Source organism: Paraburkholderia sp. (genome assembly GCF_028283785.1).
Classification (GTDB): Bacteria; Pseudomonadota; Gammaproteobacteria; order Burkholderiales; family Burkholderiaceae; genus Paraburkholderia.
On the sequence record NZ_JAPWKB010000002.1, the window covers coordinates 286,917 to 344,587 of the forward strand.

Genomic DNA, 57,671 nt, shown 5'->3' on the forward strand with positions numbered 1-57,671 from the left:
CGTCGTCGACCGCCACCATGTTGCCGGTTTTCTGGAAGATTTCGTTGCGGCCGAGACCCTGGCGAAGCAGCTCGGCGGCGCGCTCCGGTTTCGGTCCGAAGATCTTCGACAGATGCTGGACCGTCAGGATTTCATTCGCGGCCGCCGACGTGGACGTGGCGATCGACGGCGCGGCGCTGGCTACGCCCGGATAGACCGCCTGTTCCGATGCGAAGGTGAGATGTGAGGACATTCTGTCGTTCCGGCTGGCAAGTTCAAAAACCTGGCGTCCGACGGGCGACACAGGACATGCGCAGCAGGCACGCACAGTCGCATCGTCGTCGCGGGTCAGGGATGAGCATTGCGGCTGTCGAACGCACAGGCGCCGAGAGCCAGTTTCGCAAGCAGAGACAGTCAAGCTCGTTCTATCGAACAAACATCGACTTTTCTCAACAACATTAAAATATCTCGCCGATTAATTGCGTATATGCAATGTTTGTTGCGGTGATGACAGCGTACCCCGCCAAATAGAACGAACCAGCTACATTTTCTGCGCCCTTTCCCCTACTTTTGGTAATGGGTCGTCTCAGCGGCGTTTGCGGCGGTACGCGCGAACCTGCCGCAAAGCCTCGCCAGGCATGGCGTCGAGTCGCGTGGCGCGAGATTGCGCGCGGATCGGCCGCCCGTTGCGCATTGGGGAAACTCCCGAGCGGGAGTCGGTGGAGGCGCTTGCGAGCGAAATCTTTTCGAATATGATCGGCTCACAGCGCAGGCCGCTCTATCAGCGACACGCGTGCGCACGACATCGCGAATGCCCCTGGCGGGCATCAGAGAGGAGCCCAATGATTTTCACCGACACCGCCCGACGCAGTTACACGATCCGTGACGAAGACTGGCGGCCGCTGCGCCTGGGCGAAACGGAGATGACCGGTTACGCGTGGATTCCGTTGTCGGACGACGAAGGCGGTGGCTGGTCCAGTTACTGGATGAAGATCGACGCCGGCGCGCAGGGGCCGATGCATCGGCACGACACGACCGAGCTGATCGTCGTCGCGCAAGGCGTCTTCACCGACAGCGACGGCGCGCACTTCCGGACCGGCGACGTGCTCACTTACGCGGCCGGGTCCAGCCACGCGAGCAGGTCGGCGGAAGGATGCGTGGTGCTGGTCGTTGCGCGGACCGGTTCGCAGCGGATCGATTGAGGCGGCAACGGCGACGGACGCGCGAAGGCAGAAACACCATCGTCATATGTCCGGGCGGCACTTCGGCCAGCACCGACCACGCCGGTTCTGCGTCGAGCGTAAGCGCCCACACGTCGAGCGTTGCCGGGTTCGCCACAGCCTGAACAGGTGGAAAACGCGGTGCGAGACTAGCGGCGGCCGTCAAAATCGTGGCTCAATCGGACGGACGCGTCCGCAAGCGCAATCCCCGGACTATCCTCTGGCCTGGTCCTCCGGGGGAATGCCACTCTCAGACAGTCTCCCGGATTTGTCGCCTGCCGCTTCCCCCGCGGCAGGCAGCCTTTTTTCTGCGCCGGATCGACGCACGACACGCAACTCACATCAACTGCCGAGCGTGTTCGGGTCGCGCCACGCGCGCTCGAACGGTAGCCGCCACGCACGCGGCGCGACCAGTTGATGAATCGCATTCGGCCCCCACGAACCCGGCGCGTAAAAGCGAACCGGCGGCGGCGATTCCAGCAATGCCGACGACACTTCCCACAAGCGCTCGATCCCTTCGGCCGTCGTGAACAGCGTACGATCGCCGCGCATCGCGTCGAGAATCAGGCGCTCGTACGCTTCGAGCACATCGCCGATCAGCCCGGTATCGCGCATCGCGAATTGCAGGCTCAGCTTGTCGAGGCGCATCCCAGGACCTGGCCGCTTGCCGTAAAACGACAGCGACATCTTCGACGCATCCGCGAGGTCGAAGGTCAGGTGATCCGGGCCTTGCGAGCCGACGCCCGACCCGGCCGGAAACATGCTCTTCGGCGGTTCACGGAACGCGATGGAGATGATCCGCTGCCCTTCGGCCAGCCGCTTGCCGGTGCGCAGATAAAACGGCACGCCGGCCCAGCGCCAGTTGTCGATCGAGCACTTCAGCGCGATGAACGTCTCCGTTTCCGATTCCGGACCCACGCCTTCCTCGCCGCGATAACCGGTGTACTGGCCGCGCACGACGTCGGACGGCTGGATCGGCAACATGCTGCGAAACACCTTGTTCTTCTCTTCGCTGATCGGTGACGGTTCCAGCGACGTCGGCGGTTCCATCGCCATGAACGCGAGAATCTGGAACAGATGCGTGACGACCATGTCGCGGAACGCTCCGGTCTGCTCGTAGAAACCGGCCCGCTTGCCGAGGCCCAGGGTTTCGGGCACGTCGATCTGAACGTGGTCGATAAAGTTGCGATTCCAGATCGGCTCGAACAGGCCGTTCGCAAAACGGAAAGCGAGAATGTTCTGCGCAGGCTCCTTGCCGAGAAAGTGATCGATCCGGAATATCTGCTCTTCCTCGAACACCTCGTGCAGACGCGCATTCAGCGACACCGAACTCGCCAGGTTGGTGCCGAACGGCTTTTCCATGATGATCCGCGAACGCTCGACGAGTCCCGCTTCCTTCAACAGCCCAACCGCCGACAACGCCGCGTTGGGCGGCACGCTCAGGTAATGCAGCCGCCGGCACTCGCCCTCGAAGCCCTCTTCGGCGCGTTGCACCGCGAGCTTCAGCGCTTCGGCACCGGCCGTCAGCGGCAGATAGTCGAGATTCGCGGCGAACGTCTCCCATTCCGGCTGCGCGACCTTGCGCATCGCGAACTCGTCGAGCGCTTCGCGCGCGGTGCGGCGAAAGTCGTCGAGCGAAATGTCGTCGAGTGCGACGGCGATGATCCTGCAACCTGGAATGAACCCCGCGCTCGACAGATGGAACAAGCCGGGTAACAGCTTGCGCCTTGCGAGATCGCCCGTGGCGCCAAACAGAACGACGACTTGCGGAAACCGCGGACCCACACCTGGAGAGATCTTGGCCATCGTGCAATTCCTTTCTGGGTTGTCGATACCTGACGAAAAGGACGCGAGAAAGGCTATCCGGCGGGCAAACCCGATTCGCGCGACATCGCGCGCCGGGTCCGTTCGGGACCACGCGATGGCTGCCGGATAGCGCTTCGCGACAGTATCACGGGCGGCGCGTGCAGGCCGTGCCGCGCGTCGCCGGGAAGCGGTCACGATCACACGGTTTGATGGATTGCGCCACAATCGGGTTTTGCGCCGACCGGCAACCCACGCTTCCGGCGCACGACAGACTTCATCCGCCAGGACTGCAATGACTCAAGCACTCAGCATCGATTTCGTCTCCGATATTGCCTGCCCGTGGTGTGCAATCGGTTTATCCTCGCTCCAGCTCGCGCTATCGAAACTCGGCGATACGGTCGACGCGCAGATCGTCATGCACCCGTACGAACTGAATCCCGAGATGGGCCCGAACGGCGAATCGATCGTCGCGTATCTCGGCAAAAAATATGGGCGCACACCGGCGCAGATCGAAGAAACACAGGCAATGATCCGCGAGCGCGGCGCAGACGTCGGCTTCAACTTCGGTCCGCGCACGCGGGTCTTCAATACTTTCGATGCGCATCGTCTGATGCATTGGGCCGCAATCGAAGGCAAGCAGCTTGCCCTCAAAATGGCGCTGCTGCGTGCCTATCATTCGGATGGCAAAGACCCCAGCAATCGCGACGTCCTGATCGAAGCGGCGCAATCGGTCGGACTCGACGCGGCACAGGCGCGCGATGTCCTTCAAAGCGACGCATATGCCGACGATGTACGCGCGGAGGAACGGGAATATCAGGCAATGGGCATTCAGTCCGTGCCGTCGATCATTTTCAACGGACGTTACCTGGTCACGGGCGGCCAGCCGGTCGAAGCGTTCGAACGGATCATCGAGCAGGTTCTCGCCGAAGCCGCCTAGTGTGGGTGGGATGGGCGGCGTTGGCGAGCGGCGGCACGCTCAGCTGAAGTCGCGCGCGCCGAGCACGATCATCGGCAAGCCAGGATTGAAGCGGCGGAATTTGTAAGCCGCCGCGCGAATCTTCGCTTTGTTGGCGGCGAACACGCCAGTGGGTGAATTATTGGAATCGTCGGCCAGAATCCGCATGGCCGGTGTCGAGATCCGGCCCGGAATCTCCGTTGCACCATCCAGAATCGTGAAGCTCAGATAGCCCCCGCGCGGATCGTCGCGCGGGTCGGTTATGTCGAACCTGTTTTCCATCGTCGCACCTTCATTTCTGAGGAGTGGCTTTGATGTGAGCAAAAAACGGTCCGCGCCGATGTATTTCAGTGCTAACGCGATCGGTAACGAGTGCAAGTCTCATTCGATATGTCCTTCAAACCATGCTCTATGCTGGACAGACTGACAGTCGTTGGACTCTATCGAAGGGGGCACCATGCAATCAGACAAGAAAGTCCTTGAATATCTGAATGCGCAATTGAAGAACGAACTGAGCGCGATCAACCAGTATTTTTTGCACGCGCGAATGTATCGGCATTGGGGTTTGGAGAAACTCGGCAAGCATGAATACGATGAATCGATCGGCGAGATGAAGCATGCGGATCTTCTGATCGAACGGATTTTCATGCTCGACGGACTGCCGAATCTGCAGGATCTACACAAGTTGCTGATCGGCGAGGAAACAAAGGAAATTCTCGAATGCGATCTGAAGCTCGAACTGATATCGCAAGCAACCTGCAAGGAAGGAATCGCGTATTGCGAGACCGTCCGCGATTTTATTTCGCGCGAGATTCTGACTCATATTCTCGACGAAACCGAAGACCACATCGACTGGCTCGAAACCAACCTCGATCTGATCGACAAGGTCGGGATCCAGAACTACCAGCAATCCGGCATGGAATCGCCCGGCTGACGCGCTGTTACGCGCTAGCTTGAGCCTTCCTGCCGTGACGGACCGCTCAGGCTTGCGGCGATGTAGTCCGCCATCGTCCCGGCTTCGTTCTGCGGCAGCAGGAAGCTTTGCCAGCCGTAGCCGACGTGGCGCAGGAACAGCGCGAAGCCGTGCGCATCGCCCTGCGTCACCGGATGGATCCGCCATGCGGGATCGATCTGGCCGAAAAAATCGCCGGTGCCTTCGGGCTCCGGTGGAACCGGATCGGACAATAGCGCGCGCGATTCCGCGAGCTCACGCATCAGCGCATCGACCGCAGCGCCCGCCAGCGCGACCGGATTCGCCCCGTCCGGCGTCTGCGCGGGTTCCACGATCAGCGACGCGCGATCTTCCGCGACACGGATCGTCAGGCCCGTGCGCGTGTGGTCCGGCTCGACGGAACGCTCGCTCGTGCTCGCGTCCGGCATGACCATCGACGTGTCGGACGAATCGTCCTCAAACAGCTTTCGTCTCAAGCTGAAACTGATGCCGGGCCCCGACGTGGCGACCGTGCCGACGTCGAGCGATTGCGTGCCCGATAACGGCCCCTCCACCGTCACGACCGGCGACGCTTCCGTCAGCGCATCCGTCGATACGCGATTCCGTCCGAGGCGTTTCGACTGATAGAGCGCGGCGTCGGCGCGAGCAAATACGCGCTCGACCGTATCGACCGGCGAGACCAGCGCAATGCCCGCGGACAGCGAGTAGCGGATCTCGCGGCCACCGGTGACACGCACGGGCGTCGTCGCGACGGTTTGCCTGACGCGTTCGATCACCATCACCGCTTCGTCCGACGTCGTGCCCGGCATCACGACGACAAATTCTTCACCGCCGATACGTCCCAGCACGTCCGACCGGCGCGTCGTCGCGCGAATGCGTTGCGCGAAATCGCGCAGGACTTCGTCCCCGGCTAGGTGGCCGAATTCGTCGTTGATGGCCTTGAAGCGGTCGAGATCGATCAGCGCAATGCACAGCGGCGTCTGCGGACCGCGCAACGTCGAAATGGCGACGTCGAGATAAGACAGCACGTTGCGGCGATTCGGCAGACCGGTCAGAAAATCGGTTTTCGCTTCCTGCATCGCGCGGTCGTGCGCCTGCGTCAGTTCGAGTTCGAGTTGCTTGAGCGGAGAAATCTCCGCGCCGACGAGCACGATCCAGCCGTTTTCCAGCAGCGTTTCCGTCATCCAGTACCAGCTGCCGTCGAGCATGTCGGACGCGAAGTAACGCTGTCCGGGCGCGCGTCGGCGACGACTTTGCGTCTGCTCGATAAACGTCGCGACATCCGCGCTGTCGATACGCGGGCCGCAGCCGTGCAACGCGCCGCGCTCGATCAGGTCCGCGAACGTCATCGTTCCGTCGACGTCGTCGAGCCTGAACAGCGCCTTGAAACGCGCGCTCGCGTAACGCAAGGTGTCGTCGGGGCCGTAGATGGCGACCAGCAGCGCGCCGCCGTCGAACGCGGCCGACAGCGCCACTCCCGCATCGTCATGACCGGACTTATCCGCAAACGCCGTCCCAAACGGCTTTCCTGACGTTTTTCCAACTCGTTGCATGGCGCTCCCGTGTCTGTCCAGGTGGTCACGGGCCACGTCGCGACAGCGAACCGGGCCCGGGAAATCCGCGTTGCGCGAATCACCGGCGAAACCGACTGATAGCCGAATGTCGAAAAGTTTGACACAAACCGGCGCGACCCTTCAAAGATCGCAAAATCGTGACCCGCATTTTTCGTGCAACGTCGGCGCAAAAATGCACAGCACGAACCTACCCACATTCCCGGCCAGCACTCCAGCTTGCAACGATGGGGAAGAAACACAGGCCGTAACCGGCTGGGTTATGCTCGCCGCAGCGTTGTTTTCAGCGTGGTCATCTTTCGACACTTATCGCCAGGGACAAGTCCATGTATCCATCCATCGAACCGTACGACAGCGGTTTTCTCGACACCGGCGACGGTCATCAGGTCTATTGGGAAGTGTGCGGCAATCCCGACGGCAAACCGGCTGTGTTTCTGCACGGCGGCCCCGGCGGCGGATGCAGTCCCGAGCATCGGCGGCTGTTCGATCCGGCCCGCTACAAGATCGTGCTGTTCGATCAGCGCGGCTGCGGCCGCTCGACACCGAACGCCAGTCTCGACAACAACACGACCTGGCATCTGGTCGCCGATATCGAGCGGCTGCGCGAGCACATCGGTGCCGAACAGTGGCTGGTGTTCGGCGGCTCGTGGGGCAGCACGCTCGCGCTCGCATATGCGCAAGCGCACCCGCAACGCGTCAGCGCATTGATCGTGCGCGGCATCTTCACGGTGCGGCGCGCCGAATTGCTGTGGTACTACCAGGAAGGCGCCTCGTGGTTATTTCCGGATCTGTGGGAACAATACCTCGCGCCGATTCCCGTGGCCGAGCAAGGCGATCTGATGGCCGCCTACCGCCGCCGTCTGACCGGCGACGACGAAGCCGCGAAGCGTCAGGCAGCGCGCGCGTGGAGTTTGTGGGAAGGCCGCACGATCACGCTGTTGCCTGACCCGCATCTCGAAGCACGCTTCGGCGAAGACGATTACGCGCTCGCGTTTGCGCGAATCGAAAACCACTATTTCGTGCATCAGGGCTTTTTCGACGAAGGACAGTTGCTGCGCGACGCGCATCGGCTGGCGGACATTCCGGGCGTGATCGTGCAAGGGCGCTACGACGTCGCGACGCCCGCGCGCACGGCGTGGGAACTGTCGAAAGCGTGGCCGCGCGCGTCGTTCGAGATCGTCGCGGATGCGGGTCACGCGTTCAACGAGCCCGGCATCCTGAAGGCGCTGATCGCTGCAACGGACCGCTTCGCAGACTAGCCGGCTCATCGTCGGAACCGGACAGAATTTCAAAAGTGGAATTCTGTTCAAATTTCAAATATCATTCTCCGGAGATTCGCCACACTCATTCTTCAGCCTTGCCACCAGGAAATCCGTTCGATGCCCGCCAACCCCGCGCCTACTTCCACCGCAGACTGCGACGTACTGGTGATCGGTTCGGGCGCGGCGGGTTTATCCGCGGCGGTGACGGCCGCGTGGCACGGGCTGAAGGTGATCGTGGTCGAGAAAGACGCGGTGTTCGGCGGCGCCACCGCGTGGTCGGGCGGCTGGATGTGGGTGCCGTGCAACCCGCTCGCGCGGCGTGCGGGAATCGTCGAAGACCGCGCGCTGCCGCGCACGTATCTCGAACACGAACTGGGCGACCGCTTCGATGCCGCCATCGTCGATGCGTTTCTCGACGCCGCGCCGAACATGGTCGCCTTCTTCGACACGCACACGTCGCTGCAATTCTCCGACGGCAACGCCATCGCCGACATTCACGGCGACACGCCCGGCGCGGGCACCGGCGGCCGCTCGGTGATCGCCGCGCCCTACGACGCGCGCAAGCTCGGCGCGCTGCTCGGCCGGCTGCGCAAGACCATGCGCGAAACCTCGTTCATCGGCATGCCGATCATGGCCGGCGCCGACCTGAGCGCCTTCCTCACGATGACCCGTTCGTGGCGGTCGCTGTGGCACGTCACGCGGCGCGTCGGCAAACATCTGCTCGATCTGGCCTTGCATGGCCGCGCGATGCATCTCGTCAACGGCGTCGCGCTGATCGCGCGACTCGCGAAATCGGCGGACGATCTGGGCGTGCAGTTGTGGGAATCGTCGCCGGCCCGCAGCCTGATTCACGATGACACACCCGGCGATACCGCACGTGTCACGGGCGCCGTGGTGGACACGCCGAACGGACCCGTGACGATTCACGCAACGAAGGGCGTCGTGCTCGCGGCAGGCGGTTTTCCGAACGACATCGCGCGACGCAAGGCGATGTTCCCGCGCACGCCGACCGGCCACGAGCATCTGGCGCTGCCGCCGCTGGGCGCAAGCGGCGACGGCTTGCGGCTCGGCGAAAGTGTCGGCGGCAAGGTGGCGGACGATCTCGTCACGCCCGCCGCGTGGTGCCCGGTGTCGACAGTGCCCTACAAGGACGGCACCGCCGGTCACTTCCCGCACATCATTGAACGCGGCAAGCCCGGCATCATCGGTGTGCTGGCCGATGGTCGCCGCTTCGTCAACGAAGCGAACGGCTACTACGACTACGCGAAAGCGATGCTCGATGCCGCGCCCGGCGACGACGTCGCATCGTGGCTGATCTGCGACCACACGTTTCAGCGCCGTTACGGCCTCGGCATCTCGCGACCGTTTCCGTTGCCGGTCGGGCCGTTCGTGCGCTCCGGCTATCTGAAAACCGGCGATACCATCGACGCGCTCGCGCGCGCGTGCGGGATCGACCACGACGCATTGTGCAAGACCGTCGACGACTTCAACCGGCATGCACGCAATGGCGAAGACCCGCAATTCGGACGCGGCTCGACGCCCTATAACCGCAAGCAGGGCGACGCGCTGCATCGGCCCAACCCATGCGTCGCGCCGATCGAACGCGCGCCGTTCTACGCGGTCAAGGTGCAGCCCGGCAGCTTCGGCACGTTCGCCGGTCTGAAGACCAACGCGCATGCACAGGTGCTCGATGCGGGCGGCGCGCCGATCGGCGGACTGTACGCGGCAGGCACCGATATGGCGAGCATGATGGGCGGCTACTATCCGGCCGGCGGCATCAATCTCGGACCGGCGACGACCTTCGGATACATCGCTGCGCGTCACATGGCAGGCGTCACCGAATACGAATAAGATCGCGCATGACATCGCGAGCGCGCTCGCGTTCGCGCCGCATTCCCATCCACTCAATCACGGAACAACGACCATGCAGACCATCGTGAATCGTCACAACCTGAACATGCCGAAGCTCGGCCTCGGCACATGGCCGATGCTCGGTGACGAGTGCACACGCGCGGTGCTTCAGGCGCTCGACGTCGGCTATCGCCATATCGACACCGCTGCGGCCTACAACAACGAAGCGGCCGTCGGCGACGCGCTGGCGGCGACGAACGTGCCGCGCGAACAGATTCACGTGACGAGCAAAGTCTGGTGGGACAAGCTGAGCCCGCAGGACATGCGCGCGTCGTTCGACAACACGCTGAAGGCGCTGCAAAGCGACTACATCGACCTGTTCATGATTCACTGGCCGACCAAAGACTGGGACCTCGCGCGCACGATCGACACGCTGGTGTCGTTGAAGGAAAGCGGACGCGCGCGCAACATCGGCGTCGCCAACTTTCCGTTGCCGTTGCTGCGCGAAGTGGTCGAAACGATGGGCGCGCCGTTGTCCGCGATTCAGGTCGAATATCACGTGACGCTCGGTCAGCGCGATCTGCTGGCGTTCGCGCGCGAACACGACATGGCGTTGACGGCGTACAGCCCGCTCGCGCGCAACAAGGTGTCGGAGATTCCCGAGATCAAACGGATCGCTGAAAAGCACGGCGTGCTGCCGACCCAGGTGGCGCTGAAGTGGTTGCTCGATCAACCGAATGTCGCCGCGATTCCGAAAGCGAGCAGCAAGACCAACCAGTTGGCCAACCTCGCGTCGCTCGACGTGAATCTCGACGACGACGATCGCGCGACGATCGCCGCGCTGCCGAAGAATCAGCGGATGGTCAGCCCCGAGTTCGCGCCGCAATGGGACGCGGCGGAATAAGCGGTGCGGCGGCGTTGAATCAGTGCTGGATCAGCGCGGCGACTTCGGCGTAGTCGCGGGCCATCAGGATACGGCCGCGAAACCGCTGTTGCACATCCGGTTCGAGCGCATAGCCGATCACGTGCACGCCGGCCGCCAGACCCGCTTCGACGCCTGGCGCGCTGTCTTCGATCAGCACGCAACGAGATGGCGCGACGTTCGTCATGCGCACCGCTTCGAGAATCAGGCGCGGATCGGGTTTCCAGGCGCCCACTTCGTACGCGCTGGCAATGCGGTTTTCGAAGTACGGCAGCAAACCGGTCGCTGCGAGACAGGCTTCGATTTTCGCGCGCGGCCCGTTCGACGCCACGCATTTTTCGAGCGGCAGGCGGCTGACGAAGTCGAATGCGCCTGGCATCGGCTGCAGCGATTCGCGATAGCGCAACTCACTGCGCTCGCGAAACGAAGCGGTGAAACGGTCGGCGTCGAGACACGCGTGCGTTGCGCAAATCTCGGCGACGTAAGCCGCGAACTGGCGTCCGCGATACTGGTTCAGCACTTCGGCCGGCGTCGTGTCGATACCGGCTTCCGCGAACATATCGACAATCACCGCCGCCGACAAAGTCTCGCTGTCGACGAGTGTGCCGTCGGAGTCAAAGATCACTGCATCGATATCCAAAACGCTCCTCGCAGTTGAAAAACAGGCTCCGCGCATCATACCGCCTGTGATAAAAAAGACCCGCCCGAGCCCGACCGGCGCATCGCGTCGTCACCTGCCTCGCCAACAACAAGGAACGCCATGAACCGCTACGACGAACCGAAGATCGACTGTCATCTGCATATCTTCGACCCGGCGCGTTTTCCGTATGCGGCCGACACGGTTTATCGTCCGTCCGGTCAGGAAGTCGCGACCGTTGCGCAGTTTCAGCATCTGATGGACGCGTACGGCGTGACGAATGCACTGCTGGTCGGACCGGTGTCCGGCTACGGCAACGACAACGCGTGCCTGCTCGACGCACTCGCGCAAGGCAAGGGCCGCTTTCGCGGCATCGCGATGATGCCGACCGACGCGAGCGTCGACCAGCTCGCCGATCTGAAGGCGCAAGGCGTGGTCGGCGTGGCGCTGAACGTGCCGATGTGCGGCGCCGACTACGTGCTGTCGGCGCAACCGTTCTACGACAAGCTGAACGCGCTCGGCATGTTCGTCCAGATTCAGGTCGAAGCGGATCAGCTCGCGCCGCTCAAGCCGGTGCTCGAATCGAGCGGCGTTCAACTGATCGTCGATCATTGCGGGCGGCCGGACGTTGCGGCAGGCATCGGTCAGGCGGGGTTTCAGGCGTTGCTCGATCTCGCCGGAACCGGTCGCACCACGGTCAAGCTGTCGGGTTTTTCGAAGTTCGCGAAGACGCCGTATCCGTATCCGGACACGCAACCGTATCTGGCCGCGCTGCTCGACGCGTTCGGCGCGGAGCGCTGCATGTGGGGTTCCGACTGGCCGTTCTTGCGCGCGCCCGAACGCATCGATTACGGCACGCTGCTGACACTCGTCGAACGTCAGATTCCGGATGCCGGGCAACGCCACCAGGTGCTGTACGAAACACCGCGCACGCTGTTCGGTTTTGGTGCCGCCTGAAGCCTGACCGAGCGTTCCGCTGAATGAGCGCGTGCCTGCGCCACCGCTGCGATAGGCGCTCGGCGGTCGTTACGCAACGACGCATCCGGCACGTCGAAAGCACCACGACAAAGCCGCGCCGGTGTCGGACAACTTCAACGAACTTTCACGATTCGTCATACCCGCGCGTGTAGAGTGCAAGTTCGCGGCACGACTCGTCGCGCGGCGTGCACGTCACGCGAAACGAGCCGTCACGGCGACACCGGGATCGCAGACAGATGACAACCCGTCACGCTGCAACGCGATCCGCAAAGGAGAAACTGATGGGTATTTTCTCGACAATCCTGAACAAGATTTTCCCGCATGACCATCCGGCCGCCGCAGCCACGCCCGACGCTGCCGGACCCGCGCCCGACGCGGCTGCTCCGGCTGCGTCCGCACCGGCCGCCGCGCCGATGCCCGAGGTGGATGTCGAAGCGGTGTTGACGCAAATGCAGGCAGGCAACAGCCAGCAACTGAACTGGCGAACGTCGATTGTCGATCTGCTGAAACTGCTCGATATCGACAGCAGCCTCAGCGCACGCAAGGAACTCGCCGGCGAATTGCACTACTCCGGCAACACCGACGATTCCGCGTCGATGAATATCTGGCTGCACAAGGCCGTGATGGACAAGCTCGCGCAAAACGGCGGCAAGGTACCGGACGACCTCAAAAGCTGATCGTCCACGGCTACGCTACCTACCGTCTGCCGCAAAACGGAACGGCCGTGTCTGCCGGATGACAGACACGGCCGTTTTCAATGGATCGCGTGTGTGATTGTGATGCGTTTCTTATCAGTGTTTCTGCTGCTGCAACGATAGAACCCGCGTGGCGAACTAGATCTCCACGTCCACCAGCACGCCGACCGGTTGCCAGTACACACCGGTCGTATTTCCGGCCATGCCGTCCAGCACCGCCTTCAACGACGCGCGCGCATCCGGATTTTGCTGAAGCGCCGCGACGTGCGCCTGCAATGCATCGTCCACGCGCGACAGCGCCGCAGCCATCGGGTCGTCGTCATCGCTGGTCGTGGTGTACGCGGACAGGTCCGCGCTGCTCGACGGCATCACGAGATCGCCGAAATCCAGATCCCAGTTATCGACCGACGACGCGTCCGACGATCCCGACGTGTCGGGTGCGTTTTCCGCGAGTGCCGACAGTCGCGACCCGAGATCCTGATAGACGCCCAGACTCGACACCGGCGCGGGCGGCGGCGGGCCGCCGGCGGGCGTGATCGAGGTTTCCGCGTCGTCGGCGGGCAAGCCGTTCGCAATCGCGATCGACTGTTGCAACGCGAGCGCCTGATACATCGCCGCGATCAACTGCGCGCCCGACGCCGACACCTTGCGCGACGCCGCGATCGGGTCCGAGTCGTCGTCCGGCCACGTCGAATCGGCCACGCCGGTCGATGCGTCGATTCCGAGGTTATGCAAGGTCTGACGCAGCGCCGCCATCAGCGGATCCGAATTACTGTCGATCGACGAGGCTGGCTTGATACGCGGCTTGGGCGGCGGCGGGCCATCGGGTGGCGCGGGCGGCGACGGCGGTGACGCCGAAACCGCGGCAATCGCCGGGTCAAACGAATCGCGCGACATGCTTTTCTCCTTGTTTAAAGCACCATGCACCGTACGACGCCGATCATCCCGGTCGTCGCTTCAATCGGGCAAACGTTCACGAACCGGTTATCGGGTCCGTCGATCTGTTGGTTGATGGTCTGTAAGTGGACGAAAGCGAAGCGCTTACCGATGAAACATATTTCGCTGAATCTGGAACATTCCGGAAGCTCTGGTAACGCGAATCAGCGTCCGATGCGCGCTTCGATCCGTTCGATCAGCCCTTCGATCCAACCGCGCAACAGCGTATTCGACGACACCGCCGGCAACGAATACGCGATCACTTCGTACACTTTGCCGCGCTGGATTTTCGACACCTTCGCGGGGTCGAGCCAGTCGGCGTTATCGACCAGCAGCAACAGCGTTTCCAGCCCGATCACGATCGGCCAGACGCACGCGAGCCGCAACCGCATCGAAAACCGCGAAATACCGAGTGTGTAGTCGAGCGCCGCGCGGAAATGATCGAGGCTGACGCTGACGAGGTCGAACAGCATCGGTTGCGCGCGCGACGCATTGGCCGGTTGCAGCAGGTCCTGCGGCGTCAGCCCGACGCGTTCGAGCGCCGTGGCGGGCAGATAGCAGCGGCCGATCCGGAAGTCCTTGCCGCAGTCGCGCAACACGTTGGTCATCTGCAAGGCCTTGCCGAAACGCACGCCGCGATCGAGCATCGTCGGCATATCGCGAATCAGCGCGCGCGGCGCATGCGCGTGCGTCATCTTCGTCCAGAATTCACCGACGCATCCGGCCACCAGATACGTGTAGCGATCCAGTTCGGCGTACTCGCGCAAGCCGACGATCTGCCCGGACGATTCGTCCGGGAATGTGCGCAGATCGAATTCCATGCCGGCGGTCAGCGTCGTGACGATCTCGCGGACCGCCGCACGGTCGGCGGCGTCCAGTTGATCGAGCACCGCGAGCGCGGGTCCGAGCGACTCGAGCAGCGTCTTCTCATCCGACTGCATCTGCTGCGCGGCCACTTCCTGCGCAATCTGCCGGAGCGCCTGCGGGTTCGCCGCGCCGTTCACCTGATCGCGCAGCGACAGCAGCAACGCGAGCCGCTGCGCGGGCGGAATCAGCGATGTATCGGCGATCGTATCGGCGGCGCGCGCCAGCAGATACGCGAGCCCGACGGGATCGCGCATGCCGGCGGGCAGTACGCGCAACGTGAGGTAAAACGAGCGGGAAACGCCCTTCAACAACGGACCAAGCAGGAAGGCGCGGGAAGAGTTACGCATGAATGAGAATGGTGAGGATGGGTCGAGCGCGTCCGGACGGGCACGCGCTGGCGCAGCCGAATTGTATCCGCCCCGCCGCCAGCCTTCATCCAGCGGCCTCGCGCGGCGGCAAAGTGCCACCGCGTTATCCCGATTTCCCGCGAACCCGCCATCTGGCACTCGTTGCACGTGCACGACGTATCGCAAAAAAGATTGTTGCACGAACTGCATTCGGGTTTATACTAGGCCTGTCTCCTCCATGTCTCCAACTGATATGGATTACGCCCGCCACATGAGCGGGCTTTTTTTTGCCTGTCGTTTCCGCGCGTGTTGCGCCGCCGCGGCTCAGTGCGGATGGTCGTCGTAGCCTGACAGGAACAGCACCGGCCGGTTGGCGCCCTCGGCGCTATCGAACGTGTAGTCGAGCGTCGGCGTGGTGTGCCACGCCTGGATGCAAAACGAAATCTCCGTCTGCCCTTTGGCAATCGCCGCGTTCACCATCCGCGAGACATCGACGGGACGGTAATTGCGTGCATTGTCCAGATACCAGCCCACATAATCGCCGCTGGTGACGCACGCGGGCGCATTTTTGCCGGTCACGGTTTTCTGATCCCAGTCGTTGTCCATCACATAGCCGTAAACCGTACTCGCGGACGTATTGGTGACGTTTCCACCCGCTATCATCAATTGATAGATCGGCCGGTAACTGGCGGGAATCCTGTCGCCGCCCGTTGGAATCGCGAAACGCAATACCGCATAATTCGCGTCGTCGTTACTGGAAATAGCCAGCGTCGGTCGTGCGCCGTAATTATTATCGGCATCGCTGCCGCCGCGTACGTAACTGTCGGCGGAAGGTTCGGCATAGCTATAAGCCACTTCCGTGCTGCAATCGCGCTCTTTATTCAGGCAATAATTCGCCATGTAATCGAGTGCCTGCGGCTGCCATCCGGAAAAGAAATCGCCATGCGCGGTATAAAGCGATCCCCAGTTCAGCGCAACGACATTCCCTTGCGCGTCGAGCGTCGGATCGAGCGACAATTGCGCGCCGGTGAGATCGGTCACGTTACCAATCTGATACGCCAGGTTATAGCTTAAATGCGGAATCCGCTTCGGATAACCGCTCGGGCACTGGCCGGACGCGTCCGCATACGCGATGTTGTTGTGCTTCATCATCGCGCTCAGCGGTTTGTTCCTGATTTTGCCGCGCATCATGTTGGTATCCATGACCGGCGCGAGATTCACGCCGTCCCAGCAGGTCGCGTAACTGATGCCGATATTGAACTGCGTCCCGCTGGCGGGATCGGGCACGCAATCGGTCGGAATCGTATTGGTGTAGCCGGACGGGCTGCCGGTGCACAGAAACGTCACGTTCGGGTTCGGCGCGCTGCCCTCGTGATTGCCCGCCAGCATCTTCATGCCGGGCGGAATGGCAATCACCGGATAGCGATTGTTCGAAGGCGGCGCGGCGTTGGTGTAATACGTTTTCTGGTAATCCGGCCGGATAATCGTGCCGTCTTTCAGACGCAATGACGGCGCCCAATATGCGGTGCTGTCCGCCGGATTCTGACAGGTCGTATCGGCTTGCGCGAGCAGAGTCGCAGCGGTCGAACTGGCATTCGCGTTCCTGTTTCCGAAAAAATCATGCGACATCGCAACGTTCGCACGATTTGGATACACAATCGGGTCATCGGGTAGTGTGTGCGAATAATTGCAGATAACGTTCGCATTGCCCTCTTTGAGAATCGGTTCGGTATGCGCGGGTGAACTACCGGATAAAATCAATGCAACACCACACGCAACGTGAAGTTTATTCATCATGGCGGCTCGCAGGATTGGGAATGCGGAAAATGCCGGACGCTGACTCCGGATTTTCATCCTATATAAACCGACCGCATTCGCAACCCGGAAAGCCGGTTGATTGCGCGCATTTTCGGCGCAATCAATGGTCTTCCGAATAAACCTGGTTTCCCGAATAAATAAAATCAATAGGCGCCGCGTTTATGTACCCGAGCATTTCCCGCTACAGCAATTTCGCCGCCGACTTCGCGCGGCGTTTGCGCTCTTTTTTCAGCGCAGCCATCGCCGCGTCGCCCGATGCGTCGTCCGGAAACACGCCATGCGCGCTTTGCAGCAACGCTTCACTGGCGACCACGTCGTTGAGCGCGCCGAAGCGCTGATGGATTTTCTTGAGCGGCTTCGTGCGCTTCAACTGCTTTTTCGTCAGCAGCGGCTCGAAGAATTCGAGCAGATAACGGACCTTTTTGGCCGCCTTGCGAACCTCGTGAAACGACGCGTAGTCGCCGCGTTTTGCCCGCGACGCCGTGCGCATCCGCCGGTCCAGCGATTTTTCCGCCAGCGCCAGCCGTTTGCACGCGAACTTGCGCAACGGCGTGCGCTGATGCGCGGTATTCAACGCCACGTTGGCCTGTTTGAGCGCGTCGCGCAGCGTGGCCTTGATTTCCGCTTGCGACAGAGTCTCGCGGCTGCTGCCCAGCGCTTCCGCGCGCGCGGCGCGCAGGCTGGCAGGCGCCGCCTCGCCGCGATCGAGCGTCTGGTCGAGCAGTTCGATCAGGATGTCCCAGTCGCGCGTCTTGCCCGCGGCGTCGGCGAGAAACTTGAACATCAGCCGTTGCGTGTCGTCGAATCCGCGATCGAGCAGCGGCCGGTAAGCCCACAGCAACGAGCGCAAGCGCCGTAGCGTGACCCGCAACCGGTGCAGCACTTCCGCGTCGGGGTCGGCGTCGAGCGAGGCGGCGTGGGCGATGGCGTCATCCACGAGCGGCGTCGCATACGATGAAAAATGCGCTTCCGCCGAATCGGGCGAGGCCGGTGCATCTGTGTCATGTTTCATGTCACGTCCTGGATCGGGTCATGCACCTGACCAGCAAACCGGATTCCCGCGCCGTTCGCCGCAATGCGATGCGGGTCGGCAAAAAACCGGTTTTGTGTCTGTTTTAGCGGGGTTTTTTGCTGTTCTTCCGCAGGTTTTACGATGGCCTCGTTGCTCGATTATAGAAGCGCGACCGCCATCGTTACGCGCGTCGCAACGCCGATATTGCCCGGCCTGGCCCCACATCAAGGCAAAATACGGGTTTTCAGGACGCGCGCAGCGCTGTGACGAACCCGCGAATCCGTTCGCCGGGTGGCCGTCGCGCGCGGCGCCTCGCGTCCAGCAAGCCAGCTCGCGGAACACCGCGAGCCCATTGGAGCCTAGTGTCATGCCCGAATCGAACGTGTCTTTCCTCGGCAGGATTTCTGTTGCCGTCGGCACATTTTTCTCCATCCTCGGCGACGGCAAACTTGCCGCCGACGTCCAGCGCCTGCGTCGCGGCGACGCGCCGTTCGCCGCGCCCGTTGCCACCCCCGCACCCGCGCCCGCTCCGGCGCCCGCACCCGCGCCGGTCGTAATCAAGGAAGCGACGCCCGACGCCGCGCTGCAACTGCTCGGCCTGCTGCAGCGCGACGCGCGCTTCGTCGATTTCGTCGAAGAAGACATCGCCGCCTATTCCGACGCCGACATCGGCGCGGCCGCGCGCCTCGTCCACGAAGGCTGCCGCGCGACCTTGCGCGAGCACTTCACGATCCGCCCGGTGCGCAGCGAAGCCGAAAACAGCCGCGTGACGCTGCCGGAAGGCTTCGACGCGACGCAGGTACGCCTGACCGGCAACGTCGTCGGCAAGGCGCCTTTCAGCGGCAACCTGAGCCATCGCGGCTGGAAAGTGGACGACGTCCGCCTGCCGCGCCTGACCGACAGCCATGACGCGTCCGTGATTGCGCCGGCGGAGGTGGAACTGTGAGCGATCCACGTTATTCGATCGGTATCGATCTGGGCACCACGCATTGCGCGCTGTCGTACGTCGATCTCGCCGCCAGCGACGGCGAAAAGACCAGCCAGGGCGTGCTGCCCGTGTCGCAACTGACCGCACCCGGCGCAATCGAATCGCCGAGCCTGCTGCCGTCGTTCCTGTATCTGCCGCACGCCAGCGAACTGACCAAGGGCGACCTGTGGCTGCCGTGGACCGCCGAGCGCGATTTCGTGGTCGGTGAAATGGCCCGCAGCCGTGGCGCGGGCACGCCGATCCGCCTCGTGTCGAGCGCGAAAAGCTGGCTGTGTCATCCGGGCGTGGACCGCCGCGCGGCCATCTTGCCGAACGACGCGCCGCCGGAAGTCGCGCGCGTATCGCCGCTGGAAACGTCGGCGCGTTATCTGACGCATCTGCGCGAAGCGTGGGATCACGCGCATCCGGACGCGCCGTTCGCGGAGCAGGACGTCACCGTGACGATTCCGGCCTCGTTCGATCCCGCCGCGCGCGAACTGACCGCCGAAGCCGCGAACGCCGCCGGTTATACGCGGATGACGCTGCTCGAAGAGCCGCAAGCCGCACTGTATAGCTGGATCCAGAAAAGCGACGGCGCGTGGCGCAAACAGGTCAAGGTCGGCGACATCATCCTCGTGGTGGATGTCGGCGGAGGCACTACCGACCTTTCGCTGATGGCGGTGATCGAGCGCGACGGCAATCTCGAACTGCATCGCGTCGCGGTCGGCGAACACATCCTGCTCGGCGGCGACAACATGGATCTCGCGCTCGCACACGTGGTCGCACGCAAGCTCGCTTCGCAAGGCACCCAGGCCGATCCGTGGCAATTGCGCGCGCTGACTTACGCGTGCCGTTCGGCAAAGGAATTGCTGCTGAACGACGCATCGCTCGACACCGCGCCGCTCGTCGTGCCGAGCCGCGGTTCGAAGCTGATCGGCGGTTCGATCCGTACCGAACTGACGCGCGCGGAACTGACGCAAACCATTCTCGACGGTTTTTTCCCGCAAGTCGATGCGGCCGCGCGGCCGGTCAGCCGAGCGCGTGTCGGTCTCACGCAACTCGGTTTGCCGTACGCGCAGGACGCGGGCATCACGCGCCATCTGGCGGCGTTCCTCGCCCGTCAGGTCGGCGCGCTCGCGGAACTCGACGGCATGCAACAGGCGCAGGCCGGCAACGCGACGTTCCTGCATCCGACCGCCGTATTGTTCAACGGCGGCGTGTTCAAGTCGCCGCTGCTGGTATCGCGGATCGTCGATACGCTGAACGCGTGGCTCGCCGCCGACAATGCGCCGGCCGCGCGTCTGCTCGAAGGCGCCGACCTCGACCTCGCGGTCGCGCGCGGCGCGGCCTACTACGGCTACGTGAAGCGCGGCAAGGGCGTGCGGATTCGCGGCGGCACGGCACGCGCGTACTACGTCGCGGTCGAATCCGCGATGCCCGCCGTGCCCGGCATGGAACCGCCGATCCAGGCGCTGTGCGTCGCACCGTTCGGTATCGAGGAAGGCTCCGACGCGGCATTGCCGGAAATGGAATTCGGCCTTGTCGTCGGTGAGCCGGTGAACTTCCGTTTCTTCGGTTCGTCGGTGCGTCGTCAGGATACGGTCGGCACGCTGCTCGACTTCTGGACGCCGGACGAATTGCAAGAGCTCGAAGAAATCGAAGCGACGCTGCCGGCCGAAGGCCGCACCGCCGGCGAAGTGGTCGCGGTGAAGCTGCATGCGCACGTCACCGAAGCCGGCACGCTCGAACTCGAAGCGATCCCGCGCGGCACGAACGAACGCTGGAAGGTTCAGTTCGACGTGCGCGGCGGCGCGAACTAAGTTCGATGACGCGCTACATCGTCGGGATCGATCTCGGCACCAGCAACACGGTCGTCGCGTATGTGGCGGCCGGGTCGGATCAGGTGCAGGTGTTCGATATCGACCAGTTGCTCAGTCCGGGCGAAACCGGCGCGCGGCCGTTGCTGCCGTCGGTACGTTATCACCCCGCGCCCGGCGAATTCGACGCGGGCGATCTGCGTTTGCCGTGGGATCCGGTGCAGGCCGGGTCCTCAGCGAAAAGCCGGGCAAACGCCGACGCGCCGCCGCCCGTAATCGGTCGGCTGGCGCGCGTGCTCGGCGCGCAGGTGCCGGGCCGGCTGGTCGCCAGCGCGAAAAGCTGGCTGTCGCATGCGTCGGTGGACCGGCTCGCGCCGATCCTGCCGTGGGGCGCACCGGACGACGTCGAAAAAGTCTCGCCCGTTACCGCGAGCGCCAGCTATCTCGCGCATGTTCACGCCGCGTGGAACGCGCGTTTTCCGGACGCGCCGCTCGCCGGTCAGGACGTCGTGCTGACGGTTCCCGCGTCGTTCGACGAAGGCGCGCGCGCACTGACGCTCGAAGCCGCGCGCATCGCCGGGTTGCCACGCGTGCGGCTGCTCGAAGAACCGCAAGCCGCGTTTTACGACTGGCTGTTCCAGCATCGCGCCACGCTCGCCGCCGACCTCGCGAATACGCAACGCGTGCTGATCTGCGACGTCGGCGGCGGCACGACCGATCTCACGCTAATCGAGGTCGCGTTCGTCGATGGCGAGCCGCAGTTGACGCGTATCGGCGTCGGCAATCACCTGATGCTCGGCGGCGACAACATGGACCTCGCGCTTGCGCGGCTCGTCGAAACGCGTCTGGCAAGCGGGAACACGCGACTGTCGGCGGCGAACCTGTCGCAACTGGTCGAACGCTGCCGTATCGCCAAAGAACAGTTGCTGGGACCGCAGCCGCCGGAATCGGTCGCGGTGACGCTGCTCGGCTCGGGTTCGAAGCTGATCGGCGGCGCGCGCAGTGCACAACTCACGCGCGCCGAAATCGAACAGATCGTCGTCGATGGGTTTTTCCCGGCCGTATCGGCGGGCGATCTGCCCAAACGCGCGCGCGCCGCGATCGTCGAATTCGGCTTGCCCTATGCGTCGGACCCGGCCGTCACGCGTCACGTCGCGGCGTTCCTGCAGCGCCACGCGGCAAGCACGGACAGCGGCAGCGGCAGCGACTCAGGTACGGAAAATCCATCGCCGACGCACATGCCCGATACGCTGCTGCTCAACGGCGGCGTGTTTCGCGCGCAGGCACTCACCGCGCGTCTCGCCGGAACGTTGAGCGACTGGCGCGGCCAGCCGGTCAACGTGCTGCAAAACGATCATCCGGATATCGCGGTCGCACGCGGCGCGGTCGCGTACGGACTGGCGCGCGCGGGTCATGCGCCGAAGATCGGCGGCGGCTCGGCGCGCAGCTACTTCCTCGCGCTCGACGATGCCGGGCCGTCGCGCGGCGTGTGTCTGTTGCCGCGCGGCACCGAAGAAGGCGTCGAAGTTCATCTGCACGACCGCGTGTTCGCGTTGCGGCTCGGTCATCCGGTGCGCTTCCATCTGGCCTCGACGGTCGCCGACACACCGTATCGTCCCGGTGAAATCGCCGATATCGGCGAAGGCGATTTCGTCCGCCTCCCGCCGATCGCAACCGTCGTGCACGCGCAAAGCGCCGCCGATTCGCGCGACCGCGCTCGCGAAACGCCGGTCAGGCTGACGACGTCGCTGACGGAAGTCGGCACGCTCGACATGCATTGCATCGCCACCGACGATCCCGCGCAGCGCTGGTCGCTCGAATTCCAGTTGCGGCGCGACGAAGCCAACGCCACGACGCAAGACGGCGCGCCCAGCCACCCGTTGCTCGACCGCGCGATCGAACTGATCGACCGCGTGTTCGGCGCGCGCTCGGCGCAGATCGATCCGAAGGAAACGCGGCGGCTGCGCGCGCAACTCGAACAGTTGCTCGGCCCGCGACAAAGCTGGGACAGCGCGTTGCTGCGCGATATGTTCGGCGCGCTGTGGGAACGCGCTCGGCGTCGGCGGCGTTCGGCGGATCACGAGCGTCTGTGGCTGAATCTGGCCGGCTATTGCGTGCGGCCCGGCTTCGGCTATCCGCTCGACGAATGGCGTGTCGAACAGCTATGGTCGCTGTTCGACGACGGCATTCAGTACATCAACGACGCGCAGGTCTGGTCCGAATGGTGGACGCTGTGGCGACGCGCGGCGGGCGGTCTCGACGAAGCCGCGCAACTCCAGTTGCTCGATGCGATGGCGTGGCTCGAACCGGCCAGCATGAAGCGCCGCAAAGTGCCGTTCGACCCGGCCAAAGTCGGTCACGCGGACATGATGCGGGTGTCGGCGTCGCTGGAGCGGATTGCGATCGAACGCAAGATCGAACTCGCGGAAGGCCTGCTGGCGAAGCTGCAAAAGAAGGCGTCGTCGGAGAATCAGCAGAGCTGGTGGGCGGTCGGCCGGATCGGCGCGCGCCAGCCGTTTTACGGCAGCGCGCATAGCGTCGTGCCGCCCGATATCGCGACGCGCTGGCTCGACGCGATTCTCGCGCTCGACTGGAAGAAGGTCGAACCGGCCGCATTCGCAGCCGTGCAGATCGCACAGATGACGGGCGACCGTTCGCGCGATCTCGCACCCGACGTACGCGATACGGTGATCCACCGGCTGCAATCGGCGGGCGCGGCATCGACGTGGATCGAGATGGTGCGTCAGGTCGTCTCGCTCGACGACGCCGATTCGGTTCGCGTGTTCGGCGAATCGCTGCCCGCAGGCCTGAAGCTGATCGGTGCATGAACGGCGGCACGCCCGCGTGCCGCGCCCTTTTTCGAGGTACACCCATGACGTCCAGGATTTTGCCGATCGGCTCGCCCTCATTGCGCGAAATCGCCGCTCCGATCACCGACGTGCGCGCGCCGGACGTGTTGCGCGAGGCCGAGGCGCTCGGCGAAGCGATCCGCGCATTTCGCGCGGAACATGGCTTCGGACGCGCGATCGCGGCGCCGCAAATCGGTATCGGCAAACGGATGATCGGACTGGCGTTGCCGGATTGGCCGAACGTCGTGCTCAATCCGGAAGTGATATGGAAAAGCGACGCGCAGATGACGCTGTGGGACGATTGCATGTGCTTTCCGGACATGCTGGTGAGAGTGGCGCGCCATGCGTCGGTGTCGATCCAGTACATGACGCTCGACGGCGACATCTGTTGCAAGACGCATCTCGGTCGTGCCGAATCCGAACTGATCCAGCATGAAATCGATCATCTCGACGGCGTGCTGTCGTTCGATCGCGCGACCGGCGCGAATCCCGTCGTGCATCGCAGCGTGTTCGACGCGGACCGCGCGTCGTTCATGCAACAGGTCGATTACATCCCCGAACCGGCGTAAGCGCGGCAACCCCGGCCGGTCAGCCCGCGTTCACGACGCCTGCGCGCGCCGCTGGCAGGCGTCCATCACGACCTCGTGAAGCGTCGCGATATCGAACGGTTTCGACAGCACGGTCACGCCGATCGCCGCCGCGCGATCCAGATCCTCGGAGAAACCGGTCATCAGCGCAACGTTCTGCGCAGGCCAGCGCACGCGAATCTGCTCGGCGAGATCGAGGCCGTTCTGCTCGCCGGGCATCTGGATATCGGACAGCACCAGTTCGAAAGTTTCGCCGTGTTCGAGCCGGTCCGACGCTTCGTCGGCGGTCGCCGCGACGCGCACGTCCAGCCCGAAGGTTTCGAGGACCGCCGCGACGCCCGCCGCGACTTCCTCGTTGTCTTCGACCACCAGCACCGTGCCCTGCGTGCTTTCGCGCGCGGCTTCCGGCGGCGGATGCGCATGCGAAGCGGCTGCGGCAACACGGCTGCGCGGCAGATACAGACGCACGGTCGTACCGTGTCCCTCGACGGTTTCGATGGCGGCGGAGCCGCCCGCGTCCTCGCACATCGCCTGGACTTGCGCGAGACCCAGGCCCGTGCCCGAGCCATGCGCCTTGGTTGTGAACAGCGGTTCGAACGCGCGACGCGCGACGTCCTCGCGCATGCCGACGCCGTCGTCGGAGAACGCCAGCATCACGAACTCGCCGACCGGCATGCCGACATCCGCCGCCGAATACCGCACGTTCTGGCAACGGATCGCGAACCGGCCGCGACCGTTCATCGCGTCGCGCGCATTGACCGCGATGTTCATGATCGAAAACTCCAGCTCTTTCGCATCGACGTAGACCGGCCACGCGTCGTCCGCGACATCGACCAGCAGTTGCACGTTGTCGCCGAGCGCGGCTTTCGCGAATGTTGCGATGGCCGGCAACCATGCGAGCGGCATCACGACTTCCGGCTTCAACGGCTGCTTGCGCGCCACGCTCAACAGTCGGCGCGCGAGCGATTGCGCGCCCGACGCCGCGCGCTCGACCGCCATCACTTCGCGTTCGAGTCCGTTGAAATTCTTGGTGCGCGCGATGTCGGTATTTGCGGCGACGACCATCAGCAGGTTGTTGAAATCGTGCGCGACGTTGGCGACCAGATTGCCGAGCGCGCCCATCCGGTGCAGCGCGCGGCTCGATTCTTCCGCCGACAGCCGGCGCTTCTGTTCCGCTTGCCAGCGTTCCCACGACAGCCGTTCGGCATCCAGTTGACGCAGCGAGAACAGGATCAGACACCAGATCGCCGCGCACGGCAGCATGATGACCATCGCGACGATCATCAGATGCCGGAACCATTGCGCGACCACCGCCGACGCCGCGTAACCGCTCGCCACGTACAGCGGATAGTCGCCGACGCGACGAAACGACAGCAGCCGTTCGGTGCCGTCGACGCTCGATGTGAGCCTCACGCGGCCGAATTGCTGGTGATTGCGCAACGCCTCGGAAAACGGCGAATTCACCGCCGAATGCGTGCCGGGCGCCCAGTTCGGATAGCGGACCAGCAGACTGCCGTCTTGCCGGTACAAGCCAATGGCGAGCGCAGGATTGCCCGCGATCAGATCGCGATAGAACTTCGAGAAATAGCTGTTGCGCAGCGAGATCGACACGACACCGAGAAAACGGCCGTCGGAGGCGCTGCGCGCGATCGTGGTGTTGAACACTTCGGCTTGCGACATGCGGCCGTGCATCGGCAGCGAGAAATACGGATCGGGGAGCGCGCTCTTCGCGCTGTTGAAATCTTCGCGATTCGCGACGTAAATGGGCGGCACCGGATACGTACGGCTACCCGCCAGCAGACGCCCTTCTGCATTGAAAATGCCGACGCCCGACACCTGCGGGAAATCGCCGCCGATCAGTTGCAGCCGGTTATGCAACTGCTGCTCGTGCTTGCGGATCAGTTCGTCGTCATCGTCGCCGAGCAGTTCGATGATCCGCGCGCTCATCTGCTGGTTCAGATCCAGCACCTTGACCGCATGTTCTTCCGCGACGCGATCGAGCCGGTCGATGGCTTCGTTGGCGTCCGCCAGCCGGCTTTGATAGTCGAAGTACTCGTAGACGCACAGACTCCCGGCGGGAAACAGGATGGACGCAATCAGCACGATGCGCAGGATGCGGCGCGTCAGCTGAAAATTGCGTGAGGGCAGCGGTAAACCGAGTTCCAGGTTGTCGGGGTATCGCACAAGGCACCGTATTCAAGATTGACCATGCATGCATCGCCGACGGGCGCGCAGACCTCGCCTCAGGACTTTACCCCAGACAAAGCGATCATTGCAGCGAACGATGAAACCAGGCCCTTGACGCCAACGCATAAGGGCCGTCGCGTGACGGCCCTTATGCGTTCGTGCGCGGAGCCGCAGCCCGCTCAGGCATGCCCCTGGATCGGCATGGTGTCGAGCGGCAGCCGGGACACGCTGGTCGCCGCGCGCAGTTCGAACGCGCGCGTGTCGTTGCGCTCCGCGTGTTCGAGTGCGGCGATCAACCAGTGTTGCGCGTCGGCGTGACGGTCCATCGCGCGCAGCACCTCGCCCTTGACCCGGCACAACTCCGCGTAATACCAGCGCTCGCCGGTCGCGTCGCAACGATGGATCGCGTCGTCGATGCTGGCAAGCGCCTCGTCGTGCCGTCCCAGTTCCAGCGCCGCCAGCGCGTACTGGCATTGCAACGCCGTCATCGGTTCGACGAAATGCGTGTCGCGCAACCCGGCGAGCGCCAGACCGAAGCGTTCGAGCGCGGCCGGCGTGGGTTCGCGGATCGTGTCCAGACACGCGCGATAGCAACTGCCGCTCGCCACCCAGATCGCGAAGTTGAATCGCGACGACACCTGCGACAGCAGATCGATGCCCTGCCGGGCAAGCAGGTCGTCGCCGTTGAACAGCGCGATCGGCACCAGCGCTTCGACCAGCACGTAGCAGGTGACCATCTCGTGATCGTAACGGACGGCGGCGTCGAAGCACTGCACCGCCAGCGCCAGCGCTTCCTCGTGGCGGCCCTGCGCCCACACCACGCGCGCGAGCGTCGCCTGCGCGACGATGCCGTGCTCGATCCGGAAGCCGATCGCATTCCACCGATGCAGCGGCTGCGCATACGCATCGATCATCGATTCGAGCCGTTCGCGCGCGGCGCGCTGGTCGCCGGTGTAATGAAGCGCGATACCTTCGATGCGGCTCGCGATCACGGTATGGGTCGCGTTGCCCGATGCGATCGCCTGCTCGCGGAAGCGCCGCGCATAAGCGAGCGCGACGACCGGTTCGCCCGCGTACTGATGCCAGTTCCACAGCCCCCACAGTGCGCGCGATTCGTACTCGCCGTGCCCGGCTGCGAGCGCGCGATCCAGCACGTCCTGCCACGCGTCGCGGGTCGCGTGCGACGGACCTTCGGTGTAGACCAGCGCCGCCGCGAGCGCCGACACTAGCCGCAAGCGCGTGTCGAGCGACACCGGCGACGACGCGCTCGCGTCTCCATGCGATTCCACGACATCGATGGCGCGCAACGCATCGCGCGCCCGCGCCGCGCATTCCTCGACCAGCGACAGATCGAACAGATACGGCACCGCCACCGACGCCAGTTCGATCCCCGCCGCCGGATCGCCATGCCCGGACAAGGTCCAGTCGAGCGCGGAACGCAGATTCTCCAGTTCGCCGCGAAAATCCGCGAGCCATTCGCCGATCGGACGCGCGGTCCAGTTCTGCTTCGCGCGATCGAACAGCCCATGAAAATATCCCGCGTGCGCGGAGGCCGCCGCCGCGCGTTCGCCGTTCGCGTCGAGTTGCTGCAACGCATACGCGCGGGTCGTCTCCAGAAAACGGTAGCGCGACGCAGGACCGTCGAGTTCGCGCGTCAGCAACGATTTCGACACGAGACCGCCGACTGCGTCGAGCACCTGCATCGGACTCAGACCGGCCGCCGCAAGCAACTGCGACGCGCCATCGAACGTAAAGCCGTTGACGAACACGCCGAGCCAGCGCAACACCTTGCGCTCGGTGGTGTCGAGCAACCGGTAGCTCCAGTCGAGCGTCGCCTTCAGCGTCTGGTGACGCGGCAGCGCCGTACGCCGGCCGCCCGTGAGAATCCGGAAGCGGTCGTCGAGGTTCGCGGCCAGCAAGCCGATGCCGAGCACGGCCGCGCGCGCGGCGGCGAGTTCGAGCGCGAGCGGAATGCCGTCGAGACGACGGCACACTTCGCCGATCAGGCGCACGCTGACGTCGTCCGACGAAAAGCGCGGATCGACCGCCCGCGAGCGCGCGAGGAACAACTGGACGGCGCTCGTCAGCAACACCGCCGAACCCGCATCGTCCTGCGACGGTACCGCCAGCGGCGGCACCTGATGCACCACTTCGTCGCGCACCCGCAGCGATTCGCGACTGGTCGCCAGCACGCGGATGTCGCGGCTCGCGCCGACCAGCGCTTCGGCGATCTGCGCGGTGACGGGCAACACCTGCTCGCAGTTGTCGAGCACGATCAGCGCGCGCCGGTTGCGCCATTCGACGGCGATCTGTTCGAGCACGACATGCGCGGGCGACAACTTGTTGCCGAGCGCGATCGCCAGCGCGTCGAGCGCGGATTGCGGTTCGGACACGGCCGCGAACGATACGAATGCGACGCCGTCGGGGAATTGCGACGACAGCGTGCGCGCGACTTCGATTGCCAGACGCGTCTTGCCGATCCCGCCCGCGCCGACCAGCGTGACAGTCTGCGACACCGACAACGCGGCGGTCAGTGCGGCGAGTTCGTCGTCGCGACCGATCAGCGGCGTGGTGTCGGGCGGAAGCTTTTGCAGATGCGACAGGCGATGCGGCGCTTCGGCAACTGCGGCGGCGTTAGAGGCGTTAGAGGTGTTAGAGGCGGCGGAAGTGACAGCGGCGGCAACCGTGCCGTTGGCCGCGTGCATCGCGGACCACAGCGCGGCGTCAGCCGGTAGCGACGCATGCGCGGACGCGCCTACGTCCGGCGACGCATCGCGTTCGGCGCCCGACGCGCGAATCAGCAGATAGCCGCGACCGGGCACGGTCCTGATCCGGTCGCGTTCGTCGCCGAGCGCGCGGCGCAGCGCCGATATATGCACCTGAAGATTGTTCTCTTCGACGATCGTATCGGGCCACACGCGCCGCATGATGTCGTCCTTCGAGACCAGCGTGCCGTTCGCTTCGGCCAGCAGCAGCAAAATCTCGAACGCCCGGCTACCGATGCGGATCGCCTCGCCGTTCAGGCGGAGTTCGCGAAGGTCGGGCAGCACGTCGAGTGGGCCGATCTGGATCATCGTCGGTAGAAGGCGTGGGTGAACCGGGCGGGCACACGTCCGCGCGTGCGGGTGCGGATCGCGGGCAAGCGTCGAACGGATCATTACGAGATGTCGTGATCGCCGCTGAAGCCCACCAGTAGCGGATAAGCCCGCTTTTCGCGATGGCACGCGGTGGCGGACGGGGTTTCCGGCTGACTATAACCGATTCAAATTGCACCGTCGCGCAGCATGCGCAAACGTTCGCCGGGCGCCTGCCCGTTGCACGTTCAGGCGCTCACGCCGTCGATTTGCAGGATCGCGTCGAGTTGCGGCGCGAGCGCACGGCTGCCGAACGCGCCCTGAAACAGCGCGCTGCCGACCGTAAAACCCCACGCGCCCGCGCCGATCGTCGCCCGCACACGCGCCGTGCTGTCGATACTCCCCGCCGCGATCACCGGCAACCCGACCGCATCGACGACGCGCCGCGTCAGACACGCCGGATCGCCGTCGCCCGCGAAACGGTACGCGAGCAGATCCAGCCCGTGGACGCCCGGCAACGCGGCGATCCGTCGCGCGTCGTCGACGATTGCGTCGATCGGGCCGTCGAGCACGGTCGGATGGCCGCGCGTATGTCCGGCAAACGGAAAGTACCGGACCGCCGAGCCGCGCAGCAGCGGCGACGCCGCGTCGGCATGACGGCCGCCCAGCAGATAATCGACGCCGATCTCCAGCGCCGCCGCGACCGACGCCAGTTCGCTCGCCTCGCTGGTCGCGACCACTTCGAGCAGCACGGCGCGGCCGTCCGCGCGAATCCGCGCCGCGAGCTCCTTCAGCGCCTCGACCGGCAAACCGACGTCCTTGAAGCCGACATGGCGGATCGGGCTGGTGCGCAGGCTGTCGTAGACGCGCAGCGCGTCGGGCACGGTCTGGTCATGCTCGGTCAGCATCACGATGAAATGGCGCATGGCGCGCTCCGGTGGATCAATCGATGCGCGGTGGCCAGTGCCGTGCGCAGACTTGCAGGATCGGCGATGCCCTGACCGGCGATGTCGAACGCCGTGCCGTGATCCGGGCTCGTGCGCACGAACGGCAAGCCGACCGTCACGTTGACGCCGTCCTCGACGCCCGCCAGCTTGACTGGAATCAGCCCCTGATCGTGATATTGCGCGACGACGATATCGAAGCGCCCACGGCGCGCGTGCATGAACACGGTGTCGCCGGGCCACGGGCCGCTCGCGTCGATGCCTTCGTGCTGGGCGAGACGGATTGCCGGCGCGATCACGTCGAGTTCTTCACGGCCGAACAGACCGCCCTCGCCCGCATGCGGATTGAGCCCCGCCACCGCGACGCGCGGCCGTTCGATGCCGAGTTCGCGCATTGCGCGATGCGCGAGCCGGATCGTGCGCAATTCGCTGTCTACGGTCAGCCGTGCGAGCGCGGCGCGCATCGCGCAATGCACCGTCACGAGGATCGTGCGCAGCGTCGGGTTCATCAACATCATCGCGTAGTCGTGCGTGCCGCTCAGGTCGGCGAGCATTTCGGTGTGGCCGGGATAGCGCACGCGTGCCGCCGCCAGCGCGGCCTTGTTGATCGGCGCCGTGCACAGACCGCCGATCTCGCCGCGCATCGCGAGATCGATCGCGATGCGGATCGCGTCGAACGCGGCCTGTCCGGCCAGCGCACTGACCGCGCCGACCGGCAGATCGGCGGGCAAGCGACTGACGTCCAGCACGTGCAATATGTTCGCGCCGTCCGGCGCGCCGGATGACGTCGGCGGTTCGATGGCGGCGATCGTATCGATCGTGCGGATGGCCAGCGGCAACGCGAGCGCGTCCGCCTGACGGCGCAAGACGCCCGCATCGCCGATCACGAACGACGGATGCGCGCGCATAAAAGCCGCGTCCGCGAACGTCTTGACGACGATCTCCGGCCCGATCCCGGCGGCATCGCCCATCGTCACGGCGATCAACTTCGGGGGATGCCCGGTCGATGAGCGCATATTCGTCCTGTGTTATTTTGGTCTCTGAATTCTGGGCTTTTCCAGCCATTTTTGAAGAACCAAAACTCGACGATTTTCGACCGCTTATGGATTCGCGTACGCATCCCGCCGCCCTCCTCGACATCGACACCGACCTCGCCGCCAGCAGCGGTCACAGCGACGGCCCGGCATTCCGGCGCATCGCCCGGCAGTTGAAAGCGCGCATCGACAGCGGCGCACTGCGGCGCGGCACGCGGCTGCCGCCGACGCGCGAACTGGCCCGACGGCTCGGCGTCGCGCGCAACAGCATCGTCGATGCTTACGACGAACTGATCGCCGACGGTCTGCTCGAAGGACGCGGACGGCGCGGCACGTTCGTGACCGGCGACGCGACGCCGGGCGCAGCGTCGCCGGTCACGAACGCACCGCGCGAAACACCGCCGCCGACCGCGTTGCAGCGTCATTCCGTGCGGCGGAATCGACCTGACGCAGCGCAGCCAGCCGATGCGCCGACGCACGCCGCGTTCGACTGGCGGCCTGGTCAGGCCAACGCGCGCGCGTTACCGATCGATGCGTGGCGCGCCGCGTGTCGCGAGGCGGGCCGCACGTTACCGCCGCAAGGCTATGGCGATCCGCGCGGCGACGCGTCGTTGCGTCAGGCGATTGCCGACTGGTTGCAGCAGCATCGGTCGGTGCGCGTGACGGCCGCGCAGATCGTCGTCACGCACGGCACCGGCCAGGCGCTGCACCTGATCGCGCGCACGCTGCTGCAAAGCGGCGACCGCTGCGTCGCCGAGAACCCCGGTTACGCGGGCGCGACGCTTGCGTTCGACAGCGCGGACGCATCGACCGTCCATGTGCCCGTCGATGCGCACGGCTTGTGCGTCGAACCGGCCTTTGATGGCGACGTGTCGCCGGTGATGCTGCACGTCACGCCGACTCATCAGTATCCGATGGGCGCACGTCTGTCCGGACCGCGCCGCCGCACGCTGATCGACGCCGCGCGCGCGGGCGGCACGTTGATTCTGGAGAACGAGTACGACTGCGAGTTCAACTACGCGGGCACCGACCATCCGCCGCTGTTCAGCCACGCGCCCGACAGCACCTTGCTGCTGAGCACGTTCGCGAAAGCGGTGAGCCCGTCGTTACGGCTCGGCTTTATCGCCGCGCCGCCCGACGCCGCCGACGCGCTGGCGGCCTGTGTCGAACGCGAGCGTATGCATGTCTCGTGGCCCGCGCAAAAGATCGTCGAGGCGTTGCTGGTGTCCGGCGAACTGGACCGGCATCTGCGGCGGATCCGCCGTCACTACGCGTCCTTGCGCGCGTCGATCCGCGCGCGGTTCGACGCGCTGGACGACGCCCGGCTCGAACTGCTCGGCGACGACGGCGGCGTGCATGTCGTGATTCGCGGCCGCACGCACGACTTCGATCTGCGCTTGCAGACCGCGTTGCGTGACAGTGGCGTGGTGTTCGATCGGGTCGTCGATTTCGCCACTGGCGACATCGACGCGCGCGGCGTGCTGCTCGCATATGGCCATATGGATGCGCCGATGCTGGATGCCGCGTTGATGCGGCTGCAAAGCTGCGTTGCGCAGCTCGACGCGCGCTGAGTGGCGTTACGTCAATCCACTTCGCCCGTCGCGGGCGATGCGCCCGGACTCGTGCGCGAACGCCCGTGCAGCATCACCGTGCCGATCCCGCTGATCGCGATCACGCACATACCCGCCGCCATCCAGAAGTCCGGCACCTGCCCGAAAAACATCCAGCTATAAAGCGTCGCGAACGCGAGCTGCGCGTAGCCGAACGGCGTCAGCACCGCGAGCGGCGTGCGGCGCAACGCCTGCAACATCATCATCTGACCGAAAGTCGCCACCGACGCCATCGCGAGCACGGCCATCCAGCTACCGAACCGCACGTTGCCGATTTCGGGCAGCACGCTGTTCTGATCGGCCCACACCAGCACGGTCAGCGCGACCGTGGCGACCAGCGCGGTGATGAAGTTGGTGGTGACCGGATCGCCGGTTTTCGACAGTTTGCTCGACACGACCTGGAAGCACGCGAAGGTCGTCGCGGCGGCAATCGGGAACACGACCGTCCACGTGAATTCGCCGCTGCCGGGCCGCACCACCATCAACATGCCGATAAAGCCGAGAATCACCAGCGCCCATTTGCTGCGCGGCACGGCTTCGTTGAGGATGGTCGCGGCGAGCAGGGTCGTGATCAGCGGCGCCATCATCGCGAGCGACGTGGTGACGGGCAACGGCAGATAGCGCAGACCGGCGAAGGTGCTGGCCGAATTGAGCAGCAACAGAAACGCGCGCAGGATTTGCAGTTTCACCGGACGCGCGTTGCGGAATGCGTCGAGACCGCGCCGGACCTGCCAGACGCCGAGCACGACCGCCTGAAACAGATAGCGCACCCACAACAGCGCGACGATCGGCACCGCCGAACCGATGCCTTTGACGATCGAATCGCTGCCCGCGAAGGTCGCGGTCGTCAGCAGCATCAGCGCGATGCCGGCCTCCGCGCTGTCCGCCGGCCACGGGAAGAATTTTTGTAAAGGCAGCGGGCGCGGCATCGGTCTCCTTGCGAGGCAGGGGCAGTCGAGCGTCGATCGGGCAGCCGACCGTATCGCGAAATCATACAAGCCGTAATCTTTCCGCACTAGCGCCGATGCAATGCGATTGGCTCGATCCCGCGCAATCCGGCCCAATCCGGCCCAATCCGGCGCAATCCAGTGACAACGCACACGGCGCGCGCCGGAGAAAGCGTCGCTCGTGTCAAAATCCCGGTTTTTCGCGAAGCGGGCGGCGACGGCCAAGGCCCGCCAGCCCGTCGCTTCTTCGACTCGCCCGCTCCGCTCGCCCCCCACATCCTCGCATCCACACGGAGAAACCATGGACATCTCGAAGCAACTCGCCGCCCTCACCACGTCGGAATTGCAAACCGCGGGCGCCAGCCAGGCGACCGCCATCGCGCTAAGCGTCGTGCTGCGTCACCTGCAATCGCCCGAACTCGCAAAAACCCTGACGTCCGCCTTCGAAAACCATCAGGCGGTGATGCTGCAAACGCCGTGGCCCGACCAGATGCTGCAATCGTTCGAAGCGACCCGCCGCTTCCTGGAAGGCGCCGCGCGCATGCCGGCCGAGCCGTCGAACGGCTGATCGCCACGTCGTCCGACCATCCCAGCGTTTCCCACCTGGAATCGTCGACGTTCCGAAATACCGCTTTAACAACTTCCCGGAAAGTCTAAAGTCACTCCACGCCAGCATCGAAACGACTGGCGGAATCATCAGGAGACAGACTTATGCCCTCGTTCCCCACGAAGGTCGTCATCCGGGAAGTCGGTTTGCGCGACGGCCTGCAAAGCATTCAGACCACGTTGCCCACCGCGCGCAAGATCGAATGGATCCGCGATGCGTACGACGCCGGGCAACGCGAAATCGAAGTCGGTTCGTTCGTCCCCGCCCGTCTGCTGCCGCAACTCGCGGACACCGCCGAACTACTCGATTTCGCGAAGACGCTGCCCGGCCTGTTCGTGTCGGTGCTGGTGCCGAATCTGAAAGGCGCCGAACGCGCGATCGACGCACACGCCGATCTTCTGCTCGTGCCGCTGTCCGCGAGTCACGCGCACAGTCTCGCCAATCTCCGTAAAACGCCGGACGAAGTCATCGCCGAAGTCGCGCGGATTCGCGCGGCACGCGACGCCGCCGGTTCGACCACGCTGATCGAAGGCGGTATCGGCACGGCCTTCGGCTGCACGCTGCAAGGTGCGGTCGATCAGCGCGAAGTGCTGCGCTGCATGCAGGCCTTGCTCGACGCAGGCGCCGATCGCGTCAGCATCGCCGATACCGTCGGTTATGCGAATCCCGCCGCTGTCCGCGAGCTGTTCGACAAGGCCCGTGCGCTCGCCGGCGAACGCTTCTGGTGCGGCCACTTTCACGACACGCGCGGCCTCGCGCTCGCCAACGTCTATGCGGCGCTCGACACCGGCGTGGCCCGTTTCGATGCCACGCTCGCGGGCATCGGCGGCTGTCCGCATGCGCCGGGCGCGAGCGGCAACGCATCGAGCGAAGACCTCGCATTCATGCTCGCCGATATGGGCATCGACACCGGCATCGATATCGAACGCTTGCTGGCATTGCGCGCGAAGGTCGCGCAATGGCTCGACGGCGAGAACCTGCACGGCACGTTGTCGCTTGCCGGACTGCCAAGGACTTTTCCCGCGCGCACCCTCGCCGCGTCGCCGGACGTCGCGCCCCTCCATTCCGCTGTCAACGCCTGAGGTTTCACATGAGCACAAGCAACCGTCTCCCGCTCGATGGCGTGCGCGTCGTCGAATTCACGCACATGGTGATGGGCCCGACCTGCGGGATGATCCTCGCGGATCTCGGCGCGGAAGTCATCAAGGTCGAGCCGCCCGGCGGCGACAAGACCCGCACGCTGCCGGGCCTCGGCATTGGTTTTTTCCGGTCGTTCAATCGCAACAAAAAGAGCGTCGTGCTCGACATCAACACGCCGGACGGACTCGCCGCCGCCGATGAACTGATCGGCCAGTGCGACGTGATGCTGGAAAATTTCCGCCCTGGCCTGATGAACCGGCTCGGGCTCGACTACGCCAGTCTGTCGGAGAAATATCCGCGTCTGATCTACGTGTCGCACAAGGGCTTCCTGCCCGGTCCGTATGAAAAGCGTCTCGCGCTCGACGAAGTCGTGCAGATGATGGGCGGCCTGTCGTACATGACCGGACCGGAAGGCCGTCCGCTGCGCGCGGGCACCTCCGTCAACGACATCATGGGTGGGATGTTCGGCGCGATCGGCGTGCTCGCGGCGCTGCGCGAACGCGAGGCGACCGGCTGCGGCCAGGAAGTGCAAAGCGCGCTGTTCGAAAACTGCGTGTTTCTCAGCGCGCAGCATATGCAGCAATACGCGATGACGCACGAGCCGCCGCCGCCGATGCCGTCGCGCGTGTCGGCGTGGAGCGTCTACGACGTGTTCACGCTGGCGGGCGGCGAACAGCTGTTTATCGGCGCGGTCAGCGACAAGCAGTTCGTCACGCTGTGCGACGTGTTGCAGCGCCCCGACCTCGCCGCCGAGCCGCGCTTCGCGAACAACGCGCTGCGGGTCGCGCTGCGACCCGAACTGCTCGCGCGCCTCGCCGAAATCCTGAAGGACCATCGCGCGGATCAGCTGTCGGCGAAGCTCGAACAGAACGGCATTCCGTATGCACCGATCGTGCGTCCCGATCAACTGCTCGACGATCCGCATCTGAAAGCGAGCGGCGGCCTCGTGCCGATGGAAACCGACGACGGCAGCATCACCGATGTCGTGCTGTTGCCGCTGACGATGGGCGGCCGCCGGCCCGGCGTGCGTCACGCGCTGGCGAAAGTCGGCGAGCACACGCAGGAAATCCTCGCGCGTCTGAAAAGCCGCGTGACCACGTAGCGGCTGCGCAGCACGCGCATTCCGACCCGCGTACACAGCACCGCGCCATCGGGCGATAAAAAACCAGACCCGACGCATCACTTAGGAGACAACGATGCAATCTTCCGTCACGGCGGCGCTTCGTCCGCTCGATGCGCCCGCCCAGCTTGCGGGCAACAGCGCGGCTGCGGCGCTGTCCGCGCGCATGGACCGTCTGCCCGGCACGCGGCATCTGTGGATACTCGTCCTGCTGATATCGCTCGGCGGTTTCTTCGAAGTCTATGACCTGATCTTTACCGGCTACATCGCGCCCGGCATGGCCAAAAGCGGTCTGCTGAAAACCACGACGGCCGCGTTCTTCGGCTTTCAGGGCATGGCCGGTTTTATCGCCGCGACCTTCGCCGGGCTGTTCGTCGGCACCTTCGGATTCGGCTGGTTGCCGGACCGTTACGGACGCCGTGTCGTCTTCACGTTTTCGCTGCTGTGGTATTCGATCGGCTCGGCGATCATGGCGTTTCAGACCACGCCGGAAAGCGTGATCCTGTGGCGCTTCATCACCGGCATCGGCGTCGGCATCGAGATCGTCACGATCGACAGCTACGTGACCGAACTCGTGCCGCAACACATGCGCGGCCGCGCGATGGCGTTCAACCAGATGGTGATGTTCGCCGCCGCGCCGGTCGCCGCGATCCTGTCGTACTGGCTGGTGCCGACCACGCTGTTCGGCATCGACGGCTGGCGCTGGGTGGTGCTGGCGGGGTCGGCCGGTGCGATCGTCGTGTGGTTCGTGCGTCGCGCGGTGCCGGAAAGTCCGCGCTGGCTCGCCACGCACGACCGCGTCAAACAGGCCGAAAGCGTCGTGCAGTCGATGGAAGCGTATGCGGAGCGCGAATCCGGCCGGCCGTTGCCGCCGCCGCAACCGGGCGTCGAGCAACCCGCGCACCGTCGCGCATCGTTTGCGGAATTGCTGCAACCGCCTTACCGGTCGCGGCTGATCATGCTGATCGTGTTCAACTTCTGTCAGGCGATCGGCTATTACGGCTTCGCCAACTGGGTGCCGACCTTGCTGATCGGTCAGGGCATCACCGTGACCAAAAGCCTGCTGTATTCGTTCGTGATTGCGATTGCATTGCCGGTCGGGCCGATGCTCGCGCTGCTCTATGCGGACAAGATCCAGCGCAAGTGGCTGATCGTGTCGGCGGCGCTGGCGGTGATCGTATTCGGCGTGCTGTTCGCGCAGATGAAAGCGGTCGTGCCGCTGATCGTCTTCGGCGTGCTGATCAGCCTCGCGGGACAGACCATTTCGGTGTGCTATCACGCGTATCAGGCCGAGTTGTTCCCGACCGGCGTGCGCTGTCGCGCGAACGGTATCGTGTACTCGGCAAGCCGGATCGGCGCGATGATGTCGGGCTTCATCATCGCCCATCTGCTGCGCGAATTCGGCGTGGTGGGCGTGTTCACCGGCATCACGGTCTGCATGCTGGTGGTGATGGTTTCGATCGGCGGTTTCGGGCCGAAGACGAACGGGCGCAGGCTGGAGGAGTTGTGCGAATGACGGAGGCGTTGATCGCCGCCCGAACGGGGCAGCGAAGCGGGGCTTTGATCGCAGCTTGAGTCAGCCCTGCTTCGCCGCTCTCGAGACGAGGTCAGCGTAACTTCAGCGCACCGTGCGCTGTCAACTCCACTTGCTGGCAATCAGCCTGATGGTCGCGTCGATCTTCACCGCGCCGCCGCTCTGCACCGGAATCGTCGCTATCAGTGTGTTGCCGGTCGGCGCCGGCGTGAGCGTCAGCGGCCGCACGACCGGCGGCGCACTCGACCCCGGCGCTTCGCTTTCCCACCAGTACGTCGCGGTCCACGGCACGACATCGGTTTTCAGTTCGATGATTGCCGCGCCGCTGAATATCTTGCTGCCCTCATACTGGTTGTCGGATGCGTCGCGCTTGTCGATCTGATAATCGGGCATCAGCACACTGAGTTGCATCCGGTACGCAACCGTCGGATTGTCGGGGTCTTTTTTCCCCCAATTGGCGAGAAATACCGTCGATAGCGCTTTCGAAACAGGTGGCGTCGGCTTGGGGTCAACCCGGAGATCGTGATGTTCGAATACAGCGGCGGAGTCTTCGACAGCAACACGGCGCGTCAGGAACCACGGCTTGTTTCTGATCGACACGATCAGTTCGACCGGATAACTACCGTCTAGCGTGCCCGCTGCATCGGCCGTCGCCAGATCGCCTGGCGGCAGTGTGACGTCATTGACATCGAGCCAGATATCCACGCGGTAATCGCCGAACAAAAAGCGTTGAAGATTCTGATACCCCTCTTCGCTATTGACGATGCCGAAGAACCCCGAATGGCTTCTGAATACGAACGCCTTCGCGCACGGCTCTTCGATCGCATTCTCGTTATTGAAACCGGTCAGGCTGGCATTCTCGATTTTCACGAGCCCATCGCTCCCTTTTCCGACGAAGGTTCGCGACAGTCCTAGCGCAACCTCATAGTCTTGCCGGTTGGTGCCAATCAACGTAAATATCTGGCTGGCGGCCAGACTGGATTGCGGTATCCATGCCACCGATTTCGTCGCGTGAAAGCGTGCGTCGAGATCGAGATAGTCCGCCATTTCGTCGCGATTGAACGTATCGATTTCGTGGCTTCGAAGAAACGACGGAACGTTGAAACCACCGAAGTCGATGCCGTTGTGCGGCGTCGCGTAGGTGAACAGTTTCAGCACGCGACCGCGCATATTACGTGGGTCGCGCCTGAGACCTGGATTTTGCAGAAACGTCCGCGCAACCAGACCGCCCATCGAATGCGCAACCAGATAGCAGCGGAAATCCCGATCTTTATCCTGATAGCCGTCCAGACCGGTTATGACCCGGTCGTATAGCCGGGCGATCAGCATATCGAGGTCTTCCGCGAATTGGGTAATCGACGGCGTCTTGCCATCGCCGAGCAGTTCCGACGCCTGGTCGTAGTAGTGATGCACGATAATCGAGCGACGCGGAATATCTGCATTGAACGTCGCGCTACTCAGATCCAGCCCCTGGCTGATCACATTCGCATAGTTATGCTCGGTGACAAGCCGCATCACCGGCGACTCGAATACGAAACGCGCGGGCGCAGCCGGACTCGGACGCGCGCGATAAACCGTCGAACCTACGTTGAATCCGCAAAAAGGATCGGCCGTGGTTTCATCGATATCGGCCTGATTCATCGCGAAACCGCGAATATAGATAATCGGGTGATATGAATCGGGATCTACGTTCAGAAAAGGCATCGTCAAGCCTCCGTTTGTCTCGTCCGCACTCCTGGATTTAATCGACGCGCACGGCTCGACTGTCGCGCATGCGCGATCTTCTAAACGTGATGGTTTAAAACGGCTGTCGGATCACGTGGGCATCCAGTGTGCCGAGCGGGGGCGCAGCATCTTTGTGCGCCAGCGCACCATCGTGCCGCGAGATGCCGCGAGAATCGGATTGATTTAACGCCGCATTTTTTATATGAATCCCGGGTTAATCCATCCGCAATTAAACCTGTACTCCGGTAGGCACTTACCTCGTATTCCCCGATCGATTCCGTATTCGCAAAAAATAGCAGCCCGATTTTCGCAATCGGAACCGTGGGGATCGACGTGGCGCCGCATCATCGCGGCGCCACGAATTGCAACGGTGTTCAGCCCTTCACCAACCCACCATCGACAATCAGGTTTTGCCCCGTCACCGCGCGCGCCCACGGCGACAGGAAAAACAGCACGGCATCGGCGAATTCTTCCGGCGTCGTCACGCGTCGCAACGGTGTGAAACCCGCCACCATATCGAACACGGCTTCCGGCGTGGCGGCGCTGGCGTCGGTGGTCCGCAGCAATCCGCCCGAGACCATATTGACGGTGATGCCGTCCGGTCCGAGATCGTTCGACGCGGTGCGCGTCAACGACAGCAACGCAGCCTTCGCCGCAGTGTAATCGTGATAAGGAACGACGGGATTCTGGAACAGGTTCGTGCCGACATTGACGATCCGCCCGAAGCCGCGCGAGCGCATACCCGGCAACGCGGCCTGCGTGGTGTTCAGCGCACCCTTGAGCGCGCCGTCGATCTGCTGTTGAAAACGCGCCCACGCGATATCGCCGATCTTCGGGCGCGCGTCGCCGTCGAAGCTGAACTCGACCAGCGCATTGTTCACCACCGACACAACCGGTTCGCCGGTCTGCGCCTGCGCGGCATCGAACAGGCGGCGCACCGCGTCCGGGTCGGTGACGTCGGCTTGCAGCGGCAACACGCGCGGGCCGAGTTCGTCCGCGAGACGGCGCGCTTCGGCGTCGCTGCGCAGATAGTTGACGATCACGCCCGCGCCTTCGCGTGCCAACGCCCGCGTGATATGCGCGCCAAGGCCGCGCGCGCCGCCCGTCACCAGCACCCACTGTTTCGCCAGTTGCATCGTGATTCTCCGGTTCGATAAAACGCTAAAGGGCGGATTATCGCGCGCACGTCGCACGCGCGGCGCAATGGCCCTATTGCGCGTGGTCGCGGGCGTGGTCGTTGTCATGCGCGGTCGCGAAGCCGCGCAGCCAGTAAAATCGCGACGATACGAATCGAATCGAACGAAGGATCTGGCTTGACCGAGTGGGAACAGGGATTCATCTTGACCCGGCAATGGCGCGACACCGGCGACGGCACGGAAGTCGAGTTCTGGCTGGCGACCGCACGCGGACCGCGTCATCTGCGTCTGCGCGCGCAGCCGTCGGTGGCGTTTATTCCGGCTGAACACCGGCCGCTGGCCGAGACGATCTTGCGACGCGAATCGCACGCGGAACTGCGCCCGCTCGGCCTGACTGACTTTCATCACCGGCCGGTGCTGGGCTTGTATTGCCCGCACTATCGTCAGTTGACCGCGCTCGACAAGCGCTTGCGGCGCGCGGGCGTGGATGTCTACGAGGCCGATATTTTTCCGCCCGACCGCTACATGATGGAGCGCTTCATCACCGCGCCGGTCATGTTCAGCGGCGAGCTTTCCGGCAACGACGACGACCCCGCCGCGACGCTCCACAACGCCGATATGAAACCCGCCGACGGCTATCGCCCGACGCTGAAACTCGTGTCGCTCGACATCGAAACCAGCGAGCGCGGCGACCTGTATTCGATCGCGCTCGAAGGCTGCGGACAGCGGCAGGTTTATATGCTCGGTCCGCCCAACGGCGACCCGCAGCACCCCGGCATCGATTTCGACTTCGAATATTGCGACACCCGCGCGCAGATGCTCGAACGGCTCAACGACTGGTTCGCGCGGCACGACCCGGACGCGCTGATCGGCTGGAACGTCGTGCAGTTCGACTTGCGCGTGCTGCGCGAGCATTCGGAGAAATATCGGGTGCCGTTGCGGATCGGCCGGGGCGGCAGCGTGATGGAATGGCGCGAGCACGGCATGCAGCAGAACCACTTCTTCGCGAGCGCGCCGGGCCGTCTGATCATCGACGGGATCGAGGCCTTGCGATCGGCGACGTGGAGCTTTCCGTCGTTCAGCCTCGAATACGTCGCGCAGGCAGTGCTCGGCGAAGGCAAGGCGATCGGCAATCCGTATCAGCGGATGGACGAAATCCAGCGGCGCTTCGACGAAGACAAGCCCGCGCTCGCGATCTACAACCTGAAAGACTGCGAACTGGTCACGCGCATCTTCGAGAAAACCGAGTTGCTGTCGTTCCTGCTCGAACGTGCGACCGTCACCGGCTTGCCCGCGGATCGCAGCGGCGGATCGGTGGCGGCGTTCACGCATCTGTATTTGCCGCGCATGCATCGGGCAGGTTTCGTCGCGCCGAATCTCGGCGACGTGACGGGCGCGAACAGCCCCGGCGGCTTCGTGATGAATTCGCGGCCGGGCCTCTACGATTCGGTGCTCGTGCTCGACTATAAAAGCCTGTATCCGTCGATCATCCGCACGTTTCTGATCGACCCGGTCGGACTGATCGAAGGCCTGCGCCATCCGGACGACGCCGATTCCGTGCCGGGTTTTCTGGGCGCGCGCTTTTCGCGGACCACGCATTGTCTGCCCGCGATCGTCGGCAAGGTCTGGGAAGGACGCGAAGCCGCGAAGCGTCAGAAGAACGCGCCGTTGTCGCAGGCGCTGAAAATCATCATGAACGCGTTTTACGGCGTGCTCGGCTCCACCGGTTGCCGCTTTTTCGATCCGCGCCTCGCGTCGTCGATCACGATGCGCGGCCATGAAATCATGCACCGGACTCGCGAACTGATCGAAGCGCAAGGCTACGAAGTGATCTACGGTGACACCGACTCCACCTTCGTCTGGCTCAAGCACGCGCGCAGCGAGGACGACGCCGCGCAGATCGGCCGCGCGCTGGTCGCGCACATCAACCGCTGGTGGCAGGCGCATGTGCGCGAACGGTTCGGGCTCGACAGCGCGCTCGAACTGCAATTCGAGCGGCATTACCGGCGCTTCTTCATGCCGACCATTCGCGGCACCGACGAAGGCAGCAAGAAGCGCTACGCGGGACTCACGCGCCTGCCCGACGGCAGCGACGAAGTCGTCTACAAAGGACTCGAAACCGTGCGCACCGACTGGACGCCGCTCGCGCAGCGCTTTCAGCAGGAGTTGTACCGGCGCATCTTCAACGAAGAGCCGTATCAGGATTACATCCGCGATTACGTGAACCGTACGCTCGACGGCGAGTTCGACGATCTGCTGGTGTATCGCAAGCGCCTGCGCCGTCCGCTCGGCGACTACGAACGCAACGTGCCGCCGCATGTGCGCGCCGCGCGCACCGCCGACGAATTCAATCGCAAACAGGGGCGTTCGCTGCAATATCAGAGCGGCGGCTGGATCAGTTACGTGATGACGACGGCGGGCCCGGAGCCGCTCGAAACGTTGCGCGCCGAGATCGACTACGAGCACTATCTGACGCGGCAATTGCAGCCGGTCGCGGACGCGATCCTGCCGCTGCTCAACGACGATTTTCAGACGCTGACGAGCCGACAGACACGGCTGTTCTAAGCGCCTGCGCGCGGCCTCAGACGCACATCGCGCGCACATGCACATTCACATTCACATTCGCGCTCAAAGCGCGTTCAGCATCGCCAGCGCGGTTTCCTGAAGCGGACGCAACACGCGATTGAGCGCGGCTTCGGTGGTTTCGGTGCCGAGCGGCATATTGGTGCTCAACGCGGCGACCACTTCGCCATGACGGTTCTTCACCGGCACGGCGACGCCGCGCACGCCGATCTGCAACTGCTGTTCGATCACCGCGAACCCGTCGGCCTGCGCGCGCCGGATCTTCTCGAACAACCGCTCCTTGTTGGTCAGCGTATGCGGCGTGAACGGCGGCAGATCCGCGCGTTCGAGCCAGTCGCGCACGGCGTCGCCGTCGGGTTCGTGCGCGAGCAGAACGATCCCCGGCGACGTCAGCGGCGCCGGCATCCGCGCGCCGAGCACGAAGCCGGTCGTCATCACGCGCGACGTGCCGTTGCGGGCGATAAACACCAGTTCCCATTCGTCGAGCACGCTGACATAGACCGATTCGTTGATCGTCGCGCTCAGTTGCTGCAAGTATGGTTGCACCGTTTTCGGCAGACGCGCGGAATCGAAATACGACCAGCCGACCCGCAACACACGCGGCGTCAGCCAGAACATCTTGCCGTCGCCCTGCACGTAGCCGAGATGTTCGAGCGTCAACAGATAACGGCGCGCGGCGGTGCGCGTCATGCCGGTGCGGGTCGCGGCCTGACTCGGCGTCATCCGCGCGTGCTCGTTGTCGAACGATTCCAGAACCGACAGGCCTTTCTCCAGACCGGCGATCCAGTCGCGCTTATCCAGCGGCGGTCGGCTCATAGCAAAAACCCTTGTTTGGCGCGTTTAACGGATCAAGACGGGCGATTATCGCGCATTTCACGAGCTTGCTGGTTGGGAAGGTGTGTGAATTGCTCCTACACTGGGCGCCACTGGATTCGCTGCCGGTTTGCCGGTTCGCGGTCCTTGCCCCTCGTCCTGTAGCTTGCCAGCCTTGGAGTTGTGATGAACGTAACCGGTTCGACGCGTGTGTTCTTCTGCATTGCCGACCCTATCGATCAGGTGCGCGCGCCTGAAGTGTTCAACGCCGTGTTCGCGCGACACGGCATCGACGCGGCGATGGTGCCGTTGCGCGTGAGCGCCGCGCGGCTCGACACGACGTTGCGGGCGTTGCTCGATTCGCCGAGCGTCGGCGGCATTTCGCTGTCTATTCCGCATAAATCGATGGCGGTCTCGACGCTCGATCGCTGCTCGCAGGTCGCGACCGCGGCGAACGCGGTCAACGCGGTGCGTCGCAATGCGGCGGGCGAAATCGAAGGCGATCTGTTCGACGGCGCGGGATTCACCGGTTTGCTCGATCGCGCGAATATCGCGTATGTCGGGCGTCGCGTGCTGATCATCGGTGCGGGTGGCGCGGCGGCGGCGGTATCGACCGCGATGGCCGCGCGCGGCGCCGCGCAGATCAGCCTGTACGACCCGGATCATCCGAAAGCGCATGCGCTCGCGGCGGTGCTCGAACGGAGCTTCGGCATCAAGGCGAATGCCGCCGCCAATAACGATCCGCGCGGCTTCGATCTGATCGTCAACGCGACGCCGCTCGGTCTGAAAGCGGACGATCCCGTCCCGGTCGAGGTCGCGGCAATCGACGCGCACGCGGCTGTCTGCGACATCCTGATGAAGAATCAGCCGACGCCGCTGATACGCGCCGCCCGCGCGCGCAGTCTCGCTGCGGAGCCGGGCTTCGACATGCTGATCCAGCAGACACCGCTGTACCTCGAATTCTTCGGCTATCCGGAACTCGCCGACGCCGTGCGCGCCGACGATACGTATCTGCGAACGCTGCTGTTTCCGGCCGAACTGACCCACGCGTAACCGTGTCGCATCCGGAAAAACCTCGCGAAATGCTGACGGAAATCATTGAAAGCGTTGTCAGCCGGATTGCCCGCGTGCTCGGTGCAAACCCGAAAAACGCACGATAATCGCACAGCGCCGCTCGATCATCGAACGTTCGGCGGCGCAAAAACCTTGTTCGATCGACGGCGCGTCCCTATTCTTGAGCCCGCCACCCGCATCATCCCCGCGCAGAACATCACAAGATCAGACATCAGAGACACGCTCAATGACATTTGCAATCCCTACGTCCGACGCCCACGCCGCCCGAACCAGCCACGAAAAAGACCGGGCGCGCAAAGCGGCGCTTGGCAGCTTCGTCGGCGCGGTCGTCGACTGGTACGACTTCCTGCTGTACGGCATCGTTGCCGCACTCGTCTTCAATAGCGAATTTTTCCCGAAGGTCAGCCCGGCGATGGGCACGCTCGCCGCGTTCGGCACGTTCGGCGTGGGCTTCCTGTTCCGTCCGCTCGGCGGCTTCGTGTTCGGCCACTACGGCGATCGCCTCGGACGCAAGCGCATGCTCGTGCTGACCGTGCTGATGATGGGTCTGTCGACCGCGCTGATCGGCCTGTTGCCGAGCTACGCGTCGATCGGCTGGTGGGCGCCGGCGCTGCTGGTCACGCTGCGCGCGATCCAGGGTTTTGCAGTCGGCGGCGAATGGGGCGGCGCGGCATTGATGGCCGTCGAAAGCGCGCCTGAAAAGAAGAAAGCGTTCTACAGCAGCGGCGTGCAGATCGGTTACGGCGTCGGACTGGTGCTCGCGACGGGCATCGTGTCGCTGCTCAATCAGGTGATGGACAACGAAGCGTTCAGGGTCTGGGGCTGGCGCATTCCGTTTATTTTCAGCGTGGTGCTGGTGCTGATCGGGCTGTGGGTGCGCGCCAGCATGGACGAGTCGAAGGAATTCGTCGAGAAGGTCGAGAAGCCGCAACAACGCGCGCACGCGGCGCAACGACGCGCACGCCTGCCGATCGTCGAGGCATTGCGTCAAAACCCGAAGGCGTTCTTGCTGATCATCGCGCTGCGACTGGCCGAACTCTTCACGATGTACATCGTGACCGCCTTCGCGCTCAGTTACTCGACGTCGAATCTCGGCATGCCGCGCCAGTTCTTCCTGAACATCGGCCTGCTGGTCGGCGCGGTCAGCATCGTGACGATTCCGTGCTTCGCGATGCTCGCGGACCGCTTCGGCCGCCGCAACGTGTATATCGCCGGCGCGCTGATCGGCCTGTTCAGCGCGGTGCCGTTCTTCGTCGCGCTCGATGCCCGTTCGACGGTGTGGATCGTCGTGTTCTCGGTGATGCTCGCGAACATCGCGCACGACATGGTCGTCAGCGTCCAGCAACCGATGTTCACCGAACTGTTCGGCACCGAGTTCCGCTACAGCGGCGCGGGCGTCGGCTATCAGGTGGCGAGCGTGGTCGGCGGCGGTTTCACGCCGTTTATCGCGGTCGCGCTGGTCAACGGCGCGGGCGGCTCGTGGCATCCGGTGGCGGCCTATCTGGCGATCGGCTGCCTGCTGTCTGTCCTGGTTGCGGCAAAGATGAAAACGCGTTGAGATTGTGGGCGAAGCGGGTTTTCGCCGGCTTTTACCAGTCAACCTTCTGAGGGAATCACACCATGACCACGCCGTGCATCATTTCCGTTGCAATTACCGGGTCCGTGCCCCGCAAGAAGGACAACCCGGCGGTGCCGGTGACCATCGCCGAGCAGGTCGAAAGCACGCACGAAGCGTATGAAGCCGGCGCGACACTGGTGCACCTGCACGTTCGCGACGAAAACGAAAATTCCAGTTCCGACCGGTCGAGCTTCGAGAAACTGCAGGACGGCATTCGCAAGCATTGCCCGGACATCATCATCCAGTTTTCGACGGGCGGTCGCGGCCGCTCGTTCGAACAGCGCGGCGCGATGCTCGATTTGCGTCCCGACATGGCATCGCTGGCAACGGGCTCGGTGAATTTCCCGACCACCGTCTACGAGAATCCGCCCGACTTCGTGCGCGCGCTCGCGAAGTCGATGCTCGATTACGACGTAAAAGCCGAAATCGAAATCTTCGATCTGGCCATGCTGTATGCAACGGCGAATCTGGTTCAGGAAGGTTTGCTGAAATCGCCGGTGCACGTGCAGTTCGTATTCGGCATCAAGAACGCGCTGCCCGCACGGCGCGAGATTCTGGAGTTCGAGGTCAAGCAGTTGAAAGCATTGCTGCCGGACGCAACGTGGACGGCGGCGGGCATCGGCCGCACGCAACTCGAAGTGAATCACTGGACGCTGGAAATGGGCGGCCATTGCCGCACCGGTCTCGAAGACAACGTCCGCTGGGACAAGGACACGCTCGCGACGAGCAATGCGCAACTGGTCGAGCGCGTCGCGAAGCTGTGCGGCGAATACGGCCGTCCGGTCGCAACGCCGAAACAGGCGCGCGACATGCTGAAGCTCAAGCCGCTCTAACGCGGTGCCACGCGCTTCTTAAACAATCTTTCATCCTGCGATGGCGTTCTTTAAAACGTCATCGCAGCGGGCGGGTCGATACTCCTCTCATCGAGATTACGAGAGAGGCTGCACCATGTCCCATCCGATGTCCGTCGAAATCATCAACCAGTACGGCACGCCGTCGGTGCGGGTCGGCATCGAGCAGCATTCGGTGCTGCTCGCCGCCGACGACGTCGATCGGCTGATCGAACACCTCGCCGCGGTCCGCGCGTCGATGCGCCCCGAAGTCCCCGCCGTGCCGTCGCGCACGCATCAATATCTGATGGAAGTCGATCCGTGCTGGCACTCGGAGAAACATCCGCTATACGAAGGCGCGGTGCTGCTGTTTCGTCATGCGGGTTTCGGCTGGACCGGATTCGCATTGCCGACGCCGAGTCTGGTCCGCCTCAAGGACGCGCTGAGCGCTCATCTCGACGCACTGCACGAAGCACCCGGCTTGCCGAACTGAGCGCGAGTGGGTCGTCAAACTGTCAACACCTTAAAAAAGACTTAATAATCGGAGCAGCGCGGATTTATCCGCGAAGGACGATCATGCACGCATTGTCATTACGGCGTGACCGACCATGAACCAGCTCCAATCGATGCGTGTTTTCACCCGTGTAGTCGATCTCGCGAGCTTCACGCTCGCTGCGCGGCAACTGGGGATGTCGGCCGCTGCGGTCACGCGCAGCGTCGGCATGCTCGAAGCGCATCTGAATCTGCGCCTGCTGAACCGGACCACGCGCAGCCTGTCGCTGACCGATGTGGGACGTCAGTATCTCGACGGATGCCGCGCGATCATCGAAAAACTCGACGCACTCGAATCCGATCTCGCCGAAACCACCTGCGATCCGTGCGGTACGTTGCGCATCGCCGCGCCCACCACGTTCGCCACCTGCGGCATGGGCGCGATCCTCGCCGCGTATCGGACGCAGCATCCGCGCGTCGCGTTCGACGTGACGACGTACGACACGCATATCGACATGGTGGAAGGCGGTTTCGACGTGTGTTTCTCCGACGATCGCCGCCTGCCGGCGGCGAACCTCGTCAGCCGCTCGCTCGCGAGAATCGACGACGTGATGGTCGCGTCGCCGGCCTATCTGGCGCGCCACGGCGCACCGCGCGATCCCGCCGCGCTCGGCCGGCACGGTTTGCTGACCGTCTCCGACGGCAGCACCCGGACCTGGGAATTCACGGACGCGCGCGGCGGCGTGCATCGCGTCAGCACCGGCTCGCCACTGACCGCGACCAGCAACGCGATGGTCCGCGCCGCCGCGCTGAATCACATGGGCATCGCGCTGCTGCCGTTACCGCTGATCGCCGACGACCTGAGCCAGGGACGTCTCGTCGCCGTGCTCGAACAGTTCGGCATCAACGGCGGTCCGCGTGAAGTGTCGATTCTCTACTCGGGCCGCAATTATCTGTCCGCGCGCGTGCGCAGTTTCATCGACTTCGTGGTCGCGCAATATCGCGCGCCGGAGCGGCCCGTGGCGTTGCGCGCGGTCGCCTGATCCGCCACGTCGATCGCTTTTCACGCATACGTCCATCGCACCTCCATCCCTTGCGACAGTTTGACCCGGCGGCGACCGCAGCGTCGCGCCGGGTGCGGGTGTGTGTCCCCCACACGCCATAACCCGCGACGCGACTAAAACTTGTTTCATTTTTCTAGTCGTGGGCTGTTAAGCACCGCTCTCCAGAATGCACGCACGGACAGTCCACCCTTCGACTGTCCTGCCGACACACGCCCGCGCAGATTCATTCGCGCCTCTGAACGGAGCTGCTTCCGATGTTAAAAATAGTCCGGCTTGCTTTGACCCGGCCCTACACGTTTATCGTGCTGGCGTTGCTGATCCTGCTGATCGGCCCGCTTTCCGCGATGCGTACCCCGACGGATATCTTTCCCGATATCCGGATTCCCGTGATCAGCGTCGTCTGGAGTTACAGCGGCCTTCAGCCGGACGACATGTCCGGCCGGATCGTCACGTACTACGAGCGCAGTCTCGGCACGACCGTCAACGACGTCGCGCATATCGAGTCGCAATCGTTCCGCAGTTACGGGATCGTCAAGGTGTTCTTCCAGCCGACTGTCGATATCCGCACGGCGACCGCGCAGGTCACGTCGGTTTCGCAGACGGTGCTCAAGCAGATGCCGCCCGGCACCACGCCGCCGCAGATCCTGAACTACAACGCGTCGACGGTGCCGGTGCTGCAACTGGCGCTGACCAGCAATACGCTGAACGAACAGCAACTCGGCGACTACGCGACCAACTTTATCCGTCCGCAATTGCTGAGCGTGCCGGGCGTCGCGATTCCGACGCCGTATGGCGGCAAGACGCGTGAAGTACAGATCGACCTGAACCCGCAGGCGTTGCAAGCGAAGAAGCTGTCCGCGCAGGATGTCGCGACGGCGCTCGCGGCGCAGAACCAGATCATTCCCGCAGGCACGGAGAAGATCGGCCGGTTCGAATACAACGTCAAGCTGAACAACAGCCCGCTCGCACTCGACGAACTGAACGACCTGCCGATCAAAACCGTCGATGGCGCGACGATCTTTATCCGCGACGTCGCGCACGTTCGCGACGGCTATCCGCCGCAGGGCAATATCGTGCGCGTGGACGGGCATCGCGCGGTGCTGATGAGCATTCTGAAGAACGGCTCGGCATCGACGCTCGACATCATTTCGGGCATCAAGGCGCAACTGCCGCGCATCGAATCGACGTTGCCGCCCAGTCTGAAACTGGTCGCGATGGGCGATCAGTCCACCTTCGTGAAGGGTGCTGTCAGCGGTGTGGCGCGTGAAGGCGTGATCGCGGCGGCGTTGACTTCGCTGATGATCCTGCTGTTCCTCGGCAGCTGGCGCTCGACGCTTATCATCGCTGCGTCGATTCCGCTCGCCGTGCTCGCGGCGATTGCCGGTCTCGCCGCGATGGGCGAAACGCTCAACGTGATGACGCTCGGCGGACTCGCGCTCGCGGTCGGGATTCTGGTGGACGACGCCACCGTCACGATCGAAAACATCAACTGGCATCTGGAGCAAGGCAAGGACGTGCGCGCGGCGATTCTCGACGGTGCCGCGCAGATCGTGGCGCCGGCCTTCGTGTCGCTGCTGTGTATCTGTATCGTGTTCGTGCCGATGCTGCTGCTCAACGGTATCGCGCGATTCCTGTTCGTGCCGATGGCCGAAGCCGTGATCTTCGCGATGATCGCGTCGTTCATCCTGTCGCGCACGTTCGTGCCGATGATGGCGCAGTATCTGCTGAAGCCGCATGCATCGGGCGGCCACGCGTCCGGCGAACTCGCGGCATTGATGGACCCGCACGGCGGCCACGCTGCGCCGCCTTCGCGCAATCCGCTGGTGCGGTTCCAGCGCGGTTTCGAGCATCGCTTCGAGCGCGTGCGCGCGGTCTACCGGATCGTGCTCGGCCTCGCGCTGACGCATCGCAAGCGCTTCGTCACCGGCTTTCTGGCGGTGGTCGCGCTGTCGTTTCTGCTGGTGCCGTGGCTCGGCCGCAACTTCTTCCCGGACATCGACGCCGGTGCAATCGCGATTCACGTGCGCGCGCCGATCGGCACGCGTACCGAAGATACCGCCGAAACGCTCGACCGTATCGAGAACGTGATTCGTCGTCAGATTCCGCCCGACCAGATGGCGAGCATCGTCGACAACATCGGTCTGCCGAACAGCGGGATCAACCTGACATACAACAATAGCGGCACGATCGGGCCGCAGGACGGCGATATCCTGATTTCGCTGAACCGGAATCACAGCCCGACCGCGCGCTACGTGCGCACGCTGCGCGAACTGTTGCCGCGCGCGTTTCCCGGCACGACCTTCGCGTTTCTGCCTGCGGACATCGTCAGTCAGATACTGAACTTCGGCGCGCCCGCACCGATCGATTTGCAGGTGGCCGGTCCGGACCGCGCGGGCAACCGTCGATACGCGAACGAAGTCATGCGCAGGATGCGCCTGATTCCCGGCATTGCCGATACGCGAATCCAGCAGGCATCGACGTATCCGCAACTCACCGTCAACGTGGATCGCGCGCGCGCCGACGAACTCGGTATCACCGAACAGGACGTGACGAATTCGGTCGTGGCCAGCCTGTCCGGCACGAGTCAGGTGTCGCCGACGTACTGGCTGAATCCGAACAACGGCGTGTCGTATCCGATCGTCGCGCAGACGCCGCAATACCGGATGACGTCGCTGTCGAACCTGTTCAACCTGCCGGTCACCAGCAAGACCGGACAGTCGCAGATTCTCGGCGGTATCGCGACGGTCACGCGCGGCGTCGGCAATGCGGTGGTGTCGCACTACAACATCGAGCCGCTGTACGACATCTACGCGACGCCGCAAGGCCGCGATCTCGGCGCGGTCGCGTCGGATATCGACAAGATCGTCAAGGACACCGCGAACGACGTGCCGAAGGGATCGATCGTCACGCTGCGCGGCCAGGTGCAGACCATGAACAGTTCGTTCACCGGCCTGCTGCTCGGTCTGGCCGGCGCGATCGTGCTGATCTATCTGCTGATCGTCGTGAACTTCCACTCGTGGAGCGACGCGTTCGTGATCGTCACCGCGTTGCCCGCAGCGCTCGCGGGGATTGTCTGGATGCTGTTCACCACGCATACGCCGCTCTCGGTTCCCGCGTTGACGGGCGCGATTCTCTGCATGGGCGTCGCGACCGCGAACAGCATTCTGGTGGTCAGCTTCGCGCGCGAGCGGCTCGCGATCAACGGCAACGCGCTGGTCGCGGCCATGGAAGCGGGTTTCACGCGTTTCCGGCCGGTGCTGATGACCGCGCTGGCCATGATTATCGGCATGGCGCCGATGGCGCTCGGCATGGGCGACGGCGGCGAACAGAACGCGCCGCTCGGCCGCGCGGTGATCGGCGGTTTGATCTGCGCCACCTTCGCGACGCTGCTGTTCGTGCCCGTCGTCTTCAGCCTCGTCCACCGACGCGACAACGCCGCTCACGGCGCGTCGCAGGATCACTCTTCTACCGAACCCGGAGTTCTCCATGTCCACTGAGATCGAGATCAACTCGCCCAAGCGTCTACGTCATCTGAAACTGGTCGGCGTGATCGCCATTCTGGTGGCGGCCGGCATCGTGTCGAGCGGCATTATCAGCCGCGTGCATGCGAAGCAGACCATGACCACCTGGTCCGCCGATCAGGCCGTGCCGACCGTCGCCGCGTATACGCCGAAGCAGGCCGATGCGGCGGGGTCGCTGGTGCTGCCCGGCCATCTGTCCGCGTATGTGAACGCGCCGATCTACGCGCGCGTGTCCGGTTATCTGCATGCGTGGTACGCCGATATCGGCACGCACGTGAAGGCCGGCCAGTTGCTCGGCCAGATCGATACGCCGGATCTGGACCAGCAGTTGATGCAGGCGCGTGCCGATTTGCAGAACGCCGTCGCGAACGAAAAGCTCGCGGCGACGACCGCACACCGCTGGTCGGAAATGCTGCAACAGGATTCGGTGTCGCAGCAGGACGCCGACGAAAAATCCAGCGATCTGATCGCGAAGCGCGCGACCGTCGATGCCGCGCAAGCGAACGTGCGACGCCTCGAAGCGCTCGAATCGTTCAAGCGGATCACCGCGCCGTTCGACGGCGTCGTGACCGCGCGCACCACGGATGTCGGCGCGCTGATCAACGCGGGCGGCGGCAGCGGACCGGAGCTGTTCAATGTGTCGGATGCGCACCGTTTGCGGGTGTATGTCAGCGTGCCGCAGGATCAGGCCGCCGCGATCAAGCCCGGCATGACCGCGACGCTGACCGTGCCGGAGCGTCCCGGCAAAACCTTCGACGCCACTCTGGTCAACACCGACGATTCGATCGCGCAGGCGTCCGGCACCTTGCTGGTTCAACTGTCCGTCGATAACGCCGATGGTGTGCTGATTCCGGGCGAGTACACCGAAGTCCATTTCGCGACTCACGCCGATTCGCACGCGCTGTCCATTCCCGCAAGCTCGCTGATCTTCCGCGAACAGGGTCTGCAAGTGGCCGTGGTCGGGCCCGACGATCGCGCGGTGCTGCACGACGTGACGGTGCAAACCGATCTTGGCCAGCGTGTCGAGATCGCCTCCGGCATCCGCGCCACCGATCGTGTGATCGACAATCCGCCGGATTCGCTGGTGTCGGGCGATCCGGTGCGCGTGCAGCAGGCCGCACCGGTGCAAGCTGCCGAATTGAGCCGTCCGGCCTCGCACGATGCGGAGCGCGCTCATGGATAAACGCCGTCTATGCATCGCGCTGGCCGGCGCGGCGCTGGTCAGCGGCTGCTCGTTCGCGCCGCCCTATCACGCGCCCGCCACGTCGATTCCGACCGCGTTCAAGGAAGGCGGCGCATGGCAACGCGCCCGTCCCGCCGACGACATTCCGCGTGACGCGTGGTGGCAGGCGTATCGCGATTCGCGGTTGAACGCACTCGAAACGCAAGTGGCCGCGAACAATCCCGATCTCGACGCCGCAGTCGCGCGTCACGACGAGGCGAACGCGTATCTCGCGCAGGCGCGCTCCGGTTTCCTGCCGACCATCGGCGCGGGCGCGAGCGTGTCCCGTCAGCGGCAATCGGACACGCGACCGTTGCGCGGCTCGGACCAGCCGTCCACGTACAACACCGCGACGGTCGATGTCGGCATCAGCTACGACCTCGATCTGTGGGGCAAGGTGCGCAACGAAGTGAGCGCGGGCCGGGCCGCCGCCGAAGCCAGTGCCGCCGATCTCGCGTCGGTGCGGCTGAGCTTGCAGGCGAGTCTGGCGAACGCGTATTTCAATCTGCGCGGTCTCGATCAGCAGCAGCAACTGTTGACGGACACGATCGACACGTATCAGCGCGCGTTGAAGCTGACGCTCAGTCGTCACGCCGGCGGCATTGCGTCGGACCTCGATGTCTCGCGGGCGCAGACGCAACTCGCGTCCGCGCGCGCCGCCGCCGACGACGTGACAGCGCGCCGCGCGCTGTACGAGCACGCGATCGCCAGTCTCACGGGCGTCCCGGCGTCGAGCTTCTCGCTGGCCGCCGACACCGCGCCGGACTATCTGCCGTCGATCCCGGCCGGCGTGCCGGCTTCGCTGTTGCAGCGTCGCCCGGATGTGGCGGCAGCGGAGCGTCGCGTCGCACAGGCGAATGCGCAGATCGGCGTGGCGAAGGCCGCGTATTTTCCGGATCTGTCGCTGGGGCTGGACGGCGGTTTCCAGAGCGACACGCTGTCGCCGTGGATCATGGCGCCGAACGAAATCTGGTCGATGGGACCGAGTCTGTTCATGACGATTTTCGACGGCGGCAAGCGCGCCGCGATCACGCATCAGGCGCAGGCGAAGCTCGCGGAGAACGGTGCGACGTACAAGGCGACGGTATTGCTCGCGTTCCAGCAGGTCGAAGACAACCTCGCGCAACTGCATCATCTGGGTGACGAAGCGGTGAATCAGGATCAGGCGCTCGACGCGGCGAAACGGACCTTGCAGCTGTCGATGTCGCGGTATCGCGACGGCGTGGTCAGCTATCTCGATGTGGTGACGGCGCAGACGACGGAGTTGGATACGGAGGTCGTGGCGCTGAATTTGAAAACGCGCAGGCTGCTGGCGTCGGTGGGATTGATTCAGGCACTGGGCGGCGGGTGGATGGCTAAGGCCGGGCCGGTTGGTGCGGTTGTGCCGGTTACGCCGGTCGCGAAGGCGGTGTGAGCGACGTCGCTGGCGGACGGGCTACAGCAGGTCCGCGTCGACTTCGACCACCATCGGGGCGACGCGGAGAAGCCGGGCCGCCTGCGCGCAGATGAAGTCGGATACGCGTTGCACCAACTCGCGCTCGTCGTCGGCGTAGCTTGGCGAGTGGACGAGCGCGGGCGCGAGCCTCAACGCGGCATTCGACATCCGCGTCATCTCGCGCACCAGCAAAGCGCGTTGCGTTCCGGTCCGGAAGGCAAAATCCGCAAGCGAAAAAGCACCGATGTCTTCCAGCCGAAAGGCATCGCCGTAGCCCATCGCCATGTCCTGCTCGACGTTCTCGCCGTATGCGTTGACAGAGACCAGATCGTAGAGCGGCGCCGGCACGAGTCCCGCCCGATTCACGAAGAACGAGATGTTCTTGCCGTGCGCGTCGCTGTTGCCGATCAGCAGTTGCAGCAACGCCCACCGGATCATGAGCGTACGCGCCGCGGCCGGGTTATCCAGATGCGGCGTCAGCGTAAAGAGCTTCTCGAAACTCACGCCTTCGCGGATATTCGCGACGTCGGGCGAGTTGCCGAAGTTGCGCTCGTATTTGGCCGACACCGGCAGGTCGAGCGCCTGGCAGCCGTCGATGATATGCAGACGGCGCACCGCCTGGATCGCAATGCCGTCGGCGTCCAGCGTCACGCTGCGGTCGAAGCGCTCGATCAGCAAGATCGGTTCGGGAATGCGGCGGATCGTCACCGGCGCGACGGGCAAACCCAGTCCGGCCGCGAGCGTCATGCAGTAGTGCTCGTTGGCCACCATGAATGGCGTCGACGGATTGCGTGTCTCCGGCTTCAGGATGTGAGTCGAACTGAGCGACCCATCGGCCAGCGACAGCGTGTCGCCTTCGATCATCACCTGCAGCTTGTCCTGATAACCCGCAACGGACAGACGCACTTTTCGATCCCAAACCGGAAACGGAATCACGTCACGCTCACGGATTCGCTCGCTCAGTTCAGCTTCGGAAATCACGCGGCGGATCGGCTCCGCGTCCGGTTGCGGTTGCGGTTGCGGTTGCGGTTCGTCCACGCCGTCGCGCTGCGCGTCGGGCAGAAAACTCAGCGCGCCGACCGGCTCTTTGCCCAGCATCCGAATCAGGCCATACGCATTGTCTTTCGAGATTTGATACATGACGGACGCGACTTCGAGCGCGCGTCCTTCCGGCAACAGGTTGGCGATAAACCGATGCACGACGCCCCGCGCCGGCGCGTCGCCGGAAAGCGGGATATGCGGTGAAAGCGGGAATCGGCCTTGGCTCGCGAGCCAGCCGGCGTCGTATTGGAAGCTGTACTCGTCATGCGACACGTCGAAGCCGAGATGTCCGACGGCCGCGTTTTGCGTCGATACCCGAAGTGTGTGCGCCATCAGCCGCCCTCCGACCCGCCCGGGCGCGATGGACGCGTCTCCAGCGCGTTCGCCGCTTCGTCTTTCGTCATCACGAGAAGGGTCAACCCAAAGCCGTCCAGGACCTTGAATACCTTGTCGAGACTGACTGCCCTGCCGTTTTCGAGTCGCGAAAGGACATCCGTGGAGACGCCGACTTGCGCCGCCGCGTCGTCGATACGAAGTTGACTGTGCGCGCGCCGGTTACGCACCAGCAGGCCGAGCGCAGCCATATCTGCGGCCAATGGTTGCAGATCGGCGTCGGGACTGGGCAAGCGACGAGCCATAGTTCCTATATACCAGGAATAATCGGAGATATCCGCAGATAAAGCGGATAGTTTCGATAATATCAGAATTAAGCCGTCGAACGTGATTAACGCGGCTTTATTTCGACAATATCAGAACAATCGGGCTATTCGATGGGTTTACAGCGATTGTTCCGATATTGTCGAAACAATCGGCGGATGCCTCATTCCGTCTCCCATGCCGATTCCCTCGCCTTCCCGACTAAAACTCTTTTCACCTTCCTACCACCGAACCG

Annotated in this window: 45 protein-coding genes (1 of these 45 only partly in view); 26 read left to right on the forward strand and 19 right to left on the reverse strand. The window is 64.0% G+C overall.

Annotated features, from left to right (window positions below):
- Positions 1-232 carry the 5' end (the start) of a glycine betaine/L-proline ABC transporter ATP-binding protein gene (locus tag PW947_RS01810; protein ID WP_299629124.1) on the reverse strand. Its footprint begins 1,052 nt before the window's first position, so the window shows 232 of its 1,284 coding nt (coding positions 1-232); it begins with the start codon at positions 230-232; the stop codon falls past the left edge of the window.
- 589 nt (positions 233-821) lie between these two features.
- Here PW947_RS01810 and PW947_RS01815 point away from each other — a divergent pair.
- Positions 822-1,181 (forward strand): cupin domain-containing protein, encoded by a 360-nt coding sequence (locus PW947_RS01815; RefSeq protein ID WP_299629126.1) that lies wholly within the window; start codon positions 822-824, stop codon positions 1,179-1,181.
- A gap of 360 nt (positions 1,182-1,541) precedes the next feature.
- On the opposite strand, the gene zwf is transcribed toward PW947_RS01815, so the two are convergent.
- The gene (gene zwf, locus PW947_RS01820; protein WP_299629128.1) at positions 1,542-3,005 is read right to left on the reverse strand and encodes a glucose-6-phosphate dehydrogenase; all 1,464 of its coding nucleotides are present in this window, start codon (positions 3,003-3,005) and stop codon (positions 1,542-1,544) included.
- Positions 3,006-3,297: 292 nt separating this feature from the next.
- On the opposite strand from zwf, the gene PW947_RS01825 reads away from it, so the two are divergent.
- The gene (locus tag PW947_RS01825; protein ID WP_299629130.1) at positions 3,298-3,942 is read left to right on the forward strand and encodes a DsbA family oxidoreductase; all 645 of its coding nucleotides are present in this window, start codon (positions 3,298-3,300) and stop codon (positions 3,940-3,942) included.
- A gap of 39 nt (positions 3,943-3,981) precedes the next feature.
- Here PW947_RS01825 and PW947_RS01830 read toward each other — a convergent pair whose 3' ends face one another.
- A complete protein-coding gene (locus PW947_RS01830; protein WP_299629132.1) occupies positions 3,982-4,242 on the reverse strand; it encodes a hypothetical protein in 261 nt (86 codons plus the stop codon).
- Positions 4,243-4,417: 175 nt separating this feature from the next.
- Between PW947_RS01830 and bfr the strand changes: the two genes are divergently transcribed.
- A complete protein-coding gene (gene bfr, locus PW947_RS01835; RefSeq protein ID WP_299629134.1) occupies positions 4,418-4,894 on the forward strand; it encodes a bacterioferritin in 477 nt (158 codons plus the stop codon).
- Between the two features lie 14 nt (positions 4,895-4,908).
- Here bfr and PW947_RS01840 read toward each other — a convergent pair whose 3' ends face one another.
- Entirely contained in the window at positions 4,909-6,387 is a 1,479-nt protein-coding gene (locus PW947_RS01840; RefSeq protein ID WP_299629136.1) for a GGDEF domain-containing protein, read from the reverse strand.
- 422 nt (positions 6,388-6,809) lie between these two features.
- Here PW947_RS01840 and pip point away from each other — a divergent pair, with 422 nt between their 5' ends.
- The 3 genes from pip to PW947_RS01855 all read left to right on the forward strand — a co-directional run bounded on the left by pip (position 6,810) and on the right by PW947_RS01855 (position 10,500).
- Positions 6,810-7,742 carry a prolyl aminopeptidase gene (gene pip, locus PW947_RS01845; protein ID WP_299629138.1) on the forward strand — a complete coding sequence of 311 codons (933 nt, stop codon included), beginning with the start codon at positions 6,810-6,812 and terminating at the stop codon, positions 7,740-7,742.
- A 120-nt stretch (positions 7,743-7,862) separates the two neighbouring features.
- On the forward strand, positions 7,863-9,596 hold the full coding sequence (locus PW947_RS01850) for an FAD-dependent oxidoreductase (protein ID WP_299629140.1): 1,734 nt from the start codon (positions 7,863-7,865) through the stop codon (positions 9,594-9,596).
- A gap of 73 nt (positions 9,597-9,669) precedes the next feature.
- On the forward strand, positions 9,670-10,500 hold the full coding sequence (locus PW947_RS01855; protein ID WP_299629142.1) for an aldo/keto reductase: 831 nt from the start codon (positions 9,670-9,672) through the stop codon (positions 10,498-10,500).
- 19 nt (positions 10,501-10,519) lie between these two features.
- Here the strand turns inward: PW947_RS01855 and PW947_RS01860 are convergent, their stop codons facing one another.
- On the reverse strand, positions 10,520-11,158 hold the full coding sequence (locus PW947_RS01860) for an HAD-IA family hydrolase (RefSeq protein WP_299629144.1): 639 nt from the start codon (positions 11,156-11,158) through the stop codon (positions 10,520-10,522).
- A 120-nt stretch (positions 11,159-11,278) separates the two neighbouring features.
- Between PW947_RS01860 and PW947_RS01865 the strand changes: the two genes are divergently transcribed.
- Entirely contained in the window at positions 11,279-12,112 is an 834-nt protein-coding gene (locus PW947_RS01865) for an amidohydrolase family protein (protein WP_299629146.1), read from the forward strand.
- Between the two features lie 302 nt (positions 12,113-12,414).
- A complete protein-coding gene (locus tag PW947_RS01870) occupies positions 12,415-12,810 on the forward strand; it encodes a DUF3597 domain-containing protein (RefSeq protein ID WP_299629148.1) in 396 nt (131 codons plus the stop codon).
- A 156-nt stretch (positions 12,811-12,966) separates the two neighbouring features.
- Here the strand turns inward: PW947_RS01870 and PW947_RS01875 are convergent, their stop codons facing one another.
- The 4 genes from PW947_RS01875 to PW947_RS01890 form a co-directional block, all read right to left on the reverse strand.
- Positions 12,967-13,725: a hypothetical protein gene (locus tag PW947_RS01875; protein WP_299629150.1), complete on the reverse strand. Its 759-nt coding sequence runs from the start codon at positions 13,723-13,725 to the stop codon at positions 12,967-12,969.
- 203 nt (positions 13,726-13,928) lie between these two features.
- Positions 13,929-14,978 (reverse strand): phytoene/squalene synthase family protein, encoded by a 1,050-nt coding sequence (locus PW947_RS01880; RefSeq protein WP_299629151.1) that lies wholly within the window; start codon positions 14,976-14,978, stop codon positions 13,929-13,931.
- A gap of 324 nt (positions 14,979-15,302) precedes the next feature.
- A complete protein-coding gene (locus tag PW947_RS01885; protein ID WP_366146082.1) occupies positions 15,303-16,832 on the reverse strand; it encodes a DUF1996 domain-containing protein in 1,530 nt (509 codons plus the stop codon).
- Between the two features lie 145 nt (positions 16,833-16,977).
- Positions 16,978-17,808, reverse strand: a complete 831-nt coding sequence (locus PW947_RS01890; RefSeq protein ID WP_299629153.1) for a CHAD domain-containing protein — start codon at positions 17,806-17,808, stop codon at positions 16,978-16,980.
- Positions 17,809-18,175: 367 nt separating this feature from the next.
- On the opposite strand from PW947_RS01890, the gene PW947_RS01895 reads away from it, so the two are divergent.
- From PW947_RS01895 to PW947_RS01910, 4 genes are read left to right on the forward strand one after another with little or no spacing between them, the layout of a single operon-like run.
- Positions 18,176-18,754, forward strand: a complete 579-nt coding sequence (locus tag PW947_RS01895) for a DUF2760 domain-containing protein (protein WP_299629155.1) — start codon at positions 18,176-18,178, stop codon at positions 18,752-18,754.
- Positions 18,751-20,595, forward strand: a complete 1,845-nt coding sequence (locus PW947_RS01900) for an Hsp70 family protein (protein ID WP_299629157.1) — start codon at positions 18,751-18,753, stop codon at positions 20,593-20,595. The genes PW947_RS01895 and PW947_RS01900 overlap by 4 nt, the downstream gene beginning before the upstream one ends.
- 5 nt (positions 20,596-20,600) lie before the next feature.
- Positions 20,601-23,420 carry an Hsp70 family protein gene (locus PW947_RS01905; RefSeq protein WP_299629159.1) on the forward strand — a complete coding sequence of 940 codons (2,820 nt, stop codon included), beginning with the start codon at positions 20,601-20,603 and terminating at the stop codon, positions 23,418-23,420.
- Between the two features lie 44 nt (positions 23,421-23,464).
- Complete coding sequence (locus PW947_RS01910; RefSeq protein ID WP_299629161.1) at positions 23,465-24,010, forward strand: peptide deformylase; 546 nt, start codon at positions 23,465-23,467, stop codon at positions 24,008-24,010.
- 30 nt (positions 24,011-24,040) lie between these two features.
- Here PW947_RS01910 and PW947_RS01915 read toward each other — a convergent pair whose 3' ends face one another.
- From PW947_RS01915 to pdxA, 4 genes are all read right to left on the reverse strand, one after another.
- Positions 24,041-26,212: a hybrid sensor histidine kinase/response regulator gene (locus PW947_RS01915; RefSeq protein WP_299629163.1), complete on the reverse strand. Its 2,172-nt coding sequence runs from the start codon at positions 26,210-26,212 to the stop codon at positions 24,041-24,043.
- A gap of 182 nt (positions 26,213-26,394) precedes the next feature.
- Positions 26,395-29,289, reverse strand: coding sequence for a winged helix-turn-helix domain-containing protein (locus tag PW947_RS01920; RefSeq protein WP_299629165.1), 2,895 nt, complete (start codon positions 29,287-29,289; stop codon positions 26,395-26,397).
- A gap of 248 nt (positions 29,290-29,537) precedes the next feature.
- On the reverse strand, positions 29,538-30,215 hold the full coding sequence (locus PW947_RS01925) for a 4-hydroxythreonine-4-phosphate dehydrogenase (protein ID WP_299629167.1): 678 nt from the start codon (positions 30,213-30,215) through the stop codon (positions 29,538-29,540).
- Complete coding sequence (gene pdxA / locus PW947_RS01930; RefSeq protein WP_299629169.1) at positions 30,197-31,249, reverse strand: 4-hydroxythreonine-4-phosphate dehydrogenase PdxA; 1,053 nt, start codon at positions 31,247-31,249, stop codon at positions 30,197-30,199. Before pdxA ends, PW947_RS01925 begins: the two co-directional genes overlap by 19 nt.
- An 86-nt stretch (positions 31,250-31,335) precedes the next feature.
- Here pdxA and PW947_RS01935 point away from each other — a divergent pair, with 86 nt between their 5' ends.
- Complete coding sequence (locus tag PW947_RS01935; protein ID WP_299629171.1) at positions 31,336-32,838, forward strand: PLP-dependent aminotransferase family protein; 1,503 nt, start codon at positions 31,336-31,338, stop codon at positions 32,836-32,838.
- 11 nt (positions 32,839-32,849) lie between these two features.
- Here the strand turns inward: PW947_RS01935 and PW947_RS01940 are convergent, their stop codons facing one another.
- A complete protein-coding gene (locus PW947_RS01940; protein WP_299629173.1) occupies positions 32,850-33,806 on the reverse strand; it encodes a DMT family transporter in 957 nt (318 codons plus the stop codon).
- Between the two features lie 319 nt (positions 33,807-34,125).
- Between PW947_RS01940 and PW947_RS01945 the strand changes: the two genes are divergently transcribed.
- The 4 genes from PW947_RS01945 (at position 34,126) to PW947_RS01960 (ending at position 38,207) form a co-directional block, all read left to right on the forward strand.
- On the forward strand, positions 34,126-34,392 hold the full coding sequence (locus tag PW947_RS01945) for a hypothetical protein (RefSeq protein WP_299629174.1): 267 nt from the start codon (positions 34,126-34,128) through the stop codon (positions 34,390-34,392).
- 143 nt (positions 34,393-34,535) lie between these two features.
- Positions 34,536-35,513: a hydroxymethylglutaryl-CoA lyase gene (locus PW947_RS01950; protein WP_299629176.1), complete on the forward strand. Its 978-nt coding sequence runs from the start codon at positions 34,536-34,538 to the stop codon at positions 35,511-35,513.
- Positions 35,514-35,521: 8 nt separating this feature from the next.
- Positions 35,522-36,673, forward strand: coding sequence for a CaiB/BaiF CoA-transferase family protein (locus PW947_RS01955; RefSeq protein WP_299629178.1), 1,152 nt, complete (start codon positions 35,522-35,524; stop codon positions 36,671-36,673).
- A gap of 94 nt (positions 36,674-36,767) precedes the next feature.
- Positions 36,768-38,207: an MFS transporter gene (locus PW947_RS01960; RefSeq protein ID WP_299629180.1), complete on the forward strand. Its 1,440-nt coding sequence runs from the start codon at positions 36,768-36,770 to the stop codon at positions 38,205-38,207.
- 120 nt (positions 38,208-38,327) lie between these two features.
- Here PW947_RS01960 and PW947_RS01965 read toward each other — a convergent pair whose 3' ends face one another.
- Together PW947_RS01965 and PW947_RS01970 are read right to left on the reverse strand one after the other, a co-directional pair.
- Entirely contained in the window at positions 38,328-39,929 is a 1,602-nt protein-coding gene (locus tag PW947_RS01965) for a hypothetical protein (RefSeq protein WP_299629182.1), read from the reverse strand.
- Positions 39,930-40,324: 395 nt separating this feature from the next.
- Entirely contained in the window at positions 40,325-41,086 is a 762-nt protein-coding gene (locus PW947_RS01970) for a 3-oxoacyl-ACP reductase (protein WP_299629184.1), read from the reverse strand.
- A 177-nt stretch (positions 41,087-41,263) separates the two neighbouring features.
- Here PW947_RS01970 and PW947_RS01975 point away from each other — a divergent pair, with 177 nt between their 5' ends.
- Complete coding sequence (locus tag PW947_RS01975; RefSeq protein ID WP_299629186.1) at positions 41,264-43,651, forward strand: DNA polymerase II; 2,388 nt, start codon at positions 41,264-41,266, stop codon at positions 43,649-43,651.
- Positions 43,652-43,714: 63 nt separating this feature from the next.
- Here the strand turns inward: PW947_RS01975 and PW947_RS01980 are convergent, their stop codons facing one another.
- Entirely contained in the window at positions 43,715-44,485 is a 771-nt protein-coding gene (locus PW947_RS01980) for an IclR family transcriptional regulator C-terminal domain-containing protein (protein WP_299629188.1), read from the reverse strand.
- Between the two features lie 183 nt (positions 44,486-44,668).
- Here PW947_RS01980 and PW947_RS01985 point away from each other — a divergent pair, with 183 nt between their 5' ends.
- From PW947_RS01985 to PW947_RS02020, 8 genes are all read left to right on the forward strand, one after another.
- Positions 44,669-45,535, forward strand: a complete 867-nt coding sequence (locus PW947_RS01985; RefSeq protein WP_299629190.1) for a shikimate dehydrogenase — start codon at positions 44,669-44,671, stop codon at positions 45,533-45,535.
- 247 nt (positions 45,536-45,782) lie between these two features.
- Positions 45,783-47,114, forward strand: a complete 1,332-nt coding sequence (shiA, locus tag PW947_RS01990; RefSeq protein WP_299629192.1) for a shikimate transporter — start codon at positions 45,783-45,785, stop codon at positions 47,112-47,114.
- Positions 47,115-47,176: 62 nt separating this feature from the next.
- Positions 47,177-48,007, forward strand: a complete 831-nt coding sequence (locus PW947_RS01995; RefSeq protein WP_299629194.1) for a 3-keto-5-aminohexanoate cleavage protein — start codon at positions 47,177-47,179, stop codon at positions 48,005-48,007.
- A 115-nt stretch (positions 48,008-48,122) separates the two neighbouring features.
- Entirely contained in the window at positions 48,123-48,497 is a 375-nt protein-coding gene (locus tag PW947_RS02000; protein WP_299629195.1) for a hypothetical protein, read from the forward strand.
- Positions 48,498-48,612: 115 nt separating this feature from the next.
- Positions 48,613-49,539, forward strand: coding sequence for a LysR family transcriptional regulator (locus PW947_RS02005; protein WP_299629198.1), 927 nt, complete (start codon positions 48,613-48,615; stop codon positions 49,537-49,539).
- Positions 49,540-49,814: 275 nt separating this feature from the next.
- Positions 49,815-53,057 (forward strand): efflux RND transporter permease subunit, encoded by a 3,243-nt coding sequence (locus PW947_RS02010; protein ID WP_299629200.1) that lies wholly within the window; start codon positions 49,815-49,817, stop codon positions 53,055-53,057.
- On the forward strand, positions 53,047-54,264 hold the full coding sequence (locus PW947_RS02015) for an efflux RND transporter periplasmic adaptor subunit (RefSeq protein WP_299629202.1): 1,218 nt from the start codon (positions 53,047-53,049) through the stop codon (positions 54,262-54,264). The genes PW947_RS02010 and PW947_RS02015 overlap by 11 nt, the downstream gene beginning before the upstream one ends.
- Entirely contained in the window at positions 54,257-55,717 is a 1,461-nt protein-coding gene (locus tag PW947_RS02020; RefSeq protein WP_299629204.1) for an efflux transporter outer membrane subunit, read from the forward strand. Before PW947_RS02015 ends, PW947_RS02020 begins: the two co-directional genes overlap by 8 nt.
- Positions 55,718-55,738: 21 nt before the next feature.
- On the opposite strand, the gene PW947_RS02025 is transcribed toward PW947_RS02020, so the two are convergent.
- Positions 55,739-57,112: a HipA domain-containing protein gene (locus tag PW947_RS02025; protein ID WP_299629205.1), complete on the reverse strand. Its 1,374-nt coding sequence runs from the start codon at positions 57,110-57,112 to the stop codon at positions 55,739-55,741.
- Positions 57,112-57,417, reverse strand: coding sequence for a helix-turn-helix domain-containing protein (locus PW947_RS02030; protein ID WP_299629207.1), 306 nt, complete (start codon positions 57,415-57,417; stop codon positions 57,112-57,114). Before PW947_RS02030 ends, PW947_RS02025 begins: the two co-directional genes overlap by 1 nt.
- Positions 57,418-57,671 lie beyond the last annotated feature (254 nt).

What these genes read in the sequence shown, in the direction of transcription:
- PW947_RS02015 (WP_299629202.1), top strand. Translation starts at nt 53,047, where the DNA reads ATGTCCACTGAGATCGAGATCAACTCGCCCAAGCGTCTACGTCATCTG.
- PW947_RS01825 (WP_299629130.1), top strand. Translation starts at nt 3,298, where the DNA reads ATGACTCAAGCACTCAGCATCGATTTCGTCTCCGATATTGCCTGCCCG.
- PW947_RS01980 (WP_299629188.1), bottom strand. Translation starts at nt 44,485, where the DNA reads ATGAGCCGACCGCCGCTGGATAAGCGCGACTGGATCGCCGGTCTGGAG.
- PW947_RS02005 (WP_299629198.1), top strand. Translation starts at nt 48,613, where the DNA reads ATGAACCAGCTCCAATCGATGCGTGTTTTCACCCGTGTAGTCGATCTC.
- PW947_RS01995 (WP_299629194.1), top strand. Translation starts at nt 47,177, where the DNA reads ATGACCACGCCGTGCATCATTTCCGTTGCAATTACCGGGTCCGTGCCC.
- PW947_RS01830 (WP_299629132.1), bottom strand. Translation starts at nt 4,242, where the DNA reads ATGGAAAACAGGTTCGACATAACCGACCCGCGCGACGATCCGCGCGGG.
- PW947_RS01910 (WP_299629161.1), top strand. Translation starts at nt 23,465, where the DNA reads ATGACGTCCAGGATTTTGCCGATCGGCTCGCCCTCATTGCGCGAAATC.
- zwf (WP_299629128.1), bottom strand. Translation starts at nt 3,005, where the DNA reads ATGGCCAAGATCTCTCCAGGTGTGGGTCCGCGGTTTCCGCAAGTCGTC.
- shiA (WP_299629192.1), top strand. Translation starts at nt 45,783, where the DNA reads ATGACATTTGCAATCCCTACGTCCGACGCCCACGCCGCCCGAACCAGC.
- PW947_RS01870 (WP_299629148.1), top strand. Translation starts at nt 12,415, where the DNA reads ATGGGTATTTTCTCGACAATCCTGAACAAGATTTTCCCGCATGACCAT.
- PW947_RS01970 (WP_299629184.1), bottom strand. Translation starts at nt 41,086, where the DNA reads ATGCAACTGGCGAAACAGTGGGTGCTGGTGACGGGCGGCGCGCGCGGC.
- PW947_RS01880 (WP_299629151.1), bottom strand. Translation starts at nt 14,978, where the DNA reads ATGCGTAACTCTTCCCGCGCCTTCCTGCTTGGTCCGTTGTTGAAGGGC.
- PW947_RS01865 (WP_299629146.1), top strand. Translation starts at nt 11,279, where the DNA reads ATGAACCGCTACGACGAACCGAAGATCGACTGTCATCTGCATATCTTC.
- PW947_RS01855 (WP_299629142.1), top strand. Translation starts at nt 9,670, where the DNA reads ATGCAGACCATCGTGAATCGTCACAACCTGAACATGCCGAAGCTCGGC.
- PW947_RS01965 (WP_299629182.1), bottom strand. Translation starts at nt 39,929, where the DNA reads ATGCCTTTTCTGAACGTAGATCCCGATTCATATCACCCGATTATCTAT.
- PW947_RS01875 (WP_299629150.1), bottom strand. Translation starts at nt 13,725, where the DNA reads ATGTCGCGCGATTCGTTTGACCCGGCGATTGCCGCGGTTTCGGCGTCA.
- PW947_RS01890 (WP_299629153.1), bottom strand. Translation starts at nt 17,808, where the DNA reads ATGAAACATGACACAGATGCACCGGCCTCGCCCGATTCGGCGGAAGCG.
- PW947_RS02030 (WP_299629207.1), bottom strand. Translation starts at nt 57,417, where the DNA reads ATGGCTCGTCGCTTGCCCAGTCCCGACGCCGATCTGCAACCATTGGCC.
- PW947_RS01985 (WP_299629190.1), top strand. Translation starts at nt 44,669, where the DNA reads ATGAACGTAACCGGTTCGACGCGTGTGTTCTTCTGCATTGCCGACCCT.
- PW947_RS01850 (WP_299629140.1), top strand. Translation starts at nt 7,863, where the DNA reads ATGCCCGCCAACCCCGCGCCTACTTCCACCGCAGACTGCGACGTACTG.
- PW947_RS02010 (WP_299629200.1), top strand. Translation starts at nt 49,815, where the DNA reads ATGTTAAAAATAGTCCGGCTTGCTTTGACCCGGCCCTACACGTTTATC.
- PW947_RS01925 (WP_299629167.1), bottom strand. Translation starts at nt 30,215, where the DNA reads ATGCGCCATTTCATCGTGATGCTGACCGAGCATGACCAGACCGTGCCC.
- PW947_RS01950 (WP_299629176.1), top strand. Translation starts at nt 34,536, where the DNA reads ATGCCCTCGTTCCCCACGAAGGTCGTCATCCGGGAAGTCGGTTTGCGC.
- PW947_RS01940 (WP_299629173.1), bottom strand. Translation starts at nt 33,806, where the DNA reads ATGCCGCGCCCGCTGCCTTTACAAAAATTCTTCCCGTGGCCGGCGGAC.
- PW947_RS02020 (WP_299629204.1), top strand. Translation starts at nt 54,257, where the DNA reads ATGGATAAACGCCGTCTATGCATCGCGCTGGCCGGCGCGGCGCTGGTC.
- PW947_RS01945 (WP_299629174.1), top strand. Translation starts at nt 34,126, where the DNA reads ATGGACATCTCGAAGCAACTCGCCGCCCTCACCACGTCGGAATTGCAA.
- PW947_RS01895 (WP_299629155.1), top strand. Translation starts at nt 18,176, where the DNA reads ATGCCCGAATCGAACGTGTCTTTCCTCGGCAGGATTTCTGTTGCCGTC.
- PW947_RS02000 (WP_299629195.1), top strand. Translation starts at nt 48,123, where the DNA reads ATGTCCCATCCGATGTCCGTCGAAATCATCAACCAGTACGGCACGCCG.
- PW947_RS01935 (WP_299629171.1), top strand. Translation starts at nt 31,336, where the DNA reads ATGGATTCGCGTACGCATCCCGCCGCCCTCCTCGACATCGACACCGAC.
- PW947_RS01920 (WP_299629165.1), bottom strand. Translation starts at nt 29,289, where the DNA reads ATGATCCAGATCGGCCCACTCGACGTGCTGCCCGACCTTCGCGAACTC.
- bfr (WP_299629134.1), top strand. Translation starts at nt 4,418, where the DNA reads ATGCAATCAGACAAGAAAGTCCTTGAATATCTGAATGCGCAATTGAAG.
- PW947_RS01955 (WP_299629178.1), top strand. Translation starts at nt 35,522, where the DNA reads ATGAGCACAAGCAACCGTCTCCCGCTCGATGGCGTGCGCGTCGTCGAA.
- PW947_RS02025 (WP_299629205.1), bottom strand. Translation starts at nt 57,112, where the DNA reads ATGGCGCACACACTTCGGGTATCGACGCAAAACGCGGCCGTCGGACAT.
- PW947_RS01815 (WP_299629126.1), top strand. Translation starts at nt 822, where the DNA reads ATGATTTTCACCGACACCGCCCGACGCAGTTACACGATCCGTGACGAA.
- PW947_RS01885 (WP_366146082.1), bottom strand. Translation starts at nt 16,832, where the DNA reads ATGAAAATCCGGAGTCAGCGTCCGGCATTTTCCGCATTCCCAATCCTG.
- PW947_RS01905 (WP_299629159.1), top strand. Translation starts at nt 20,601, where the DNA reads ATGACGCGCTACATCGTCGGGATCGATCTCGGCACCAGCAACACGGTC.
- pdxA (WP_299629169.1), bottom strand. Translation starts at nt 31,249, where the DNA reads ATGCGCTCATCGACCGGGCATCCCCCGAAGTTGATCGCCGTGACGATG.
- pip (WP_299629138.1), top strand. Translation starts at nt 6,810, where the DNA reads ATGTATCCATCCATCGAACCGTACGACAGCGGTTTTCTCGACACCGGC.
- PW947_RS01960 (WP_299629180.1), top strand. Translation starts at nt 36,768, where the DNA reads ATGCAATCTTCCGTCACGGCGGCGCTTCGTCCGCTCGATGCGCCCGCC.